This is a genomic window from Frateuria hangzhouensis, from assembly GCF_026410505.1.
In the GTDB taxonomy this organism is placed as follows: Bacteria; Pseudomonadota; Gammaproteobacteria; order Xanthomonadales; family Rhodanobacteraceae; genus Frateuria_A; species Frateuria_A hangzhouensis.
Window position 1 is genome coordinate 1 of the sequence record NZ_JAPMIU010000017.1, and the last position, 57351, is coordinate 57351.

The 57351-nt window shown below is 68.7% G+C and carries 48 protein-coding genes and 1 pseudogene; 15 read left to right on the forward strand and 34 right to left on the reverse strand.

From position 1 onward, the window contains the following. From OSC30_RS14820 to OSC30_RS14830, 3 genes and pseudogenes are all read right to left on the reverse strand, one after another. Positions 1-308 (reverse strand): annotated as a pseudogene (locus tag OSC30_RS14820) (UDP-glucose 6-dehydrogenase); the annotation flags it as partial. A 43-nt stretch (positions 309-351) separates the two neighbouring features. Next, positions 352-2568 carry a polysaccharide biosynthesis tyrosine autokinase gene (locus OSC30_RS14825; protein WP_267172642.1) on the reverse strand — a complete coding sequence of 739 codons (2217 nt, stop codon included), beginning with the start codon at positions 2566-2568 and terminating at the stop codon, positions 352-354. A gap of 24 nt (positions 2569-2592) precedes the next feature. Beyond that, positions 2593-3027, reverse strand: coding sequence for a low molecular weight protein-tyrosine-phosphatase (locus OSC30_RS14830; protein ID WP_267172643.1), 435 nt, complete (start codon positions 3025-3027; stop codon positions 2593-2595). Between the two features lie 311 nt (positions 3028-3338). Between OSC30_RS14830 and OSC30_RS14835 the strand changes: the two genes are divergently transcribed. Together OSC30_RS14835 and OSC30_RS14840 are read left to right on the forward strand one after the other, a co-directional pair. After that, positions 3339-3602: a hypothetical protein gene (locus OSC30_RS14835; protein ID WP_267172644.1), complete on the forward strand. Its 264-nt coding sequence runs from the start codon at positions 3339-3341 to the stop codon at positions 3600-3602. 91 nt (positions 3603-3693) lie between these two features. Continuing rightward, entirely contained in the window at positions 3694-4779 is a 1086-nt protein-coding gene (locus OSC30_RS14840; RefSeq protein WP_267172645.1) for a polysaccharide biosynthesis/export family protein, read from the forward strand. 241 nt (positions 4780-5020) lie between these two features. Here OSC30_RS14840 and OSC30_RS14845 read toward each other — a convergent pair whose 3' ends face one another. Further along, positions 5021-5362, reverse strand: coding sequence for a Rieske (2Fe-2S) protein (locus tag OSC30_RS14845; protein ID WP_267172702.1), 342 nt, complete (start codon positions 5360-5362; stop codon positions 5021-5023). A gap of 76 nt (positions 5363-5438) precedes the next feature. On the opposite strand from OSC30_RS14845, the gene OSC30_RS14850 reads away from it, so the two are divergent. From OSC30_RS14850 to OSC30_RS14870, 5 genes are all read left to right on the forward strand, one after another. Beyond that, positions 5439-5711 (forward strand): hypothetical protein, encoded by a 273-nt coding sequence (locus tag OSC30_RS14850; protein WP_267172646.1) that lies wholly within the window; start codon positions 5439-5441, stop codon positions 5709-5711. 72 nt (positions 5712-5783) lie between these two features. Then, entirely contained in the window at positions 5784-6671 is an 888-nt protein-coding gene (locus OSC30_RS14855; protein WP_267172647.1) for a methylated-DNA--[protein]-cysteine S-methyltransferase, read from the forward strand. Between the two features lie 246 nt (positions 6672-6917). After that, positions 6918-7304: a VOC family protein gene (locus OSC30_RS14860; RefSeq protein WP_267172648.1), complete on the forward strand. Its 387-nt coding sequence runs from the start codon at positions 6918-6920 to the stop codon at positions 7302-7304. 26 nt (positions 7305-7330) lie between these two features. Continuing rightward, positions 7331-8248, forward strand: coding sequence for a drug/metabolite exporter YedA (yedA, locus tag OSC30_RS14865; RefSeq protein WP_267172649.1), 918 nt, complete (start codon positions 7331-7333; stop codon positions 8246-8248). Between the two features lie 94 nt (positions 8249-8342). Then, positions 8343-9761, forward strand: a complete 1419-nt coding sequence (locus tag OSC30_RS14870) for a short-chain fatty acid transporter (RefSeq protein ID WP_267172650.1) — start codon at positions 8343-8345, stop codon at positions 9759-9761. Positions 9762-9851: 90 nt separating this feature from the next. On the opposite strand, the gene OSC30_RS14875 is transcribed toward OSC30_RS14870, so the two are convergent. The 4 genes from OSC30_RS14875 to OSC30_RS14890 form a co-directional block, all read right to left on the reverse strand. Beyond that, positions 9852-11168, reverse strand: a complete 1317-nt coding sequence (locus OSC30_RS14875; RefSeq protein ID WP_267172651.1) for an ABC transporter permease — start codon at positions 11166-11168, stop codon at positions 9852-9854. A 13-nt stretch (positions 11169-11181) separates the two neighbouring features. Further along, positions 11182-12348: an ABC transporter permease gene (locus OSC30_RS14880; RefSeq protein WP_267172652.1), complete on the reverse strand. Its 1167-nt coding sequence runs from the start codon at positions 12346-12348 to the stop codon at positions 11182-11184. Between the two features lie 10 nt (positions 12349-12358). Next, a complete protein-coding gene (locus OSC30_RS14885) occupies positions 12359-13045 on the reverse strand; it encodes an ABC transporter ATP-binding protein (RefSeq protein ID WP_267172653.1) in 687 nt (228 codons plus the stop codon). A 79-nt stretch (positions 13046-13124) separates the two neighbouring features. After that, positions 13125-14360, reverse strand: coding sequence for an efflux RND transporter periplasmic adaptor subunit (locus tag OSC30_RS14890; protein ID WP_267172654.1), 1236 nt, complete (start codon positions 14358-14360; stop codon positions 13125-13127). Between the two features lie 171 nt (positions 14361-14531). Here OSC30_RS14890 and OSC30_RS14895 point away from each other — a divergent pair, with 171 nt between their 5' ends. From OSC30_RS14895 to OSC30_RS14905, 3 genes are all read left to right on the forward strand, one after another. Next, positions 14532-15218 (forward strand): fumarylacetoacetate hydrolase family protein, encoded by a 687-nt coding sequence (locus OSC30_RS14895; RefSeq protein WP_267172655.1) that lies wholly within the window; start codon positions 14532-14534, stop codon positions 15216-15218. Positions 15219-15269: 51 nt separating this feature from the next. Then, positions 15270-15680, forward strand: coding sequence for a large-conductance mechanosensitive channel protein MscL (mscL, locus tag OSC30_RS14900; RefSeq protein WP_267172656.1), 411 nt, complete (start codon positions 15270-15272; stop codon positions 15678-15680). A 135-nt stretch (positions 15681-15815) separates the two neighbouring features. Then, positions 15816-17252, forward strand: coding sequence for a M20/M25/M40 family metallo-hydrolase (locus tag OSC30_RS14905; RefSeq protein ID WP_267172657.1), 1437 nt, complete (start codon positions 15816-15818; stop codon positions 17250-17252). Positions 17253-17434: 182 nt separating this feature from the next. On the opposite strand, the gene OSC30_RS14910 is transcribed toward OSC30_RS14905, so the two are convergent. Further along, positions 17435-17827 carry a hypothetical protein gene (locus tag OSC30_RS14910; RefSeq protein ID WP_267172658.1) on the reverse strand — a complete coding sequence of 131 codons (393 nt, stop codon included), beginning with the start codon at positions 17825-17827 and terminating at the stop codon, positions 17435-17437. 149 nt (positions 17828-17976) lie between these two features. Here OSC30_RS14910 and OSC30_RS16900 point away from each other — a divergent pair, with 149 nt between their 5' ends. Continuing rightward, positions 17977-18972, forward strand: coding sequence for a methyl-accepting chemotaxis protein (locus OSC30_RS16900; protein WP_323374221.1), 996 nt, complete (start codon positions 17977-17979; stop codon positions 18970-18972). A 236-nt stretch (positions 18973-19208) separates the two neighbouring features. Here the strand turns inward: OSC30_RS16900 and OSC30_RS14925 are convergent, their stop codons facing one another. From OSC30_RS14925 to OSC30_RS14955, 7 genes are all read right to left on the reverse strand, one after another. Further along, positions 19209-20522, reverse strand: a complete 1314-nt coding sequence (locus tag OSC30_RS14925) for a Wadjet anti-phage system protein JetD domain-containing protein (RefSeq protein ID WP_267172659.1) — start codon at positions 20520-20522, stop codon at positions 19209-19211. Further along, positions 20519-23950 (reverse strand): SbcC/MukB-like Walker B domain-containing protein, encoded by a 3432-nt coding sequence (locus OSC30_RS14930; protein ID WP_267172660.1) that lies wholly within the window; start codon positions 23948-23950, stop codon positions 20519-20521. Before OSC30_RS14930 ends, OSC30_RS14925 begins: the two co-directional genes overlap by 4 nt. Next, positions 23937-24569 (reverse strand): DUF4194 domain-containing protein, encoded by a 633-nt coding sequence (locus OSC30_RS14935; protein ID WP_267172661.1) that lies wholly within the window; start codon positions 24567-24569, stop codon positions 23937-23939. The genes OSC30_RS14930 and OSC30_RS14935 overlap by 14 nt, the downstream gene beginning before the upstream one ends. Next, positions 24566-26008 carry a Wadjet anti-phage system protein JetA family protein gene (locus OSC30_RS14940; RefSeq protein WP_267172662.1) on the reverse strand — a complete coding sequence of 481 codons (1443 nt, stop codon included), beginning with the start codon at positions 26006-26008 and terminating at the stop codon, positions 24566-24568. Before OSC30_RS14940 ends, OSC30_RS14935 begins: the two co-directional genes overlap by 4 nt. A 220-nt stretch (positions 26009-26228) precedes the next feature. Further along, entirely contained in the window at positions 26229-29342 is a 3114-nt protein-coding gene (locus OSC30_RS14945) for an efflux RND transporter permease subunit (RefSeq protein ID WP_267172663.1), read from the reverse strand. A gap of 204 nt (positions 29343-29546) precedes the next feature. Then, a complete protein-coding gene (locus OSC30_RS14950; protein ID WP_267172664.1) occupies positions 29547-30656 on the reverse strand; it encodes an efflux RND transporter periplasmic adaptor subunit in 1110 nt (369 codons plus the stop codon). 148 nt (positions 30657-30804) lie between these two features. Beyond that, positions 30805-31260, reverse strand: a complete 456-nt coding sequence (locus OSC30_RS14955) for a MarR family winged helix-turn-helix transcriptional regulator (RefSeq protein WP_267172665.1) — start codon at positions 31258-31260, stop codon at positions 30805-30807. A gap of 67 nt (positions 31261-31327) precedes the next feature. Between OSC30_RS14955 and OSC30_RS14960 the strand changes: the two genes are divergently transcribed. Beyond that, a complete protein-coding gene (locus OSC30_RS14960) occupies positions 31328-31855 on the forward strand; it encodes an O-acetyl-ADP-ribose deacetylase (RefSeq protein WP_267172666.1) in 528 nt (175 codons plus the stop codon). Here the strand turns inward: OSC30_RS14960 and OSC30_RS14965 are convergent. From OSC30_RS14965 to OSC30_RS15015, 11 genes are all read right to left on the reverse strand, one after another. Continuing rightward, positions 31842-33518, reverse strand: a complete 1677-nt coding sequence (locus OSC30_RS14965; RefSeq protein ID WP_267172667.1) for a BatD family protein — start codon at positions 33516-33518, stop codon at positions 31842-31844. The genes OSC30_RS14960 and OSC30_RS14965 overlap by 14 nt on opposite strands. After that, the gene (locus tag OSC30_RS14970) at positions 33515-35401 is read right to left on the reverse strand and encodes a VWA domain-containing protein (RefSeq protein WP_267172668.1); all 1887 of its coding nucleotides are present in this window, start codon (positions 35399-35401) and stop codon (positions 33515-33517) included. The genes OSC30_RS14965 and OSC30_RS14970 overlap by 4 nt, the downstream gene beginning before the upstream one ends. Further along, positions 35398-36396 carry a VWA domain-containing protein gene (locus tag OSC30_RS14975; RefSeq protein ID WP_267172669.1) on the reverse strand — a complete coding sequence of 333 codons (999 nt, stop codon included), beginning with the start codon at positions 36394-36396 and terminating at the stop codon, positions 35398-35400. The genes OSC30_RS14970 and OSC30_RS14975 overlap by 4 nt, the downstream gene beginning before the upstream one ends. Continuing rightward, positions 36389-36883 (reverse strand): DUF4381 family protein, encoded by a 495-nt coding sequence (locus OSC30_RS14980; RefSeq protein WP_267172670.1) that lies wholly within the window; start codon positions 36881-36883, stop codon positions 36389-36391. Before OSC30_RS14980 ends, OSC30_RS14975 begins: the two co-directional genes overlap by 8 nt. After that, the gene (locus OSC30_RS14985; RefSeq protein WP_267172671.1) at positions 36880-37809 is read right to left on the reverse strand and encodes a DUF58 domain-containing protein; all 930 of its coding nucleotides are present in this window, start codon (positions 37807-37809) and stop codon (positions 36880-36882) included. Before OSC30_RS14985 ends, OSC30_RS14980 begins: the two co-directional genes overlap by 4 nt. Beyond that, entirely contained in the window at positions 37809-38801 is a 993-nt protein-coding gene (locus tag OSC30_RS14990) for an AAA family ATPase (RefSeq protein ID WP_267172672.1), read from the reverse strand. The genes OSC30_RS14985 and OSC30_RS14990 overlap by 1 nt, the downstream gene beginning before the upstream one ends. 171 nt (positions 38802-38972) lie before the next feature. Then, positions 38973-41174 (reverse strand): type IV pilus secretin PilQ, encoded by a 2202-nt coding sequence (locus OSC30_RS14995; RefSeq protein WP_267172673.1) that lies wholly within the window; start codon positions 41172-41174, stop codon positions 38973-38975. A gap of 53 nt (positions 41175-41227) precedes the next feature. Then, complete coding sequence (locus tag OSC30_RS15000; RefSeq protein WP_267172674.1) at positions 41228-41770, reverse strand: pilus assembly protein PilP; 543 nt, start codon at positions 41768-41770, stop codon at positions 41228-41230. Next, the gene (locus tag OSC30_RS15005) at positions 41767-42444 is read right to left on the reverse strand and encodes a type IV pilus inner membrane component PilO (RefSeq protein ID WP_267172675.1); all 678 of its coding nucleotides are present in this window, start codon (positions 42442-42444) and stop codon (positions 41767-41769) included. Before OSC30_RS15005 ends, OSC30_RS15000 begins: the two co-directional genes overlap by 4 nt. Next, complete coding sequence (locus OSC30_RS15010; RefSeq protein WP_267172676.1) at positions 42441-43085, reverse strand: PilN domain-containing protein; 645 nt, start codon at positions 43083-43085, stop codon at positions 42441-42443. Before OSC30_RS15010 ends, OSC30_RS15005 begins: the two co-directional genes overlap by 4 nt. Then, positions 43085-44143 carry a pilus assembly protein PilM gene (locus OSC30_RS15015; protein ID WP_267172677.1) on the reverse strand — a complete coding sequence of 353 codons (1059 nt, stop codon included), beginning with the start codon at positions 44141-44143 and terminating at the stop codon, positions 43085-43087. Before OSC30_RS15015 ends, OSC30_RS15010 begins: the two co-directional genes overlap by 1 nt. A gap of 250 nt (positions 44144-44393) precedes the next feature. On the opposite strand from OSC30_RS15015, the gene OSC30_RS15020 reads away from it, so the two are divergent. Together OSC30_RS15020 and OSC30_RS15025 are read left to right on the forward strand one after the other, a co-directional pair. Then, the gene (locus tag OSC30_RS15020; protein WP_267172678.1) at positions 44394-46928 is read left to right on the forward strand and encodes a penicillin-binding protein 1A; all 2535 of its coding nucleotides are present in this window, start codon (positions 44394-44396) and stop codon (positions 46926-46928) included. 72 nt (positions 46929-47000) lie between these two features. Next, a complete protein-coding gene (locus OSC30_RS15025; RefSeq protein ID WP_267172679.1) occupies positions 47001-47675 on the forward strand; it encodes a hypothetical protein in 675 nt (224 codons plus the stop codon). 144 nt (positions 47676-47819) lie between these two features. On the opposite strand, the gene OSC30_RS15030 is transcribed toward OSC30_RS15025, so the two are convergent. The 7 genes from OSC30_RS15030 to rpoZ form a co-directional block, all read right to left on the reverse strand. Then, positions 47820-49115, reverse strand: coding sequence for a citrate synthase (locus OSC30_RS15030; RefSeq protein ID WP_267172680.1), 1296 nt, complete (start codon positions 49113-49115; stop codon positions 47820-47822). Between the two features lie 254 nt (positions 49116-49369). Beyond that, positions 49370-49615: a type B 50S ribosomal protein L31 gene (locus OSC30_RS15035; RefSeq protein WP_267172681.1), complete on the reverse strand. Its 246-nt coding sequence runs from the start codon at positions 49613-49615 to the stop codon at positions 49370-49372. A 142-nt stretch (positions 49616-49757) separates the two neighbouring features. Further along, a complete protein-coding gene (locus tag OSC30_RS15040; RefSeq protein ID WP_267172682.1) occupies positions 49758-50690 on the reverse strand; it encodes a nucleoside hydrolase in 933 nt (310 codons plus the stop codon). 141 nt (positions 50691-50831) lie between these two features. Beyond that, positions 50832-52943 carry an ATP-dependent DNA helicase RecG gene (gene recG / locus OSC30_RS15045; RefSeq protein WP_267172683.1) on the reverse strand — a complete coding sequence of 704 codons (2112 nt, stop codon included), beginning with the start codon at positions 52941-52943 and terminating at the stop codon, positions 50832-50834. 101 nt (positions 52944-53044) lie between these two features. Continuing rightward, positions 53045-53428: a RidA family protein gene (locus OSC30_RS15050; RefSeq protein ID WP_267172684.1), complete on the reverse strand. Its 384-nt coding sequence runs from the start codon at positions 53426-53428 to the stop codon at positions 53045-53047. A 283-nt stretch (positions 53429-53711) separates the two neighbouring features. Beyond that, positions 53712-55871 carry a RelA/SpoT family protein gene (locus tag OSC30_RS15055; RefSeq protein ID WP_267172685.1) on the reverse strand — a complete coding sequence of 720 codons (2160 nt, stop codon included), beginning with the start codon at positions 55869-55871 and terminating at the stop codon, positions 53712-53714. A gap of 112 nt (positions 55872-55983) precedes the next feature. After that, the gene (gene rpoZ / locus OSC30_RS15060) at positions 55984-56274 is read right to left on the reverse strand and encodes a DNA-directed RNA polymerase subunit omega (protein WP_091334509.1); all 291 of its coding nucleotides are present in this window, start codon (positions 56272-56274) and stop codon (positions 55984-55986) included. 190 nt (positions 56275-56464) lie between these two features. On the opposite strand from rpoZ, the gene OSC30_RS15065 reads away from it, so the two are divergent. Then, on the forward strand, positions 56465-57289 hold the full coding sequence (locus tag OSC30_RS15065) for an MlaA family lipoprotein (protein WP_267172686.1): 825 nt from the start codon (positions 56465-56467) through the stop codon (positions 57287-57289). The last annotated feature ends 62 nt before the right edge of the window (positions 57290-57351 follow it).

Sequence of the window (57351 nt, forward strand, 5' to 3'; positions counted from 1 at the left end):
GCCACTTCCAGCACGTAGCGCAGGTCGGCGCTGCCGTCCTCGTCCGGCGGCGTGCCGACGGCGATGAAGATCACGTCGCCGTGCGCCACCGCCGGCGCGGCCTCGGTGGTGAAGTCCAGCCGGCCGCTCTCGTGATTGCGCTTGACCATCGGTGCCAGGCCCGGCTCGAAGATCGGCACCTCGCCCTGCTTCAGGCGGGCGACCTTGGCCGCGTCCACGTCCACGCACACCACGTGGTTGCCCATTTCCGCCAGGCAGGTACCGGTGACCAGGCCCACGTAGCCGGTGCCGAACAGGGTGACTTTCAGTGTCATGCGATGTCCTTTTGCTGATTCGAAGACGGGAAGCGGGTCAGGCCTTGGCGCCGGCGTACTCGTAGTACGCGTAGGCGTAGTAGCCCGCGCTGCGCTTCTCGACCGCATTGAAGATCGCGCCCTTGACCGGCACGCCGTTCTGCTCGAAGCGCTGCTTGGCCAGCGCGATCTCGCGCGCCTGGTTCACGCCGAAGCGCACCACCATCAGGCTGGTGCCGACGTGGTGGCCGATCACTGCCGCGTCGGTCACGGCCAGGATCGGCGGGGTGTCGATGATGATCAGGTCGAAGCGCGGCTTGAGCTTTTCCAGCAAAGCGGTGAAGTGCGAATGCATCAGCAGCTCGGAAGGATTCGGCGGCACCTTGCCGCGCGCGACGAAGTACAGGTTGTTGGCCCCTTCCACCGTGCGCACCGCCTCGGACAAGCCGATCTGCCCGGAGATCAGTTCCGACAGGCCCTGTTCCGGACGGCCGCCCAGCACCGTGTGCAGCGCACCTTTGCGCATGTCCGCGTCGATCAGCAGCACGCGCTGACCGGCCTGCGCGATCACCGCCGCGAGGTTGGCGCCGACGAAGGTCTTGCCGGCGCCCGGCCCGGGGCTGGAGATCATCAGCAGGTTGTTCTTGGCCTCCAGGCGAGCAAAGTGCAGGCTGGTGCGCAGGCTGCGCAGCGCCTCCACCGCCAGGTCGTCCGGCGCGCTCTGCGCCAGCAGGTGCTGGGCATGGACGCCCCGTCGGATCTTGCCGTTGCGCTCGGTGATCTCGCGCTCGGCCGCCGACAGCGGCACGCAGGCGTAGACCGGCAGGCCGACGTGTTCGATCGCGGCCAGGTCTTCGACGCCGCGGTTGAGCAGCTGGCGGATGAAGATGAACGCAAGCGCGAGCAGGCCACCGAGCATGGTGCCGCAGAACACCAGGATCATCTTCGGCGGCCACACCGGCCGGTTGGTGTTGGTTGCGGCGCGATCGACCACGCGCACGTTGCCGACGGTGCCGGCACGGGCGATGTCAAGCTGCTGGGCCTGGTTGAGCAGACTGGTGTACGTCTCGTTGCTGACCTGCACGTCGCGGGTCAGCCGCAACAGTTCCTGCTGCGTGTCGGGCAGGTGGCCGACCTGCTTTTCGAGGGTGGCCTTCTTGCTCTTGAGCTGGCCGATTTGCGCGGCCAGCGCCTGGTAGGTCGGATGGTTGGAAGTGAACTTGCGCTCCACGTCCGCCATCTGCATGCGCAGGTTTTCGATCTGCGTGTCCAGCGCGACGGTCTGGTCCAGCAGGCCCTTGGTCTGCAGGCTGATGTCGACCGAGTGCGCGCGCATCTGGAACGCGTTCAGCGCCGCGGTCGCCTTTTCCAGGTCCATCTTGACCTTGGGCAGCTGTTCCTTGACGAACTTCAGGCTGTTGGCGGCCTCGGCGGAGTTGCGCTCCACGTTCTGCTGCACGTACAGCGAGCTGACCTGGTCGAGCAGCCGGGTCGCCAGCACCGGGTCGGTGCTGTCGTAGGTGAGCACGATGATGCCCGAATCCTTGCCCTGCTCGACCGCCTGGATGGCGCCCTGCAGGCCGGTGATCGTGCCCAGGTGCGAGTGGCGCGCCACGTCGAAGGTGGTGCCGGGGTTGGCGTGCAGCGCCTGCACCTGCATGGTGATGCCGCTGCCGGTGGCCGACTCGCCGACGCGGCCTTCCACCAGGACGTTGTCGTCGTCGTCGGTGAGCGTGTAGGCGCCGCTCTCGCCGGCAACCAGGTGCAGCGGCTTGTCCAGCAGCGCCGAGGGCACGTCCAGCTGGAAGATGTCCAGCTGCGAGCCGCCCCAGTCGTAGCTGTCCATGCCCATGAACGGCGGCGCCACGTCGCCCGGCATCTGAGGCTTGTAGCTGCGCGCCATGTAGTCGCCGATGAGCGGGAACCGCTCGGCCTCGGCGGTGATGTCCAGCTTGAGGTTGGTCACCGCCTGCCCGATCACCGTGCGTGAGGTGATCAGGGCGATCTCGGTGGTGGCCTGCGAGGAGGAAGCCCCCAGCGTCTGCGTGAGGTCATCCAGACCTGGCAGGCTGGGCACCTTCTGTTCCACCTGCACGGTGGCGGTGGCTTCGTAGATCGGCGTGGTCAGCGTCGCGTAGGTCACGCTGGCCACGAAGAACACCGCGGTGACCCCGATGATCAGCCATTTGTGGTCAAGCAACGTGCCGAGCAACGCGTGCAGGTCGATGTCGTCATCGCGACGCGGTGAGGACGGAAAAGTTTGTTTGGTGGTCATCGCCCGATTCCTAGGCTGGTGGATTCACAGGTAGCGCAGCCAATTGCCGACACCACGTTTGATTGAGTCGTGTACTTGCTCGAACACCCGACGCGAGCGTCGGTACGGATCCGGCACGTCGCCGCCCGCATGCCACTTGTCGAACAGGAACACCTTGCCGCTGGCTTCCGGGGCGAGCCGCACCACGGAATTGAGGTGCCGGCGTTCCATCGCGAGGATCAGGTCGGCCTCGCGCAGCATCGACGCCTCGAGCTGGCGTGCGCGGTGTCCACTGGCATCGATGCCGCCATCCTCCAGCAGCGCCGCGGCGTTCTCGTCCATCGGGTGCCCGACCAGCGCGCCCAGGCCGGCGCTGCCGACCCGGATGCCCCGTTCGCCCAGCTCGCGGCGAAACAGAAACTCCGCGACCGGGCTGCGGCAAATGTTGCCGAGGCATACCACCAGGATGCTGTTGAACACGATCCACACACTCCCGAAACCCAAGGCCATGTGGCCCCTGTCGAATGCCTGACCGGTCCGGCGTGCAAATGTCGCCGGATCGGTCGTGGCAGAGCCGGCAGTCTAAACTCCTGTTCCGTGAAAAAATCATGTTGGACGCCGCCTTCATTTACGTGAAGAAAATGCTTACTCCAGCCATCGTTTCCTTCACGCCACATGGCTTTGCCGCATAGTGAACATGCGAACAATGCTTTCTCGCGGCATTCACAATCGATCGCGTTAGATTCGAAGAGCCCGCTTGGCTGGCATTTCAATTCCGGGGGACTCGAACCATGCACATCGCGAAGCTCACGCTTCCGCTCGACCCCACGCCGATCGCCGGCAAGGCCTTTGTGCACAAGGGTTCCCGTGCCATGTCCGCCATCGCGGCAATCCGTGTGCCGGCTCCGGCGGCGATCGATGTGCGGCAGACCGCGTGGCTTGGTTGCATGGGCGGACGAAGTTCACCGGCCGCCCGCGGATATCCTGCAAGTCATCACGCAAGCCATCGGCAAGAAAACGTACACGCATTAATGCGAATTAACCGTCGCCATTAGTCAAAACCGCCACATTGCGGGACATCCAGGCGAGCGCATCCATTAGTTAGCCGTGATTATCCCGCAAGTGGCCCTGCAGAAAGGACGCATTATGAAAACGCTACCCGCAGCAGCCATCTTTCTCTTCGTCGTCGTGCTGAACGGTTGCGCGATCGTGCCCGGCCAGCGCATGGACGAGGGCGCGCTGCAGAGTGACGACAGTCACGTGCAGTTGGTACAGATCACACCGGAGCTGATCGAGAGCACCCAGGTCCAGCCGGGCACGATTCCGCAAGAGCTGCTCTCGTTCCAGCCGCAGGACTACCGCATCGCTGCGGGCGACACGCTTTACATCACCGTATGGGATCACCCGGAACTGACCTCGCCGGCCGGTTCGCAGCAACAGACCGTGGCCAACGGCCGCCTGGTGCGTCCGGATGGCACGCTGTTCTACCCCTATGCGGGCACCATCAAGGCCGAGGGGCTGACCGTCGAGGACCTGCGCCAGTTGCTGACCAAGAAGCTCGGCAGTTTCGTGCGCGATCCGCAGGTGGACGTCAACGTGGTCGGCTACGGCGGCCACCGCATCACCCTCGAGGGCGCGTTCCAGCACACCGATGCGCAGGTGCTCAACTCGGTGCCGCTGACCTTGTCGCAGGCGATCGGCCTGGCCGGCGTCGACACGCAGCAGGCCGACCTGTCGGGCTTCACGCTGACCCGTGACGGCAAGACCTACAACCTAGACCTTACCCAGATCAACCAGGCTACCGCCGGCCAGACGATCTACCTCAAGCCCGGCGATACGCTGTTCCTGCCCTACAACGACAACAAGGAGGTCTATGTCGTGGGCGAGGTGGTGCGTCCGCAGGCGATCACCTTCAAGACCACCGCGCTGACCCTGACCCAGGCGCTGGGCCGCGCCGGCGGACTGAGCCCGGTCACGTCCTCGGGCGAAGCCGTGTACGTGATCCGCGGCTCGAAGAAGCTCAGCCAGACGCCCGCCCAGGTGTTCCACCTCAGTGCGCGCTCGGCCTCCTCCTACGCCCTGGCGGACAACTTCCGGGTGCAGCCGGGCGACGTGGTGTTCGTCGGTGCCGCCGCCATCACCAAGTGGAACCGCGTGCTGAGCCAGTTGCTGCCGCTGTCGGGCCTTATCTACCAGGCCGCAGGCACGGCCGACCGCGTCGACAACCGCTGATCGGAAAGTTTGGCTGACGGGCCATGGATGGCCCGCCGGCATGGACAGAAGGCCCGGCAAATGCCGGGCCTTTTTTATTTGGTGACGTCCGTCCGCAGGACGACGTTCGCCCCTTCTCCCCTGCGGAAAGAAGATTGGGATGAGGGGTCAAGGCTTGCGGGGGAACTGATCAAGACCCGCGCACCGATGGAACACTACCGCGAGCCCCTCACCCCAGCCCCTCCCCGGAGGGTAGCGGGCGCTAGTTTCCCGCCAGCCAGACGACCCCTCGCTCCACTCGCACCGGCACCGCGCGCAACGATTGCCCGCGGCAAGGCCCCCCCACGCAGCACCCGTCTCCGGTGCGAAAACTCGCGCCGTGCACGGCACAGATCAACGTGCCGCGGCTGATCAGGAACTGCCCCGGCGCCCAGTCCAGCCGCCGGCCGGCGTGCGGACATACGTTGATCCAGGCGCGTGCCTCGTCGCCGTCGCGAAGCACAATGAGATTCTCGGGGCCATCAGCCAATACGGCGTCGACGGCGATGGCCGCGCCGTCGGGAATGTGATCGAGGCGGCAAAGCGCCCCGGCAGGTGTATCCATCGGCACTTGCCTCGGGGGCGTGGAAGCCCCATCGTTGCGCACGTAAGTTGTTGATTTTACCACACGGATTTTTAACATGCGCCTGTTCCAGCTGCCCTCGCACCGTTCCCGCCATCCGCTCGCGCGCGTCCTGTCGTTGATCGTGGGGGTCGCCCTGCTGGGCTTGATGCTGGTGTTCGGGCTGTTCGTGGCCGGCGTGCTGTTGGTCGGCGGCGGATTGTGGCTGGCGTTGCGCCAGTGGAACCGCACGCGCGCGGTCGGCCGCGCGGCGCCTGCCGCCGGTGCGCGCCCGCAGGTGCTCGAGGGCGACTTCGTGGTGCTGCACGAGGGCCGCCCGGTCGCTCGCTGACGCGCAAGAACCGGATGGTCCCGCCCGGGCCATGCGCCCAGACTGGCGTCACCTGGAAACCGGAACGCCGCCATGTCCGTCATCGAACCGCTTGAACAGGCTCGCCGGCTGCTCGACGAGGCCGAAACCGCACCCAGCCTGGACGCCTTGGCCAGCGCCGTAGTGCTGAGCCCCAGCCATCTGCAGCGTGCGTTTCGCCGCCGTTTCGGCATGAGCCCGGCCGAATACCACCGCTCGCGCCGCTTCGGCCAGTTCAAGGCGGCCCTGCGCGAGGGTGCGGCAGTGACCGACGCAGTCTACGAAGCCGGTTTCGGCTCGGGCAGTCGCGTCTACGAACACAGCAACCGGCTGCTCGGCATGACCCCGGCCAGCTACCGCGCGGGCGGCGTCGGCGCCAGCATCCGCTACACCACCACCGCCACGCCGCTGGGTCGGCTGCTGGTGGCCACCACCACGCGCGGCATCTGCGCCGTGACGCTGGGCGAGGACGATACCGCGCTCGAACGCCGCCTGGCCGAGGAATTTCCCCACGCCGCACGCGAGCGCGTGGACGCCGGCCGCGAGGAATGGCTCGATGCGGTGATCGCCCGCATCGCCAGCGAGCTGGGCTGGAGTGACGCCGCCGCACCGGCAATGCCGCCACTGGACATCGCCGCCACGGCCTTCCAATGGCGCGTCTGGGACGCGCTCACCCGCATCCCCGCCGGCCAGACGCGCAGCTACCGCGCGCTGGCTGCCGAACTGGGTGCGCCCAAGGCTGCCCGCGCGGTGGGCAACGCTTGCGGCAACAACCGCCTGGCGCTGATCGTGCCCTGCCACCGCGTGGTGCGCGAGGACGGCTCACTGGGCGGTTGGCGCTGGGGCGTGGAGCGCAAGCGCGAGTTGCTGGCGCGCGAACGTGCGCGCAACACGCACACGCCCCATGCCTTGGGGAAGAGTGCCCAGGCAGGAACGGGCTGAGCGTCGTTCCCCGGCCTTCAGGTCCTCGCCGAGCAAACCACGCACGGCATTCCGGCGAGGCTGGAATGACGAACGGGATTCCCTGCATGCGGGCTGGTCCTTCTTGAGGCACGGTCAAGTCTGCCTTGCGAGGTTTTCGCTACCGCCACAGGCACGCTCCGGCTATCTTGCGCATCCGGGCAATCTCCCCCAAGTCATCGCCGGCCCCTCGCCGGCCGACGCCGTGCCCGTCGCAGAGGATGTCCCATGCCGTCGCACAAGCCTGCCGACCACCCCGCCGTCTCGCCGTATCTGCTGGTGGCCGACGCGCGCGGCATGCTTGCCTTTCTTGCCGCCACCTTCGGTGCGCGGGAGCTGCACTGCAAGACGCGCGAGGACGGCTCCGTCATGCACGCGGAAGTGCGCATCGACGACTCGGTGGTGATGCTCGGCGAACGCCCCGGCGGCACCGCTACACCGAGCGCTTCGACGCATGTCTACGTGCCTGATGTCGACGCCTGCCATGCCGCCGGCCTGGCCGCCGGCGCAAGCAGCGTGTCGCCACCAACGGACCAGCCTTACGGCGACCGCACCGCCGGATTGCGCGATGCGCAAGGCAACCTGTGGTGGATCGGCACCCACCTCCCCGGCTGATCTCTCCTCCCCTCACGACGCTCCTCATGTCCGCCATCGACGACTCCCCCGCCTCCGCGCGCGCGCTGGACGACCCCCGCCTGCTGATCCCGCTGGCGCTGTTTGCGCTGTACGTGATCTGGGGCTCGACCTACCTCGGCATCCACTTCGCGCTGGAAAGCTATCCGCCGTTCCTGCTCGCCGGCGTGCGTTTCCTCGGCGCGGGCACCGCGTTGTTTGCGTTCCTGCGCTGGCGCGGGCTGGCCCCGCCGACGCCGCGGCAGTGGCGCAACGCCGCCGTTACCGGTGTCCTGCTGCTGGGATTCGGCAATGGCCTGGTGTGTTACGCGGAACAGAGTGTCAGCTCCGGCATCGCCGCCGTGGCAGTGGCCAGCATGCCCTTGTTCGCCGCGGTGTTCTCCGGCATGTACGGCAGCTGGCCTACCCGCCGCGAGACGGCCGGCTTGCTGGTCGGCTTCGCCGGCGTGGTGGTGTTGAACCTGGGCAGCGGCCTGTCCGGCTCGCGGCTGGGTGCGCTGGCCTTGATCGTGGCGGCGATGTGCTGGGCGTTCGGCTCGGCCTGGAGCAAGCGACAGGACATGCCCGCAGGGCCGATGAACACCGCCGCACAAATGCTGTGCGCCAGCGTTGCCCTGTTGCTGGTCGGCTTTGCCGGTGGCGAGCGCCTGCCCGACCATCCCACGGTGCGCGCCACCGCCGCCGTGGTTTACCTGGCGATATTCGGCTCGATCGTCGCCTTCAGCGCCTATCTGTACGTGCTCAAGCACGCGCGACCTGCGCTGGCGACCAGCTACGCCTACGTCAACCCGCCCGTGGCGGTGTTGTTCGGCGTGCTGCTGGCCGGCGAGCACGTCGGCGCGTTCGACCTGGCGGGCATGGCGATCATCCTGCTCGGCGTGTGCGTGATCACGCTGGCGAAGAAGCCGGCGCGCAAGCCCGTCTAGCCGCAAGACCCGCGGAGCAGCAGGAGGCTCGCGGGTTGCTCCACACACATGCGGCCCGCCACCATGTCGCAAGCGAAGGCAACGGAGGCGCGGCATGAACCCATTCCGACAAGGTCTGCTCGCACGCGCGGCACTACGCAGCGCGGCCTGGTCGGAACGCTGGTTCCCCGAGGCCTGGGTATTCGCCGCGCTCGGCGTGGCGCTGGTGGCGGCGATCGCGCTGGGTTTCGGCGCCACGCCGGCGAGCACCGTGCAGGCCTTCGGCGACGGTTTCTGGAGCCTGATCCCGTTCACCATGCAGATGGCCTTCGTAGTGATCGGCGGCTATGTGGTGGCCAGCGCGCCGGCGGTGGCGCGGCTGATCGATGCGCTGGCAAGGGTGCCGCGCAGCGGGCGTGGCGCGGTGTGCTACGTGGCGCTGGTCAGCATGCTGGCGTCGCTGCTGTCCTGGGGCTTCTCGCTGGTGTTCGGCGGCTTGCTGGTGCGCGCGCTGGCGCGCCGCGAAGATCTGCGCATGGACTACCGCGCGGCCGGTGCCGCCGCCTATCTGGGCCTGGGTGCGGTATGGGCGATGGGACTGTCGTCCTCGGCGGCGCAGTTGCAGGCCAACCCGGCCAGCATGCCGCCAGGCCTGCTGGCGATCACCGGCGTGCTGCCCTTCACGCAGACCATCCTGCTGTGGCAGTCGCTGCTGTTCACCGCAGTGCTGATCGGCGTGTCGCTGCTGGTGTGCTGGTTCACCACCCCCACCGGGCCGGCCGCGCGTACCGCCCGCGAGTGCGGCGTGGCCGATACCGAAGTGGTGCCGGCCCTGCCGCCGCGCACGCGGCCGGGCGAATGGCTCGAGTACAGCCCGTTGCTGTCATTGCTGGTCGGCGCGCTGGGACTGGGCTGGCTGGCCAAGCGGTTCATCGAGATGCCGGCGGCGGCGGCGATCGCCGACCTCAATACGTACAACCTGCTGTTCCTCACCGTGGGCCTGCTGCTGCACTGGCGCCCGCGCAGTTTCCTCGACGCGGTGGCGCGCGCCGTACCCGGCACCGCTGGCGTGCTGATCCAGTTTCCGCTCTACGGCGGCATTGCTGCCCTGCTCACCCACGCGCCGGGGGCGGACGGTGCCACGCTGGCGCATCGCCTCGCCGGCGTGTTCGTGCGCGTGGCCACCACCGACAGCTTCCCGCTGGTGATGGGCGGCTACTCGGCCGTGCTGGGCTTCTTCGTGCCCTCCGGCGGCGGCAAGTGGCTGGTCGAGGCGCCCTACGTGATGCAGGCGGCCAACGACCTGCACGTGCACCTGGGCTGGGCGGTGCAGATCTACAACGCGGCCGAGGCACTGCCCAACCTGATCAACCCGTTCTGGATGCTGCCGCTGCTGGGCGTGCTGGGCCTGAAGGCCCGCGACATGGTCGGCTTCACCTTCATCCAGTTGCTGGTGCACGTGCCGCTGGTGCTGGGCCTGCTGTGGGCGCTGGGGCTGACATTGGAATACGTGCCACCACTGATGCCCGGTTGAATACGAAAAGCACGCAGGGTGGCCTTCAACCCACCATCCCACGTTGCGCAAGGGAGGGTGGTGGGCTGAAGCCACCCTGCGTCGGCTCGCTCAGGACTCGCGCAAGGCGGTGGTCACCGGCAGCCGCGCGGCGCGCACGGCGGGGAACAGGCCGCCGATGAAGCCGATCGCGAGCGCCCATTTCAGCCCGGTCCACAGCAGCGCCGGGGTCACGGCCAGCTCGAAGTTGAGCGAGCCGACCGTGCCCTGGGTCAGCGTCGAGGCGCTGTAGCCGTTGAACAGCGCCCAGGCGATCAACCCACCGAGCAACCCGCCCAACGCCGCCAGCAACATGGTTTCCAGCATCACCGCCACCACCACCGGCGGTCCGCGGAAGCCGATCGCGCGCAGCGTGGCGATCTCGCGCGCACGCGTGGCGACGGCGGCGAACATGGTGTTGAGCGCGCCGAACACCGCACCGATGCCCATGATGCCGCCGACGATCATGCCGATGATGCTGATCACCTTGGTGAAGCTCTCCGACTGCTTGCTGAAGTAGTGCAGCGTGGTGTCGACGTCCACCTGCAGGCGCGGGTCGCCGGACAGGGCGACCTTGAAGGCGTCGAACGCACTGGCGTCCGTCAGACGCACGAACACCGAGGTGCGCGAGCTGCCGCGACGGTAAGCCGAACCGATGATGTCGGCGTCGCCCCACAGTTCCGAGCCCAGCGCATTGCCGGAATCGAAGATGCCGACCACGGTCCAGGTCTGGCTGCCCAGCTTGATCTCATGGCCTGGTTGCAGACCCGCGAACTGGCGTTGCGCGCCCTTGCCCGCCACCAGTTCGCGCAGGCCCGGCTTGAACTTGCGGCCGGCGACGATTTTCACCTCCGGCCGCAACGTCCAGGCCTGCTCGCCCACGCCGCGCACCTGTACGCTGCCCTCGTCGCCGCTGCCGTCCTTGAGCGGCAGGTTGGCCGCCACCACCAGTTCCGGCGAGGCGATCGGCTTGCCCGCCGCATCGCGGGCGATGCCCGGCGCCTCGGCGATCGCCGTGACGCTGGCATGGTCGAGCACCGAAGAGACCTCCGACGCCGAGCCGCCGCGCATCACGATCGCGGTATCGGCGCTGCCGCTCTTGCTCAGCGTCTCCTGATAGCCCACGCCCATCGCCAGCAACGACACCAGCACGGCCACCACGCCGGCGATGCCGACCACCACCACCGACGAGGAACCGATGCGCTGGGGCAAGGTACTGATGCCCACGCCGGTGGCCGAGCCCGCCTGCCGGCCGACCCGGGTCAATTGCATCCAGAGGAAAAACAACACCGCCACCGCCAGCAACACGGTCCAGGGCAGCACGGCCCAGGCGGCGATGCTGAGCAACACGACGATGGCCAGACCCAGACCACGCAGGAACGATTTCATGGGGATTCCCTCCTCAGCGCCCGGCCAGCGCATCGACGATGTTCAGGCGCATGGCACGCCACGCGGGCAATACGCCGACCAGCAGGCCGATCGCGATCATCAGACCTACGCCCAGCGCCCAGCTTGCCGCACCGACCGGCGGCATGTTCAGCATGCCGCCGCTGCCGGCGCTCATGATCGGCCCGAGCAGCGCAGCCAGCCCCAGGCCGATCACGCCGCCGAGCAATACCAGCAACACCGATTCGGCCAGCACCAGCGCGAGCACGGCGCGGCTGGAAAAGCCGATCGTCTTGAGCACCGCCAGCTCCGAGGTACGCTCGCGCACTGCCTGCGCCATGGTGTTGCCGGTCAGCAGCAGCAAGGTGAAGAACACCGCGCCCATGATCGACACGACGATGAAGCCGATGTCGCCCATCTGCTTGACCCACGAAGCCATCGCGGCCTGCTCGGTCATGGTTTTGGTCTCGTGGTCGGAATTGGCCGAGAGCGCATCGATTGCCCTGGCCACCCGGTCGGACTGCCCGGCGTCGGCCACGCTGGTGACATACCAGCCGACCCGGCCGCGGTTGTAGGGGTTGGACTCGTCGAAGTACTTCCAGTGCATCAGCACGGCGCCCTGCAGGAACTGCTTGTCGTCCGGCCTGGTCGCCCGGATGATGCCGACGATGTCGAAGCTCCAGTTCTTGGAGCCGTCGCGGTTGGGATAGATGTTGGACTGCAACGGCAGCTTGTCGCCGACCTTCCAGTGGTACTTCGCCGCCAGCACGTCGCCCACCAGCACACCGGTGCGGGTCCGGTCGAAGGCCTTGCGCTCGGCCGGCGTGACATCGACTTCCGGATAGATGTCGATGTAATTCGGGCTCACCGCGAAGGAGAACACCTGGTTATGCGGATCCTGGTAGGCACCGCCGAACCAGTTGGCATAGGCCACGTCTTCGGCCCCCGGCACCTGCGCAATGCGCGCCTGCAGCGACTGCGGCAGGGTTTCAATGAAGGACAGCTTCGAGCCGGTCTGCAGCCGCTTGGCGCCCGCTGCGCTCTTGCCCACGTTGGCGAAGCTGGTGCGCACGCCGTCGAGCATGCCGAACAGCAGGAACGCGGTGAGGATCGAAACCAGCGTGAGGAAGGTCCGCGTCTTGCGCCGGAACAGCGCGGCCCAGATCAGATGCAGGTATTTCATGCGAACCTCCTCAGGCGACCGCCTGCTCGACCAGCGTGCCCTTGTCCAGGTGCAGGGTGTGGTTGGCGTATTCGGCGGCCTTGGGATCGTGGGTGACCATCACGATGGTCTTGCCGTGTTCGCGGTTGAGCGTGCGCAGCAGGGCCAGCACGTCTTCGGCGGACTGGCGGTCGAGGTCGCCGGTCGGTTCGTCGCAGACCAGCAGCGTCGGGTCGGAGACGATCGCGCGGGCGATCGCCACGCGCTGCTGCTGGCCGCCGGACAGCTCGCTGGGCTTGTGCGAGGCTCGATCGGCCAGCCCCACCAGTTGCAACGCGATCGACGCGCGCTGGCGGCGCTCGCTGGAAGACAGCTTGGTCAGCAGCAGCGGCAGCTCGACGTTGCGCTGCGCCGAGAGCATCGGCATCAGGTTGTAGAACTGAAACACGAAGCCGACGTTGGCCGCCCGCCACTTGGCCAGGGCGCCGGCGCCGAGCTGGTCGATGCGCTGGCCGCCCACGCCGATGCTGCCGGCGGTGGCCGTGTCCAGCCCGCCGATCAGGTTGAGCAGCGTGGTCTTGCCCGAGCCGGAGGGGCCCATCAGCGCGAGGAAATCGCCCTCGGCGATGTCCAGGTTGATGTGATGCAGCACCTCGACCTTCTGCTTGCCACGCGTATAGACCTTGGCCAGGTCGCGGATTTCGATCAGGTTGCCCATGGCTTTCTCCCGTCAGCCTTGCTTGTTCGACCGCGGCAGCCCGCTCCCGCGCGGGCTGCCGCACTTGGCGTTACGACGCTCAGGACTGCTTGTTATCGACATTGACCGCGGCGCCATCGCGCAGCGCCGCCGGGGGCGAAACCACCACCGTGTCGCCGGCCTGCACGCCCTCGGGAATCAACCGCTGCCCGCCCATCGGGCGCGGCTGCACGCGGCGCTGCTGCACACGGTCGCCCTGCACCACGAATACCACCTCGTTGCCGTCGCGCGTGGCGATCGCCGCGGCCGGCACCAGCACGCCGGGCGGCGCCTGCGCCGTGGCCTTGGGCCTCGCCTCTAGGAACGACACGCGCACGCCCATGTCCGGCACGATGCGCGCGTCCTTGCGTTCCAGCGCCACGCGCACCTTCACCGTGGCCTTGCCGCGGTCGGCGGCCGGCACGATGGCGATCACGTGGGCGGGGATGGTCCAGTCCGGATAGGCATCGAGCACCGCCTGGGCCGGCATGTGCGGCTTGACGCGACCGATGTAGGCCTCGTTGACGTCCACGTCCACTTCCAGCGAATCCATGTCGACGATCGTGCCCACGCCGGTGCGGGTGAAGCCGCCGCCAGCGGCCATCGGCGAGATGATCTCGCCGACCTGCGCGGTCTTGTCGGTGACCACCCCGTCGAACGGTGCGCGCACCACGGTGTAGTCGAAGCTGACCTTCGCCTCGGCCGCCTGCGCCCGCGCGGAGGCGGCCTGCTTGCGGCTGGTTTCGAGCTGGGCGGCGGCAACCGCGGCCGAGGTGCCCGCCTGTTCGGCCGCCTGCTTCGCCACCAGGCCGCGTGCGGCCAGCGTACGCATCCGCTGGGCATCCTTGCGGGACTGGTCGAGCTGGACCCGGGCCTGGGCGACCTGCGCCTGCGCGGCGGCGGCGGCGGCCTGGGCGGCCTCCAGGCTGGCGCGATAGGCGTTGTCCTCCAGCTTGGCGAGCACCTGGCCCTTGCGGACGTGGTCGCCTTCCTCGATCAGCACCTCGCTCAGGGTACCTACGATCTGCGCCGACACGGTTGCCTGCCGGCGCGCGGTGACGTAGCCGGTGGCCTGCAGCACTGCGCCCGCGCCGGCGCCCTTGCCGGGCGACGCCGCCGTGGCCGTCTGCACCGCAACCGGCCGCTGCGCGAACATCCACCAGCCGCCGATCCCCAGCGCCAGCAACACCAGCACCACGGCGCCGACGATCCACGGCCAGCGCAGCGGCGCGGCATGCACCGCCTCGCGCTGGCCGTGCCCGATCTTCAACTGCCTGAGCAGATCCCCGTTGTCCACGCCCCGCTCCATCATCCCTTCGCAGATGCAGACTATGCGGCAAGCACGGCCCGGCGTGGCAGCCCAGGCCATCAATCATCGGCGATGACAGCTGTCACCTTCCCTTGCGTGCCCGATTTGCGTAGCGTCGCCGTTCTGGCGGCGCGGGCCGCCCGTCCCCCGAGGCCACCGATGTCCTACGCCATTGCTGCTCCCGCCGTACCGAGCCTGCCGATACTCGGCAGCGACGCCCGTTTCCCGGTTCGCCGCATCTTCTGCATCGGCCGCAACTTCGCCGACCACGCGCGCGAGATGGGCGCGACGGTGGATCCCGGGCAGCCGATGTTCTTCTGCAAGCCGGCCGACGCGGTGGTGACCGACGGCGCCGACGTGCCCTACCCCGGCGCCACCGCCGAACTGCATCACGAAGTGGAAATGGTGGTGGCGCTGGCCGGCGGCGGGCGCGACATCGCCCCGGAACTGGCCGGAGCGCTGATCTTCGGCTACGGCGTCGGGCTGGACCTCACCCGCCGCGACCTGCAGGCCCAGGCCAAGGCCAAGGGCCACCCCTGGGACGTGGCCAAGGCATTCGATCATTCCGCGCCGGTCTCGGCACTGCGTCCGGTCGAACAGGGCCGCCCCGGCCCGCAGACGCAACTCACCCTGCTGGTGAACGACGTGCTGCGGCAGCAGGCCACGCTGGAGGCGATGGTGCACGACGTGCCGGCGATCATCGCGGCGTTGTCCAAACTGTTCGAGCTCAAGCCTGGCGACCTGCTGTTCACCGGCACGCCGGCCGGCGTCGCGGCCCTGCAGCGCGGCGACCGCTTTCGCGCCGAACTCGAAGGCGTGGCCGTGCTGGAGGGAAGAATTGCCTGATCTGCACGCGTCCGGGAGTAAAGTCCACCCACCGCAACCGGGGACACAAGCATGAACATGTTGGAGGAATTCAAGAAATTCGCCATGCGCGGCAACGTCGTCGATCTTGCCGTGGGCGTGGTCATCGGCGGGGCGTTCGGCAAGATCGTCACCTCGCTGGTCAACGACGTGATCATGCCGCCGATCGGGTTGATCACTGGCGGCGTCGACTTCTCGCGGCTCAAGTGGGTACTCAAGCCGGGCGATCCGGCAACCAAAACGGCCGAAGTGGCGATCAACTACGGCGCCTTCATCAATACCCTCATCACCTTCCTGATCATCGCCTTCGCGGTGTTCCTGCTGGTCAAGGGAATCAACCGGCTGAGCCGCAAGCAGGAAGAAGCCGCACCGGCAGCCCCGCCCGCGGACGTGGTGCTGCTTACCGAGATCCGCGACCTGCTCAAGGCCGGCAACAGGGAATAACCGGCAGCGAACAGGGAAACACGGGCGCGATCCCGCGTTCCCTGTTCCGCGGCTTCCGGGTGCCATGACTTCTGGCCTACGCCGCCACCTGCCATGGCCCCAATAATCGGGCGTTCATCCCAAGCGGAGTTCCCGATGCGCCGTCCTTCCCTCACCCTGCTCGCCGCTGGCCTGCTGCTGGCCAGCGGCGTTGCCTGCGCCGCCGAGACGACCATTCCCGCGGCGGCCGTAAAGACGGCCGCACAGTTGCGCGACAAGGCCATGCAGGACCAGACCGGCTACCGCATCGCCGAATCGCTGACCACCGAAGTCGGCCAGCGGCTGGCCGGCAGCCCGGCCGACCAGCGCGGCGTGGACTGGGCCATCGCCAAGTTCAAGGCGCTGGGCTTCGACAAGGTCTACACCGAGCCGGTGACCTACCCCAAATGGGTGCGGCGCAGCGAAAGCGGCGCCATCGTCGCGCCGTTCCCGCAGACGCTGGTGCTGACCGCGCTGGGCTACTCGCCGGGCACGCCCGAAGGCGGCCTGACCGCACAGGTGATCCGTCTGCCGAGCCTGGATGCCCTGAAGAACGCCGACCCGGCCAGCGTGAAGGGCAAGATCGTCTACATCGGCTTCCGCATGCAGCGGCACAAGGACGGCCACGATTACGGCATGGGCTCGGCCATCCGCACGCAAGGCCCGGTGATCGCCCAGGCCAAGGGCGCGGCCGGCTTCCTGCTGCGTTCGGCCGGCACCGACCCGCAGAGTCGCACCCCGCATGCCGGCGTCACCGGCTTCCGCGACCCGGCCAAGTCCATTCCGGCCGCCGCGCTGTCGAACCCGGACGCCGACCAGCTCGAACGCGCCCTCGGCTACGGCAAGCCGGTGACGGTCCGGCTCGACCTGGACTGCGGCATCGAGGGCGAATACACCGGTGCCAACGTGATCGGCGAAGTCACCGGCGCGAAGTACCCCGACCAGGTGGTCGCCATCGGCGGCCATCTGGATTCGTGGGACCTGGGCACCGGCGCGATCGACGATGCGGCCGGCGTGGCGATCGCCATGGCCGCCGGCAAGCTCATCCAGGATCTGCCTGGACGCCCGGATCGCACCATCCGCGTGATCGCCTTCGCCAACGAGGAAATGGGCCTGTGGGGCGGTCGCGCCTATGCCGAGAAGCACGCGGATGAGGTGCGCAAGTTCCAGCTCGGCACCGAGTCCGACTTCGGCTCGGGCCGGATCTGGCGCATGAGCGCCAGCGTCAAGCCCGATGCGCGCGGCGCCATCGAGCAGATCGCCAAGGTGCTGGCGCCGATCGGCGTGGCGTATGACGCCAAGCGTCCCGGCGGCGGCGGCTCGGACCTGTCGCAGATGCACGGCAAGGGCATGGCCGCGCTGTCGCTGACCCAGGACGGCACCTACTACTTCGACTGGCACCACACTGCCAACGACACCTTCGACAAGATCGACCCGAAGGATCTGGCGCAGAACGTGGCGGTGTACGCGGCGTTCTCGTACATGGCCGCGCAGGCCGACGGCGATTTCGGCTCCGCGCCGGGTGCGTTTGCCGACGACGGCGCCGGGGAATGATGCGTAGGGTAGGCTTCAGCCCACCTCCACATGCCGCCGGAAACTTGATTTTCGCAATGGCATCGACGGTGGGCTGAAGCCCACCCTACGCGGTACCGGGCTCGACATGGCCGCCGGCGGCCTGCTGCATCGCCACCGGCAGCTCGCGCGGGCGAAGGGAACCTCCGGGCCATGTCCGCCCTTCACGGGCGCGTGTAGTACCCGCCCCCGGCGGCCAGCGCTCCGGGCACGCAGAAGGTCTTGGGCATCACCGCGATCGCGACCGGCACGCCCACGGTTTTCTCCACCCCGCCCGCGGCGGCGCAATCGGCGCCTTCGGGCAATCGGTAGTGGATGATCCGCACGGTGTATTGCGGGCAGACGTCCGAACAGGGGAACTCGGCGACCACCGGCAGGCCGTGGTTGCGGCCAAGCTCGACGGTCTGCCCCATCATGGCGTGTTTGTCGAAGGGCCTGGCCGCGTAGGCTTTCAGCGCGGCATCGTCGAGCAGTCCCGGCTCGCCCGCGCGGGTCGTGCAACTGGCGCCGGCCAGGATGAACAAGGTCGCCAGCGCGACAGGAGGGATGCGAAGCATGGCGGTTCTCCGTGAACTGCGTCGCACCGTAGCGCAACGCCGCCCGCCCTGCCTCAAGGTCGCCGCGGATGGGCCGCTAAGCCCATGACCGGACGCCACCGCGTTCCGCCCCCGGCGATGGGGATCGCCCGCCGCCAACGAGCACGACCATGAGCATCACCTTGTCATCTCTCACCTCCCGCCTGCGCCAGGTCTGGCAAGCGCGTGGCCAGCGCCGCAGCCGTGTCGACCTGCTCGGACGCATCGCCGCGATCGACAAGGTGCAGGCGGTGATCGAGTTCACGCCGGAGGGCGTGGTCCTCGATGCCAACGAGAACTTCCTGCAGGCCTTCGGCTATACCCGAGACCAGGTGATCGGCCAGCATCACCGCATGTTCGTCGAGCGTGCCGAGCGCGAGAGCCCGGCCTACCGGCAGTTCTGGGAACGCCTGCGCCGCGGCGAGTACAACGCCGCGCTGTACAAGCGCGTGCGCCGTGACGGCAGCCCGATCTGGATCCAGGCCAGCTACAACCCGATCTTCGACCCGGCCGGACGGCCCTTGAGGGTGGTCAAGTACGCCACCGACGTGACCCGCCAGACGCTTGCCGCGCAGACCCTGCGCGGCACGCTCGAGCAACTCAACGACACCGTCCCGGCGATCGCGGGCGAGGCCCAGACGGCCAATCGCCTGGCGGTGGAGGCCAGTGGCAGCGCCGACACCGGCGGCGTACTGGTGAAGGAGCTGGTCGCCGCCATCGGCGACATCAACGGCCGCGCCAAGGCCATGGCCGAGATCATCGCGGTGATCGATTCGATCGCCTTCCAGACCAACATCCTGGCGATCAACGCCGCGGTCGAGGCCGCCCATGCCGGCGAGCTGGGCAAGGGTTTCGGCGTGGTCGCGCAAGAGGTGCGCGCGCTGGCCCAGCGCAGCGCGCAGTCGTCGAAGGAAATCCGCGAACTGGTGCAGAACACCACCGACGCGCTGGCCGGCTGCAGCAGCCGCGCGCACCGCGCCGGCGAGGCCATGGAGGCGATCGTGGGCTCCTCCGGCCAGGTGGACCAGCGCATCCGCCAGATCGCCGAAGCGGCCCGTTCGCAAGCCGACAGCCTGGCCCAGGTCAGCCGTACCCTAGGCGACCTGCAACTGGGCGCCGCGGCCTGATCCGTCCTCGGGCGGGGGCGCCACGAAGCGGCATGCCCGACTTTCGTGGTTACGCATCAACCCGGACAGGAATGCTCCTCCGCTTCCGCGCGGAACCGGTTTTGCCCTCGCGCCTTTCCCGGAAATTTCGAAAAAACCTGGTCGATTTTCTGCAGCAGCGCACCTATGCGCGACGGTAACCCTGACGCTTCGGGCGGTCGCGCACAAGGGCGCTCCTGCAAGGATCCGGGTCGACGTTATTCGGCGTTGCGCCTTGGGGCGGGGCCGCTCGTCGCCCCGGCCTCGCACTCAGACATGTCCGGGAACGACGGGTCGATCGACTCCTGCTCGAGCTGCATCGGACGGTGCTGCAACGCATCCGCAAGGTCTTGCCAACCGGCACGCGCCGCCGCGCGCCGCATCGCCGCCAGCGACGATGCCGTGGGCGTGGTCGCGTGCCGGGCCGCGGCCGGCGGAATGTCGGCGGGCGACATCCGCCACGGTCGCAGGCGCCGGCCCGCCGTGTGCGCGGTGGCGGCCAGCACCGCGGCGATGCGCAGGCCGCCCTCGTCGATATCGCCCCAGTGGTAGACCGGCAACGCCGGCGCGAGCCCCTCGAGAATGCGCGCATAGGCCTTGCGCCAGGCCGGCGAAGGCATGCCGCCGGTGTAGAGCAGCAGGACCTCCTGCGCACCGGCCGCCAGCGTCGCATCGTGGAAGGTGGCGAGGTTCTCGATGGTCAGCAGGCAACGTGCCGGCGTCGTCACGGTGCGCACGGATTCGACCGGCAGGCCCAGGTAGGGCCGCACCAGCGGCAGGCTGGCATCTTCCGGACCGTCCGGCACGTGCAGGCAGCGCACGCCCGCATGGACGGGCTGCACGGGCGGCACCACGGCACGAGAGAGCTCCACCGTGCCGACACCGGACAGCAACATGGGCTGCGGTTCGCGCCGCAGGCCGATGGCCGACCACACGTCCTCCTTGGCCAGGCCCGTGGCGGCAAGCTCGCCGGTCACCAGGACCTCGAGCCAGGGCGTGAGTTTTTCCAACCGCTTGCTGTCGCCGAACAGGCGCACGCTCTCGCGGCGCAGGATGCGCTCGTGTCCGGCGTCGCCCTCGCGTGCGGCCACCGCCTCGGCGGCCTGCGCGAGCTCGCCGGCCGCTTCGGCACCGCAGCCGCGCACCTTGCGACCCGCGCGCCAGGCAGCGATCGCCTCGGCCACGGCCGGGAACCGATCGACCCAGGTTTCCAGGTGTCGCGCAGCGGCGGCTACGCGGTCGTCCAGCAGCGGCACGCCGAGGTGTCGCGCGAGCGCGGGCAGATCGGCCACGCTCAGTCGCAGCAGTCGGGAACCATCGCCACTGCGGCTTTCGCGTTGCGCCAGGATCGCGCCCTCGCGCTCGGCCAGCGCCACCTCGCCGTGGAAGGCCTCCAGCTCCTCCAGCGAACGCAGGCCGGTGTATTCGTCGGCACTGGCCATCGGCAGCGACACGCGTCCGTCGGCACCGCGCAGGCGCGCGCTTTCGGCGCGGCGCAGCAGGCGTTCGAGCACCTGCCGGGCGGGACTCACGCGCTCGCCTGCTCGCGAGCGATGCGCGCGGCTTCCTCGGCCAGCAGGTCCGGATGCAGGTCGAACTGGTCGCTGAGCAGCAGTTCGCGCGCGGCCGGCTTCACCTCGATGCGCTCGGCCTGCAGCAGGTCGCCGTCACGGAACAGCTCGATGTAGCTCTCCAGCACGCCGGAAAGCGTGCCCTGCGCGGTGTCGGGCGCGGCCAGTACCAGCTGCAGTCCCAGCGAGCGCAGGTAGTCGACGGTGGCGCGCGCGTTTTGCGCGTCGATCTTGTCGCCGAACTCGTCCAGCAGGATCAGTCCGATGCCGCCCGGATGCGCCTCGCTCTTGCCGTAAGCCGCGGCCAGCGCGGCACCGGCGATCACGTACAACGGCGCGCGGTGCTCGCCGCCGGAACCGGAGCGCATGCGTTCGCTCAAGCTGCCGATGACGCGTTCCTCCTGGCGGATCTGCACCTCGAAGCGGAAGAAGCGACGGTAATCATCCAGTGGCGAGGCAGCGGCGCGGGTGGTGGCGTTGTCCTCGATCAGCTCGCGGAAGGCGCCGGGCACTTCGCCGGCGTTGCCGAACAGGTTGTCCTCGCCACCGACGTCGGCGACGCGCTGGATGAAGCGGTGCAACTCGCGGTACTCGGGCGCCACCTCATAGTGGAACTGGTAGCGCTCGTTGTTGGAAAAAGCGGGGCTGCCACGCAGCGTGCGGTTGAGCGTGTGGATCTGGTACTTGAGCTTGCTGAAGTTGTCGTACAACGCGGTGGCGACGTTGGCGCGGAAGGTTTCCACCGCCGTGGCGTAGGCCTGTTCGGCCTCGCCCTGGTAGTTGGCCAGCTCGGTATCGCGCAGATTGGCCAGTTCCTTCGCCAGCAGCGTGCGCGCCGGGCGCCAGGCCTCAGGGGTGAAGTCGATGTCCAGTCCATGGTCCCTGGCGTACTGGGCCAGCGCGCTCCAGGCTTCGGGCAACAGGCCGCGCAGGCGGGCGTCGCTCTCGGCGGCGCGTTCGCCGCAGCGGCGGCCGCGTTCCTCCAGCGTGGGGAATTTCGCGTCCAGTTCTTCGCGCTGGCGCTCGACGCGGTTGTTGTCCACGTCGGGATCGGCGAAGGCCTCCACGGCGCGGCGGGCGACGATCGCCTCCTGCGCGCGCAGGCCCTCGAGCAACTTGCCTGCCTCGTCCACGGCGCGCGCGGCCAGCGCTTCCTCGCCGATCAGGCGGTTGGCCTTGCCGCGCCATTCGAGCATGCGTCCGTGCAGCTCACGCACCTGCTCGGCCAGCCGCAGCAGGTCGGGATCGAGGTTGGCGTCGCGGCTTTCCATCGCCGCGCGGTAGCGGTGCTCGACCTGCCGGTGTTCGAGCACGTGGTCGTGCAGCGACCGCGCCGGCTCGTCCGGATCGGCCAGCCGCGCCAGACCGCGCTGGCAGGCCTCGACACGATCGAGTTCGGGCTTGAGCTTGCGCACGTCGCGCTCGGCGGTCTCGATGTCTTCGCGCAGCACGCGCTGACGCGCGCGGTTGTCGGTGGCGCCGATTTTCAGGTCGCCCGTGGCCGGCAGGCGCAGCCGCTCGATGCTGCCGCCCTTGGCCAGCAGGCCGTCGCGGGTCAGGCCCTGGCGACTGCGGATGAGCTCGGCTTCGGTCTCGACACAGCGCAGTTCGCCAAGCTGGCGGCGCAGGAAGGCCAGCGCCTCGGCGCTGTCGCCATCCAGCAGCGCGGCCACGCTGCCGGCGGCCGGGTCGGTGCCGCCGCGCCCGCCGCGGGCGTGGCTGGAAAGCGCCAGCTTGACGCCGTAGATCGCGCGGCCGCCCTGCAGCGAGCGGTACAGCCGGGTCGCGCGCTCTTCGTCGGCGGCCGGTACCAGCAGCGCTTCGACGTTGCTGCGCAGGTAGGCCTCGATCACCGGCTGCCAGGCCGGATCGGTCACCCGCACCAGGTCGCACACGGGCTGCGCGTCGATGCCCTCGTCGCGCAGGTAGCTCATCAGGCGCACCGCATCCGGGTGCAGCTCGGCCTGGCCAGCGGCGAGGCGCTTCTGGTTCTGGCGCGCGGCGGCAAGGCGGCCCTGCGCCTCGTCGAACGCGGCGTGGAGCGCGCGGGCGTGGCCGTCCACCGCGTCGATCAACGGCCTGGCTGCCGCCAGCGCCTGGTGCGCCTGCGCGTGCAGGGGGCCGGCTTCCCACGGCAGCGCGGCATCGCCGGACAGCGCCGCGAGCGTGTCGTGCCAGCCGTTCCAGACCGCCCGGGCGGTCGCCAGCGCGGTGACATCCACCGTGGGCAAGCCGAGCTTGCGCACCTCTTCGAACTGCGCACGGACGAAACCGAACTCGCGCAGCAGTTCCTTTTTCAGGCGCGCCAGCTCGGCGCGATCGCGGCCGGCCAGTTCATCGAGCTGCGACTGCTCACCGTAGCCCTGGCTGCCCTGCAGGCGGGCGTTGGCCTGCACGTGGGCTTCCTCGGCCGACTGCTGTTCGAGGTTGGCTTCCAGCAGCGCGCGGCGCGTGGCGGCCAGCGTGTCGACGGCCTGTCCGCAGGCCTGTTCGGCCTGTTCCGATTGCTCGGCCAGCAGGTCGCGCGCGTACTCGGCGGCGAGTGCCCGGTAGCTGGCGGCGCGCATCGCCTGCGCGGCGATCTTGCCGTATTGCTGCTCCACGACTTCGGCCGCGCCGATCCGCTGCACGACCTGCTCGATCTTTTCCTTGAGCTGGCGGAAGGTGTCCAGCAGCGCGCGGAAGCGGGCGATGTCGGTGGGCCGGTCCTCGGCGACCAGGGTGCGCACGAACAGGTCGACGTCCTCCACGCGCTGCAGGTTGAGCGCGTTCTGGAAGGCCTTGCGGTAGGCATTGACGTCTGGGTGCGCGGTCGGCGCCGCGCGCAGGCGGAACAGCAGGTCCTTGACGAAGCGCTCGCTGGTCGGGTGCAGCTCGGGCTTCGTATTCGCCTCGTGGCAGCGGCGCACGGCCAGTTCCTTGAACGTGGCCCATTCCAACGGCAGCTCCCTGCCCTTGCCGCGCTCCAGGTGATCGTCCAGTTCCAGCGCCACGCCAGGCAGCATGTACTGGCCGTAGACGCGGTGGTCCGGCTCGTCCGCCGAGGCGCCCAGCGCGATGCCGGCGGTCAGCGGCAGGCCGCTGTCCTGGTCGCGGAATACCAGCGTGATGTAGGTGGTCGCGGTGCGCCGCTTGCGGCCTTCCTCGCCGCTGCGGTAGGTGCCCAGGCAGTAGTCGCGGATGCTGCGCGCGCGGGCGCTGCCGCCGGCCTGGGCGTTGAAGCGGATGCGGCTGCGGTCGCCGCCCAGCAGCACGATCTGCAGCGCGTCGAGCAACGCGCTCTTGCCGGCACCGTTGGGCGCGATGATCGCGCTGGTGGCGTCCAGCGTGAGGGTCTGCGCCTCGAACAGGAAGAACTGCACCAGGTGCACGCGCTCAAGCAGTTGCATCGTCGTCCTCCGTGGACTCGGCCGCGTCTTCATCGCCGTCGCGGTTGTGCTGGTCCAGCCGCTGCAGCCACTGCTCGCCGACCACCTCGACGATGGCCGGGCGCACGCGCAGGTGGAACGGTTGCGGGTCGTCGGCTTCGGAGTCGACCCGCCGGCACACGCCCCAGCGCTTGAGCGTGCGCGCCAGCGAGCGCAGCGCGCCGACCTCGGGCATCGCGCGGCCGATGAGTGCCTGATAGGCCTCCTGCAGCTCGGGCAATTCCACGATGACCTCGCCCTGGTCCTCGACCTGGCCCTGGCGCATGGCCTCGTCGTAGCGCTGGCGCAGCACCAGCAGCAGCAGGGTTTCCTCCAGCGTCACTGGCGCGCCGTCGCCGTGCGCCGGCAGCGCGACGACGTAGCGGTAGTGCGCGTTGCGTTCGAGCCGGATGCCCAATGGAGCCAGCGCGGCAACGTAGTCGTCGAAATGGTCCTCGACCAGGTGATAGGCCACCCGGGTGCCGCGGTCGCCGGCGTAGAGCACCTGCTCGGTGACCAGGCGGTAGGCGGCGCGCTCGAAGTCGGCCACGGCGTAGACGCCGTTGGATTGCTGGCTGAGCATGTTCCAGCTGCGTTTCATGCGGATTTCTTCAGTCGATGGATGGCAAAACGCGGCGCACGCAGGTAGCCGTTGTCGGCGCACTCGCCCGCGTCGATCAGCTCGACGCGGAAGCCGCGCAGCAGCCGGCCGAGCGGATCGTCGCGGCGCAGGCCACCGATGCGGTGGCTGCGCAGGGCCAGGGTAAGCAGGATCTGGTAGGCGCGCAGGTCTTCGATGGATGTCACTTCCAGCTGGCTGGAATCGGCGGCGCCGTGGCTCAGATGGCGACCGACGTAGCGCGCCATGTCCTCGGGCGTGACCAGCCGCGCGCGTTTCATCCGCCGCAGCAGGCTCAGCCGCGCGAGCTGTTCGGGCGTGGGCTGCTGCACGGCATTGGCGCTGCGCGGGATCGGCTGCGGCTTTCGCCGTGGCGGCCGCAACTGGCTGTCGTCCATCAGCGCGCCCGGCGCCACCGGCAGGCGCAGGTCGTCTTCCGGCGCCTGCAGCACGCCGCGGCAGGCGCGGCGCAACAGCACGTCGAGCTTGTCCGGGGCGCGCAGGCGGTAGTCGAGGAAAGCCAGTGCGCGGCGATTGGCCTGGCGGATATCCTCGTCCAGGCGACCCAGGTATTCGTCGATGCGCTCCAGTTCGTGCAGACGGCGCAGGCTGCGTTGCAGGCGCAGTTCGGCGCGTTCGGCGTCACCGGCCGTCAGGTGTTCGCGATACCAGCCGAGCAGGGTGTCGCGAAGGTCCGTGCCTTCGATCTGCAGCGCCATCGAGAGGATGGCGCCGCGCCGGGCCAGCGGATGATCGGCCTTGTGCAGATCGGCGTAGTCGCCGACGAAGAAACTGGAGACGTAACGCTCGAACCACTGCCGCGCGAATTGCGCGGTGGTCTCCGAGCGGGAAAGTTCCGGCATCAGGTCGCGCACCTTCAGGCTCATCGAGGAGAGCGAAACCAGCAACCGGCGTGCCTGGTCGGCCGCCTCGTCGAGCGCGTCGCCGCCAGCCTTGCCATCGACCACCTGCTGCAACTGCAGCTCGATCGAGCGCACCTTGGCCGAGACGAAAGTCGGGCCATGCTCGGCAAATTCCACCAGGGTGGAGAGGAACTGCGACACCGCCGGCATCATCGAGACCATCTCGCGCGCGCCCACGCGTTCCTGGCGCAGCCAGCCGGTAGAGCGGAAACGTTCGTAGATGCCGTTGGCGCGGTCGACCAGCGAGGCGCCGGGAACATCACCCTCCTCGCCCTCGTCGACCCAGGGATCGTCGGTGAGCAGGTAATTTTCCAGTGCGCCGGTGATCTCGCGGCGCTGGAAGCCGGTGCTCGGCGGCAGCGGAGCGTCCGGGCCGAAGAACTGCTCGAACAGCCGGCAGAGCAGTTCCCAGTAGCGCTCGCGATTGGCGCTCGCCAGCGGAGCGAACAGGCCGGGGGGCACCACCGAGAACAGCGGTGGCGTGGTGGGCGTGGTCAAACGACGCTCCGGCGGGCGGACATATCCATCGCCGAATTATGCGGCAGGATCAAGGATGCTCCCACCCGCGCGACCTGCTCCCTCCCTGCTGGCAGGGGAGGGTTGGGGGGGTGCTCTTACGCTCCGGATGGCCTACCCCTCCCAACCTCCCCCTGCAAGCAGGGGGAGGAGCCGACCTTGATCCCGGCACGCGGTGGCGTGAACGGTGGCGAGATGGCATCTACACGGAGCCTGTGCGGGCGGGGCATTCCGCGCGCGGCCGCGGCTTATGCGCGAAGCGCTGCTGCAGGCGGTCCAGGTACAGGTAGATCACTGGCGTCAGGTACAGCGTGAGCACCTGCGACACCACCAGGCCGCCGACCACCGCCAGGCCCAGCGGGCGGCGCACGTCGGCTCCGGCGCCGATGCCCAGCGCGATCGGCAGCGTGCCGGCGAACGCCGCCATCGTGGTCATCATGATCGGACGGAAGCGCACACGGCAGGCATCGAAGATGGCGGCTGCCGGCGCCATGCCTTCCGCGCGCTGCCGCTCCAGCGCGAAGTCGATCAGCATGATCGCGTTCTTCTTGACGATGCCGATCAGCATCACGATGCCGACGAACGCGAACAGGTCCAGCGAGGCGCCGAACAGCACCAGCGTGAGCAGCGCGCCGACCGCCGCGGCGGGCAGGCCGGAGAGGATCGTCAGCGGATGGATGAAGCTCTCGTACAGGATACCCAGCACCAGGTAGATCACGAACACCGCCAGCAGCAGCAACAGGCCCATGCCCTGCATCGAGTCCTGGAACGCCTGCGCGGTGCCCTGGATGGAGCCGCTGATGGTGGCCGGGAGCCCCATCTTCGCCATCGCGCCGTCGATCTCGCCGACCGCCTCGCTCAGGCTCACGCCGGGCGCCAGGTTGAACGACACCGTCACCGCCGGCAACTGGCCCTGGTGGTTGACGGTGAGCACCTGCGGCTTGCGCGCGAAACTGGCGACCGTGTCCAGCGGCACCGCCTTGCCGGTGTCGGAGGTGACGTACAGGCGCGAGAGTACCGCCGGATCGTCCTGCAGCGAGCGCTTGACCTGCAGGATCACCCAGTACTGGCTGGCGGCACCGTAGATGGTGGAAACCTGATTCTCGCCGAAGGCCGCGCCGAGCGCGCTCTGCACCTGCGCCATGCTCAGGCCCAGCGGCGCGAGTTTGTCGCGGTTGACCTCGACCACGATCGAGGGGCTGTTGAGGTCCAGGTCGTTGGTCAAGTCCTGGAAGCCGGGCAACGTGGCGAAGGCGTGGGTGACTTTCGCCGACCACTCGTACAGGGCCTGCAGGTCGATCGACTGCAGCGTGTACTGATATTCGGCCTTGCTCTGCCGCCCGCCCACGCGGATCGCCGGCGGGTTCTGGATGTAGGTACGGATGCCGGTGACCTGGGCGAACTTCTGCCGGAGTTCCTGGCTGATCCGGTCGACGTCGAGCGCGCGCTGGCTGGCCGGTTTGAGCAGCAGCAGGATCGAGCCGTTGTTGACCGTGGCGCGCGAGCCGCCGGCGCCGACGCTGGACATGTACCCGGCCAGGTTCGGGTCCTTCGCCACGATATCGGCAAGCTCCTGCTGGCGCGCCACCATCGCGTCGAAGGAAATGTCCTCCGGCCCTTCAGTGTTCACACGCAACTGGCCGCTGTCGCCGGCGGGGATGAAATCCTTGGGCGCCACCGCGAACAGCAGCGCAGTGACGGCCAGGCTGGCCACGAACGCGGCCAGCACCAGCCGCGGCCGGTCCATGCACCAACGCAGGCTGGCCAGGTAGCCGCGGTGGACGGCATTGAAGCCGCGGTCGAAGCCCGCGATCAGCCGATTTTTCGATTCGTGGTCATGCGCCTTGACGAAGCGGCTGCACAACATCGGCGTGAGCGTGATCGCCACCACGCCGGAGATCAGGATTGCCACGCTGATGACCACCGCGAACTCGTGGAACAGCCGCCCCACGATGCCGCCCATGAACATCACCGGGATGAACACGGCGATCAGCGACAAGGTCATCGAAAAGATCGTGAAGCCGATCTCGCCGGCGCCACGGATGGACGCGTCATACGGCGCCTCGCCCGCCTCGATGTGGCGCACGATGTTTTCCAGCATCACGATCGCGTCGTCCACCACGAAGCCGACCGCCAGCGTGAGCGCCAGCAGCGAGAGGTTGTCCAGGCTGTAGCCGAGCGCATACATCACGCCGAAGGTGCCGATCACCGAGATCGGCAACGCCACCGCCGGGATCAGCGTGGCCGAGAGGTTGCCCAGGAACAGGTAGATCACCAGCACGACCAGCACGCCGGCCAGCAGCAGGGTGAACTGCACGTCGTCCACCGAGGCGCGAATCGACTGCGAGCGGTCGTACAGCACCTGCAGCTTCACCGACGGCGGCAAGCCGGCTTCGAAACCGGGCAGCACCTGCTTGATGCGGTCCACCGTCTCGACCGTGTTGGCGCCCGGCTGGCGCTTGATCGCCAGCACGATGGCGCGCTCGCCGTTGAACCAGCTGGCCTTCTGGTCGTCTTGCACGCTGTCGCGGGCGCGGCCCAGGTCGCCCACGTGCACCGGCGCGCCATTGCGGTAAGCCACCACCACGTCGTTGTAGGCAGCGGCGCGCTCGAGCTGGCCGTCACTGCGGATCGGCAGCTGCTGGCGTTGCCCGTACAGCGAGCCGGTGGCCTGGTTGACGTTGGCGTTGGCCACCGCCTGCTGCACCTGGTCGATGCCGATGCCGCTGGCGGCGAGCTTGTCCGGGTCCAGGCTGATCCGCACGGCATATTTCTGCGAGCCGTACACGCTGACTTCGGCCACGCCGTCGACCATCGACAACTGTTGCGCCAGCTCGGTTTCGGCGTACTCGTCCACCTGCGTCAGCGGCAGTGTCGAGGAGCTCATCGCCAGGTACAGGATCGAGGCGTCAGCCGGATTGACCTTGCGGAAGGTCGGCGGGGTAGTCATCTCCCGCGGCAACTGGCGCAGCGCCGAGGAGATTGCCGACTGCACGTCCTGCGCGGCCGCGTCGATGCTGCGGTCGAGCGCGAAGGTCAGCGTGATGTGGGTCGAGCCCAGCGCGCTGGTCGAACTCATCGACTCGATGCCGGCGATCGTCGAGAGCTTGCCTTCCAGCGGCGTGGCCACCGCCGAGGCCATCGTCTCGGGCGAGGCGCCGGGCAGGCTCGCGCTGATGCTGATGGTCGGGAAGTCGACGTTGGGCAGTTCGTTCACCGGCAGCCGCGGGTAGGCCACGATGCCGAACACCAGCAGCGCGGCCATCAGCAGCGTGGTCATCACCGGGCGACGGATGCAGAGCTGGGGGATGTTCATGCGAAAGCCGCGCTAGCCGTACGTTGCTCCCTCTCCCCCGTCCTTGATGAAGGATGGGGGAGAGGGTTGGGGTGAGGGGTCGCTCTTGCGATAAAGGCTGTTCGTGCGCTGGCGTGCAGGTTGACCTGGCCCTGTAGATAGCTCCCCGCGAGCCCCGGCCCCTCACCCCAGCCCTCTCCCCGGAGGGAAGAGGGAGCAAGGCAATTACGACGCGACATGGACTTTCGTCCCGTCGACCAAGAGCATCTGCCCCTCGGTCACCACCCGCTCGCCGGCGTTCAGCCCCTTGGCGATCACTTGCTGCCCGGCGGCCACCGGCCCCGGCGTGACGTAACGCTGCGCCACCGTGTTGTCGGCGCCCACCACGAACACGAAACTGCCGCGCGAGGAACTCTGCAGTGCGATCACCGGCACCGACACCGCGCTCTCGATACGCGTAGTAGGCAGGATCACCTGCACGAACTGGCCGGGGGTCAGGCGCAAGTCCGGGTTGTCGAAGCGCGCCTTGAGCACGATGGTGCCAGTGGTGTGGTCCACTGCGTTGTCGACGAACTGCAGCGTGCCGGCCAGCGAACGTGGGTCGCCCGGCACGGTGGCCCTCACCGTCACCGGGCCGCGCGCCAGCGCCGCGCGCACGGCGCCCAGGCTGGCCTCGGGCAGGCTGAATGCCACGCGGATCGGCTGCACCTGGTTCAGCACCACGATATCGGTGTCCTGCGCGCTGACCTGCGCACCGGGCCACACCAGCGGCGCGCCGGTCACGCCATCGAACGGTGCCACGATGCGCGCATAGTCGAGGTTGGCCTGGGCCAGTTCCTGCGCGGCGCGGTCGCCCTGCAGCGTGGCCTGTGCCACGGCGAGGTTGGCCTGGTAGGTGTCGAAGTCGGCCTTGGAGACGTAGCCCTTGGCCAGCATGTCGGCATAGCGCTGGCTATCGGCCTCGGCCTTGTCCAGCTGCGCCCGGTCACGGGCCACCGCGCCCCTGGCCTGGTCCAGCCGCGCCTGCAGCAGCCGGGTATCGAGCCGCGCCAGCAACTGGCCCTTCTTCACCCGGCTGCCCGGCTGGAAGGCGAGCGATTCGAGCTGGCCGGAAACCTGCGCGCGCAGGGCCACGCTCGACCAGGCCTCGGCGCGGCCGACCAGGTTCAGGGAAAGGTCGAGGCTGCCCTGGCGGGCCGCCGCCACCTGCACCGGCACCGCGCGGGCGGCGGGTTTTCCCTCGGACGCGGGCGCATCGTGGTGCCACGCGAAACGCACGCCCACGGCGACGAGCGCGAGGACGGCCAGGACCAGCAGGAATTTTTTCGGGGTCATGCGGGAGTCGATGTCGGAGCCCGCGCATTCATCGCGCGTGCCGGCCTCTGCCATGGTGCGAACCTGCCACAACGCGGCAGCCGGCCAGGGGTTTACCTGTCATGGCCATTTGACCGGGTCCGTCACGATCCGCCCACTGCCATAGGGCCTAGTCGCGCCCGGTTTCGCCCTGGTCCAGCGCCTGCAGGTTGTTCTTGATGCGCTCGATCACCGCCAGCGCCACGGCCAGTTCCTCGGCGGCGATGCCGGCGGTGGCGTCCTTGCGCAGGCCGCGGCCAATCTCCTGCATGTCGTCGATCACCGCGCGCGCACGCGGCGTCAGGTGCAATCGCCAGGCGCGACGGTCCTTGGGGTCGGGGTGGCGTTCGACGAAGCCGGCTGTCTGCAGGCGGTCGATCACGCGGCCGACCGCGATGGGTTCCATCTCGAGCAACTCGGCCAGCTCGGTCTGGCGCAGGTTTTCCTCGCGGCGGTGCAGCGCCTTGATCGCCCGCCACTGCGCCCGGGTCAGTCCGAAACGCACGGCCCGCCGGTCGAAGTGCTTGCGGAACAGCAACGTCACGTCGCTGAGCAGGTAGCCGAACGGAATGTCTTCCGGTTTCATGTTTTTCTGCATTTTTTCCCTTCCCAACCCAAGCATAAAGCGCCGCCCGCGCGAAACACTATCGTCCATGTCCATTACCCTGCTTACCGCCGATCTCACCCGCCTGGCCGTCGATGCGATCGTCAACGCCGCCAACCGGCAACTGCTCGGTGGCGGCGGCGTCGACGGCGCGATCCACCGTGCCGCCGGTCCACAACTGCTGGAGGCCTGCCGCGCGCTGCCCGAAACCGCGCCCGGCGTGCGCTGCGCCACCGGCGAGGCGCGCATCACGCCCGGCTTTGAACTGCCCGCTGCCCACGTGATCCACACGGTGGGGCCGGTCTGGCGCGGCGGCAGCCACGACGAACCGGAACTGCTGGCCGCCTGCTACCGCAATACCTTGCAACTGGCGAGCGAGCACGGGCTGCGCTCGATCGCCTTTCCCGCGATCAGTTGCGGCGCCTACGGCTATCCACCGGAACTGGCCGCCGAGGTCGCTTGCGCCAGCTTGCGCCGCGCCCTGGCCGCGAAACCCGTGCCGGCGATGGACGTGCGCCTGTGCTTCCTCGACGATGCCATGGCACAGCTTTGGCAGCGCATCTTCAACGCAGCTTGAATGGATAGAGCGGCGGCACCGGGGGCTCGTCGCCCGACGCCGGCGCACGCCACTGGAACCCCCGCCGGAAAGCCGCCGCCAGGTCCGGCGCCGGGCCGCTTTCGCCCGCGGCAAAGCGGCGCCGCTGGAGCTGTTCGATCGCCTCGCGCTGGCCGTCCGAGGCCAGCGCGTCGGCCAGGGCGCCCAGGCTGCCCAGCGCCGCGCGTTCCGCGCGTGCCCAGGCCAGCAGCGCGTGCGCCTGGCGTCCGGCGTCGCTGCCGCGCGCGGCGGCCAGGAAGGCCAGCCGCAGGGCGCGATGCGAGTGCGCCACCGGCGCGCTTGCCTGGGTGCGCGCGCGGTGCCGCCATGCCCACCACGCGGCCAGCGCGCCGCAGGCCAGCAGCAGCGCCACGGCCACCAGCACGGCGGTGCGCCAGGCGGGCAGGCGCGCGGGTGCCGGCGCGGTGGCGGTCGATGCCTCGGCGGCCACCGCGGACGCGGCCGCCGAAGGCATCGGCGCGGCCGGTGCCGCTGCGGCGCCCGCGCCCGGCAACACCGTCAGCGTATGCGCCGGGATACGCGCCTCCTCGGCCTGGCCGGTCTGCACGTTCCACCACTTGAGCGTGATCGCAGGCAGCGTGAACTTGCCCGGCCGGCCCGGGACCACGGCGAAGTTCTGCTGGCGTCGGCCGACCAGCCACTGGCCATCGTTGCGCGTGGCGGTCACCGGTTTGTCCGGATAGACCGTGGCGCCCGGCAGGTCCGGCAGGCTCAGCGCGGGCAATGCTTCATAGGGCAACCCGGTGGCCTGCACGGTCATGGCCAGGTCCAGCGGCTGGCCGACATGCAGCTTGCCGTCGGCCGGCAGGCCTTCCAGGGTGAGGCTGAGCGCACGCGCGGGCAGCCACGCGCTGGCGCCCCAGTGCGGCGGCACCGGCTCGACGTTTATGGTGATTGCGGGCGAGGCGGCGGTGGTCGGGCTGCCCATGGCGAAGAAGCTGTCCGGATCGGACGGATCGATGAGTTCGCCCTGGAAGCTGAGCGATGGCAGCTCGATGGTGCCGGCATGCTGCGGGATCAGCGCGTAGCGCCGCTCGATGACGTGGTAGGCGCGGCCAGCCCGCACGACGTCGTAATCGAGGTCGTCGCCGAGCCGCCGCGCGTCGATTCCGGACAACCGGGGATCTTCCAGCGAGCCACTGCTCAGGCTGCCGGCGAAATACAGGCGCACGGTGAACAACAACTGCTGGCCCACCCGGACCGTGGTCGGCTGCGCGCTGGCCTCGAGGAACACGTCCTTGCCGCTGTTGACGGCGGCGGCCGGATCGGGAGCGGTCACCGTAAGCGTCAACGGCCGGGTGCGCGCCCCGGCAAAATCCAGCGCGGGAATCACCAACTGGCCGACGCGCCTGGGACGCAAGGCGATGCCCACGGTGTACTGCACGCTGCGCCGGCCGTTGACGATGCGCACGCTGGTGCTGCTGGAACGGCCCAGCACCTCGAAATCGGATGCCAGCGACGACAGGTCCGGCGCTTGCGCCATGCCGCCGCCCTCGACGCGCAGGTTGAGCGTCACGGTGTCCCCCAGTTGCACCTGGTTGCGATCGAGCGACGCCTGGACTTGCGCGGCATGGGCCAGCACCGGCAGCAGCAGGAGCGCCATCAGCGCGAGCACGCGCCTCATGGCAGGTCCTGCACCGACGGGCCGCCATGGCGCTGGCGGTATTCCAGTTCGAACTTGCGCCGCAGCAGCGCGCCGGGATCGTCCGGCACGCGTTGCAGCGCCTGGCGCAATTCGGCTGGCAGGCGTGCCTGCGGGTCGCCCTTGTCCAACGCGCCCAGTTGGTGTTCGTTGCCCTTGGTCTTGGCTTTGTCGGCCAGCGCACGATCCATTTGCTGCTCGAGCGCCTCACCTGCACGCGCCATGCGCGCCTGCTGTTCGGCGCGTTCCTGCGCGGTCAACGGCCGGTTGGCGCCCTGCTGTTCGCGCTGCTGGCCATGCCCGTCCCGGTCTCCCTGCGCGTCCGGTTGCTGCCGGCCCTGGCCTTGCTGGCCCTGGTTGTCCTGCTTGCCGTCTTGCTGTTCGCCGCGACGGTTGCCCTGGCTGTCCTTCTTCGACTGCGGGTCGCCGTTGCCCTGCTTCGATGGGGACGATTTGCCGCCGTTCTGGTTCTGCGGGTCCTGCGGAGACGGCTGTTGCGGCGGCTGGCGGCGCAGCCAATCCGCGACCGCCTGCCGGTTGGCCTTGGCATCGGCGTTGCGCGGATCGAGCGCGAGCGCTCGGTCGTAGGCGGCCAGCGCATCCTGGTAGCGGCCGGCCTTGGACAGCGCGTTGCCGAGGTTGTATTGCGCGCCGGTGGTGTCGATGGGTTGCAGCGCGTCGATCGCCTTGTCGTAGTCGCCGGCGCGGTAGGCGGCCGCGCCGCGCAACGCCGGATCGCGGGCGAGCGCGAGGGCCTGCTTCGGATGGCCTGCGTGCAGCGCTTGCGCCGCCTGCTGGTCGCGCCGCTGCCACAGGTCGTGCCAGGTACCGGCTTCAGCGCGCGCGGGCAGCATGGGTAGCAGCACCAGTGGCAACAGCAGCACCCAGCCGCGGCGGAAGGCAAGCGCCAGCAACGGCAGCAGCGGCAACAATAGCCAGGGGCCACGGTCTTCCCACTGCGCACTGGCCTGGCCGGTGGCAACGTCGTTTCCGCCGACCCGGAGTTCCGCCTGCAACGCCTGAATGTCCGCGCGGTCCGCGCGCATCGCGACATAGCGGCCGCCGCCGGCCGCCGCCAGCGCCGCGAGCGCGGCATCGTCGCGCCCGGCCATCGCCACTGCGCCCTGGGCATCGCGGAGGAAGCCGCCTTCGGCCAGCGGCACCGGCGCCCCCTTGGATGTGCCCACGCCCAGTACCGATACACGCACGCCGCCGGCGCGCGCCTGCCGCGCGGCCTGTTGCGCGCGGGCGCCGGCGTCGTCGGTGACCAGCACCAGCGACCCGCCGCCGGTGCCGGCGTCGCGGATCAGCGCCGCGCCGCGGGCGATCGCCGCGGCGGCGTTGTCGCCCTCGACCGGCATGGTGTCGGGGGACAGCGCTTCGAGCAGGTCATCGAGGCTGTGGGCGTCGCTGGTCAGTGGCGCGACCACGAAGGCCTCGCCGGCGTAGGCGATCAACCCGTTCAAGCCGCCGTGGTTGGCCGCGAGCAGGTCGCGCGCCTTGTAGCGCGCGCGGTCGAGCCGGCTGGGCGCGACGTCGCGCGCCAGCATCCGCTGCGACAGCGAGATGGCCACCACCTGCGCCGCACGGTCGGCAAACAGTGGTTGCGGCACGCGGCTCCAGCTCGGCCCGGCCAGCGCCAGCACGGCCAGCAACCAGCCGCAGGCGAGCAGCGCAGGCGGCACCCCGCGCCGCTGCGCGCGGCCGTGCAGCAGGTGCGGCAGCAGCGCCGGATCGACCAGCCGTTCCAGTTGCGCGCGCGCGCCCTGCCCGCGCAGCGCCAGCCAGGCCAGCAGCGGCAACGCCAGCAGCAGCCAGAACCACGCCGGCCGCAGGAAATGGAACAGGTGCAGCGCCTCGCTCACGCCGCACGCTCCCGCACGGTACCGGCGCGCGCCAGCAGCGCGCCGGCGAACAGCAGCATCGCCGCGCCCAGCGGCCAGCGGAACAGTTCGTGGCGCGGGCGCAGCGTCGGGCCGTGCTGGGGCATCGGCTCCAGCGCGTCGATGGCGCGGTAGGCACCGGCCAGTTCGTGCGTGTCGGTGGCCCGGTAGAAGCGCCCGCCGGTTTCGTTGGCGATCTGCGTGAGCATGGCTTCGTCCAGGTCGGCCGAGGGATTGACCACGCGCATGCCGAAGAAGTCCGGCACGCGCATCCGGGTCGCGCCGACACCGATGGTGTAGATACGCACCCCGGCCGCCTTGGCCGCCTCGGCCGCCTGCGCGGGCGAAATGCTGCCGGCGTTGTTGACGCCGTCGGTGAGCAGCACCAGCACGCGGGCCTGCTGTGGCAGGCCGGCCAGGCGCTTGACGGCCACCGCGATCGCGTCACCGATCGCCGTCTCGGTACCGGCCAGGCCCACGGCGGCGCCCTTGAGCTGCGCGAGCACCGCGCCGAGGTCGTAGGTCAACGGCGTGACCAGGAACGCGCGGCTGCCGAACAGCACCAGTCCCAGTTCGTCACCGGCGCGACGCGCGATGAAATCGCTGGCGATCGCCTCGACCGCCTCGAACCGGCTGACATCCTGGCCGGCCAACCGCATGTCCTCCGTGCGCATGCTGCCGGACAGGTCGATCGCCAGCAGCATGGCGCGCCCGCTGCGCTGCTGCGCCTGCGGCGGACCGACCCATTGCGGCCGCGTGGCCGCGGCCACCAGGCACAGCCAGGCCAGCGCCAGCCACCAGCTGGCCCGGCCACGACCCGGGTTGCGCTCGATCGCGGTCAGTGTCACGCCCGGATGCGGCAGGTGCAGCGCCTGTCCCGGAGGCAACGGGCGCAGCCAGCGGCGCAGCAGCCAGGGCAGCGGCAACAGCAGCGCCAGCCACGGCCAGGCAAAGTCGGGCCAGGCGAACTCAGGCACGGCGCGCCCTCCACCGATGCGTGGCGAGCGCCGCGCGCAGCCACTGGCGCGTCGCCTGCAACGCGGCGGCGGTGTCGTAGGGCTGTGGCCGATACATCGCCGGCTCCAGCGCGAACAGGCGATCCAGCGTCTGCGTGCCCACCGGCACGCGCGCCAGCGCCTCATGCCAGGCTTCGCCATGCAGCTGCGCGGCAGCCGGATCGCGTGTGCGCGCCACGCGCCGCAGCAACTGATGCAGGCCGGCGGCCAGCGCCTGCGGGTCGCCGGCGTGGCGATCGGCCAGCGCGTCGAGCTCGCCCAGCAGGCGCGCGCGCTGCCGGCGCAGCGGCAGCGCGCGCCGCCACAGCCACGCGGCGCCGAGGGCGAGCAGCAGACCCAGCACGGCCAGCAACCACCATCCCGGCGCGGGCGGCCACCATGGCGGCGCCGGCGGCAAGTGGATGTCGCGCAGTTCGGGGCCGTCGGGCGCGGGCATCCGCCAGTTCATCGGCCGGGCCTCACGCCCAGCAACGCGGTCACGGCATCGAGCGGATCGGCCGCCGTGTCAATGCTGCGCCAGCGCAAGCCTAGCGTCTGGGCCAGGCCGGCAAGGCGGGCCTGGCCGGCGCCCAGCGTCTGCTGGAACGCGGTGCGCTGGCGCAATCCCTGCAGGCCGACCTCGCGGCGCTGGCCGTCGTGTTCGAACGGATAGCGGCCCGGCGGCGGCAGGTCGAGCTCGAGCGCATCGGCCACCACCAGCACCGCCACGCTGGCGTGCCGCATCACTTCGCGCAGCCGGCCACGTGCTGCCTCGTCGCAACTGAGGCCGTCGCTGACCAGCAGCACGCGGTTGGCGCCATGCAGGCGGCCGGCGCGGGCGAGCGCACCGGACAGCGGTTCGATCGTGCCGTCCGCGCAGGCATCGGTATCCCAGTCGGCCAGCGCCCCGCACAGGCCGACCGCGCCCCGCGGGCCGCCCTGCGGCTTGAGCAGTCGCTGGCTGCAGCCGAACGCCAACGCGCCGACTCGCTCGCCGGCACGCGCCGCGTACCAGCCGGCCAGCGCGGCGGCACGCGCCGCCTGCACCGACTTGAAGCGCACGCGGGTGCCGAAGCGCATGCTCGCGTGGGTGTCGAGCAGGATCAGCAGGCGACCCTCGCGCTCCTCCTGGAACAGCTTGGTGTGCAGTACGCCGCTGCGCGCGGTGAGCCGCCAGTCTAGGCGCCGCACGTCGTCGCCCGGCTGGTAGACGCGCGATTCGGCGTAGTCCATGCCGCGGCCGTAGAGACGGCTGGGCCGCTGCCCCGCCGACGACGCGCGGCTGCGCAGCGGCAGCGGCCGCACGCGGCCGACCCGCGCGCGCAGCGCCAGCAGTTCGGCCAGCGATACGGCCGTGCGGCCGTCGCCATCGGAGCGCGCAGGAGCGGTGGACATCACGGCAGTGGCACGAGATCCAGCAGGCGGTCGATCACCTGGTCGCTGCGCACGCCCTCGGCCTCGGCCTCGTAACTGAGCAGCACGCGGTGACGCAGGACCTCGTGCACCACGCCATGGACGTCTTCGGGAAGCGCGTAGTCGCGCCCGGCCAGCCACGCATGCGCGCGGGCGCAGCGGTCCAGCGCGATGGTCGCGCGCGGGCTGGCGCCCCAGGCGATCCAGCGCTCGAGCTCCTGGCCGTACCGGCCGGCATCGCGCGAGGCCAGCACCAGTTGTGCGAGGTATTCCTCCAGCGCCGGCGCCATGTGCACTTCCAGCGCGGCGTCGCGCGCGGCGAACACGTCGGCCTGGCTCAACAGCGCACGCGGTGGCGAGGCCGGATGCAGCGCGCGGCGCGCCTGTTCGCGGGCGAGCTTGAGGATGGCCAGCTCCGCGGCGGCATCGGGATAGCCGATCGTCACGTGCATGACGAAGCGGTCCAGCTGCGCCTCGGGCAGCGCGAAGGTGCCCTCCTGCTCGATCGGGTTCTGCGTGGCCATCACCAGGAACAGATCCGGCAGGCGCCAGGTGCTGCGGCCCACCGTGATCTGCCGCTCGGCCATCGCCTCGAGCAGCGCCGACTGCACCTTGGCCGGCGCGCGGTTGATCTCGTCGGCCAGCACGATGTTGTGGAACAGCGGCCCGCGCTCGAACTCGAAGCTGCCCGCCTGCGGCCGGAACACGTCGGTGCCGGTGAGGTCCGCCGGCAGCAGGTCCGGGGTGAACTGCACGCGGTGGAAGTCGGCCTCGATGCGTGCGGCCAGCGCCTTGACCGCGGTGGTCTTGGCCAGCCCGGGCGCGCCTTCGACCAGCAGGTGGCCATCGGCCAGCAGCGCGATCAGCAGGCATTCGATCAGGTGCGGCTGCCCGATCACCTCGCGCTGCAGTTCCTCGCGCAGATGCACGAATGCCTGCTGCAGGTGGTTGGGGGCGGTTTGCGGTGTGTCCATCGGCGATCCACGGGAAGCAACGCGGCTTAAGACCGCGCCAACGGACGGAAGTTTACGGGCGTGCGCGCACGGGCCGCGTGTGCCGGACAGCACGTGCCACCTGGCCGCCGCCGGAAGCGCGCAAACGAAAAGGGCGGCCGAAGCCGCCCCTTTCGTGTTCCCTTGCGGATTTTACTGCAACGTGTCGCTCAGGATGCGCGGCGTCACGAAGATCAGCAGTTCGGCCTTGTTGTTGTTCTTGACCGTCTTGCGGAACAGCACGCCGAGGCCGGGAATGTCGCCCAGGCCAGGCACCTTGCTGATCGTGTTGGCCTTGGTGATCTCGTAGATGCCACCGAGCACCACGGTCTGCCCGTTGTCCACCAGCACCGAGGTATTGATCTCGCGGGTGTCGATCTGCGGCACCTGGCCGCTGCCGGGAGCGTCGATGAACTTGGCCAGCGCGTCCTTCTTGACGTTGATCTTCAGGTACACGCGGCTATCGGCCGTGATCGTCGGAGTGACACGCAGCTCCAGCACGGCGTCCTTGAACTGGACCGTGGCGGTGCCGCTGCCGGCCGAGCCCGTGGCGCTGTTCTGGTAGGTCACGTAGCCGATCTGCTGACCCTGGCGAATGACCGCTTCCTGCTGGTTGGCGGTGATGACGCGCGGGCTGGAGATCACCTCGCCACGGCCTTCGGTCTGCGCGGCCGACAGTTCCAGGTCGACCAGGTAGTTCGCGCCCAGGATGGCCAGGCCGAAGCCGCCCATCGGGTTGGCCGCCGGCAGGTTGACGTTGAAGCCGCCGGCACCGGTCTGGTAGGTGGTCACACCCGACGCATTGGGCGAACCGATGTTGTTGTTGCCGCGCTCGATGGCCAGGTCGGCCGCGCCGTTGGCGCCGCCCTGCGGTGCCGTGGTGATGACGTTGCCGCCGCTGGTGGTGTGCAGCGCCTGCACGCCCCACTTGACGCCCAGCTCGCGGGTGAAGTCGTCGGTGGCCACCACGATGCGCGACTCGATCAGCACCTGCTGCACCGGGCGGTCGAGCACGGCGATCAGCTCGCGCAGTTCACGGATCTTGTCGGGCGTCTCGTTGAGCAGCAGGGTATTGGTGCGCTCGTCGAAGGACACGCTGCCGCGCGGGGACAGGAAGCCGCGGCTGCCGCCACCGCCGCCACCGCCGCCGGCGCCGCTCTTGCTGCCGGTGGTCAGCAGCTTGGCGATGTCGGCCGCCTTGCCGTAGCTGATCGGCACGTAGTCGGTGACCAGCTCGGCGGTGTCCTCGGCCTTCAGGCGCGCCTGGGCCAGGTTCTGCTCGTAGTTGGCCAGTTCCTGCTGCGGGGCGATCCAGATGACGTTGCCGTCACTGCGCTTGTCCAAGCCCTTGGCGCGCAGGATCACGTCCAGCGCCTGGTCCCACGGCACGTTGACCAGCCGCAGGGTCACGCTGCCACCGACGCTGTCGGCGACGACGAGGTTCTTCTTGGACATTTCCGCGATGAACTGCAGCGAGGCGCGAACCGGGATGTCCTGGAAGTTGAAGGTGACGCGGGTGCCGCTGTAGACCGGCTCCTGGCCCTTGGCCAGCTTGCCGCCGGCCGCCGGCGCCTGCTTCTTGGGCGCCACCTCGACCACGTACTGGTCGGCGGTCTGGTAGGAAGACGTCTCGACGTTGCCCTTGAAGTCGATCTCCATGCGCGCGCCGCCGCCCATGCCGGCGCGGGTGTTGATCGACTGCACCGGCGTGGCGAAATCGAGCACGTCCAGGCGCTGGGCCTGGTCCGTGGGCAACTTCACGTGATTGAGCTGCACGATGAGCTTGTCGCCCTCGCGATGCATGTCGGCATCGGCGCCGGCGCCGCTGAAGCTGACCAGCACGCGGCCTTCGCCGTTGGGGCCGCGACGGAAGTCGATGCCCGACACGGTCGGGCCGTTCATCGCCGAGGGCAGCGCCTTGGTCGGGTCGATGGCCGAGGCGGTGGTGGTGGTCTGCGCATCGCTGCCGTTGTTGACGGTCAGCACCAGGTCGTTGCCGTCGACGCGCGTGCGGTAGGACGCATCGCGCATCAGTTCGACCACCACGCGGGTGCGGCCACCGGCGGACACCGCCGAGACGCCCGAGGTCGAGCCCTTGCCGATGTCGAGATGGCGGGGCGCCGCATTGGCGGTATCGGCGAAGTCGACCGCGATCCGCGGCGGGGTGCCGGTGGTGAAGATGCGCGGCTGCGGCGGCGGACCGCCGGCGAAGTTCAGGTGCAGCTCGACACGCCCGCCCGGCAGCGTGTCGTAGCTGATCCCCTTGAGCGTGTTCGTGGCCGCCGCGGCATCGCCCGTCCATGCGGCGGCGACGATCAGCAGGCCCATCATCAGGCAGCGACGTGCATGGCGCATGGCTCGGCCCTGGACAGGTTGGATGTGGTTGCTCATTGCGTCAGCCCCTGTATTCATTTCTCGCCGAGCCCGATGCTGGCCGAACGTTCCATCCAGCCGCCATTGCCATTGGAAACCAGCTCGACCAGGTCGATGCGGTCTTCCGCGATGTCGGTGACCCGACCGTAGTTCTGACCCATGTATTCCTTGGGATGGACGCGGTGGATCACGCCGCCGGGGTCTTTGACCAGCGCCTCCATCCCGGCACCGGTACCGACCGTGCCGACCATCTTCAGGCTGTCCAGCGCGAACATTTCCAGCGGCTGCTTGGCCCTGCCCTCGTCCGGGCGCGGGCCGCTGGCGGCGGCGCTGGGCTGCCGCTCGGCGGTGCTGGCGGCAAACGGGTCACGCTTGCCGTCGTCGGTGTACTGGAACGTCTCGAACGTCTTGATGACCGGCAGCGGCGGAATCGGCGCGCCCTTCTTGCTCTTTTCCTGCGCGACCCAGTCGCGCAGGTCTGACATGCCGCGGGTGCAGCCGGCCAGGAGCAGCACGGCGCCCAGCATCAACAGCAACCGCGCCAGCTGGCTGGGCCTGATGGCAATCAACCTGCTCATTTGCGCCCCCTTGCCTTGCCCTTGGCCTTGCCCTTGGTGGACTTGGCCTCGGCGCTCTCGTCGTCTTCCAGGTAGCGGTAGGTCTTGACCGTGCCCTGCAGCACCAGCTGGCCGTTGGCCGGCGGTTCGCCATTGGGACCGATCGGCACCTGCGTCGACAGCGAGACGTCATGCATGGTGAGAATCACCACCCGCGGCAGCGATGCCACGCCGCTGATGAAATTGCCGAACTGGTGGTAGGTGCCGACCATCTTCAGGTCGATCGGCTCCTCGGCGTAGAAGTCCTTGGGATGCTCGGTGCCGGGGTCGAAGGTCTGGATCTGCAGGCCGGCCGACAGTGCCGTCTGCGAGATGTCCACCAGCAGCGCCGGCATCTCGGTTTTGCCCGGCAGCTGGCGCAGCAACTGGCGCAGCATGTCCTGCATCTCGTCGAGCTGCTGCTGCAGGGCTTCCAGGTTGACCGATTTGGCCTGCTTGTCCTGGAATTCCTTCTTCAGCGTCCCTTCCTTCGAGGCCAGGGTTTCGAGCGAATCCTGCTGGTCGCTGACGTGCAGGTACCAGCCCAGGAACATCACCACCAGGAACACCAGCACGGTGAAGAAGATCTTTACCGACTTCGACCAGCCGCCGATGTTGTTGCGGTCGAGACTGCGCAGTTCGTCGAAGAACTTCATTTGGCAGCCCCTCCCTTGCCGGCCGCAGCCGGGGACGACGGTGCCGTGGTCGTACCGCTCCCCTGCAGCAGCACGGAGGACGTGTCCGCCTGCTCCTCGCTGGGCTGGCTGAGCTTCACGCTCAGGCCGAACTGGTAGGGCATGCGCGCGCCGGGATACTTGTTCTCGGTCTTGTCCAGATCGGCATTGCCCATCCAGGGCGAGGTATCGAGGTTACGCATGTACTCGGCCACGCTGGCGTTGGACTGCGCCACGCCATAGAGCGTCATGGATTCGCCCTTCTGCTTCATGTTGGTCAGGCGCACGCTGGGCGGGATCGTCTTCACCAGCTCGTCGAACAGGTGGACCATCTGCGAACGGTTGGCCTGCAACTGCTCGATGATCTCCTTGCGCGCGAGCAGGCGCTGGCGGACTTTTTCCAGGTCCTTGATCTTGGCAATGCGTTCGTCGAGCTGCTTGATCTCTTCCTTGAGGTAGGCGTTGCGCTCGTTCTGGTTGTCGATGCGCATGCCCATCCAGAACGACCACAGCATCACCACCAGCAGCGCCGCCACGAAGGCCGCGCCCAGCTGCATGAAGAATTCCCGCTCGCGCTGCTTGCGCCGTTCGGCGCGCCAGGGAAGTAGGTTGATGTGAGCCATCAGTCGAAACTCCTGAGCGCCAGGCCGACGGCGATCATCAGGGCCGGGGCGTCCTGCGCCAGCGACTGCGCCTGCACCTTGGGCGCCAGCGACATGCGCGCCAGCGGGTTGGCCACCAGGCAGGGCACGCCCAGCTGTTCCTCCAGCATCGGGCACAGGCCCTCGATCGAGGCGCAACCGCCGGCCAGCACCACCTGGTCGACCTTGCTGTACTCGCTGCCGGCGAAGAAGAACTGCAGCAGGCGGCTGATCTGCTGGATCAGCGCCTCCTTGAACGGCTCCAGCGCCTCGGCCTCGTAGGACTCGGGCAGGCCGCCCTTGCGCTTGGCGCGGCCGGCCTCCTCGTAGGACAGGCCGTAGCGGCGCATGATTTCGTCGGTCAGCTGCTTGCCGCCGAAGACCTGCTCGCGCGAATAGATCGTGCGCTGGTGGCGCAGCACCGACAGCGTGGTCATGGTGGCGCCGATGTCGACCACGGCGACCAGCGCGTCGCGGCTGACGTTGAGCTGGTCGACCAGCATCGCGAAGGCGTTTTCCATCGCGAAGGCTTCCACGTCGATCACCCTGGCGGACAGTCCGCCCAGGTCCAGCGCGGCCACGCGCATGTCCACGTTCTCGGTGCGCGAGGCGGCCAGCAGCACGTTGTTGATGTCCGGGTTGTCACGCACCGGCCCCATCACCTCGAAGTCGAGGCTGACCTCGTCGATCGGATAGGGGATGTACTGGTTGGCCTCGACCTGGATCTGGCCTTCCAGGTCCTCCTCGGACAGATCCGCCGACATCGGCACGATGCGGGTGATCACTGCCGAACCTGCGACCGCGGCCGAAGCATGCTTGAGCTTGGAACCGGAACGCGCCAATGCGCGCCGGATCGCCTCGCCCACCGCCTCGACCTCGACGATGTTCTTTTCGACCACCGCGTTGGGGGGCAGCGGCTCGACCGCGTAATGCTCCACGCGATAGCGGCCGCCGGCCTGGCTCAGCTGTAGCAGCTTGACCGCAGTCGAACTGATGTCGACGCCGATCAGCGACGGCTTCTTGGGTGTAAAGAGACCCACGTTTTTCCCCCTTGCCCCTGGCGCCCGGGCCGGAAACCGGCGGATGCGCGAAGGCATTAGATCGAAAAATTAACGCTATGGCAACGGCCTACGCGAACTTTCTCGACAAAATGGCGTGATGGCCTGCACATTTGCTTCACACCGTCCCCGGCGGTCGGTTTTCGCGACCCAGCCGCGGTTCGGGCAGGCGGTCGATACTGCAACATCTATACTCGACCGTGTTTTGACTTGAGTCTCGCTCTTCCAAACCATGCAAATTTTTAAGCGTCTGCTGCGCTGGGGCTTGATCCTGGCCTTCACCGGTCTGTTACTGACCATCGCCGCCCTCGGAGTCGCCTACTGGCTGATCTCCCCTCGCCTGCCCTCCGTGGCGGTGCTGAAGGACTACCACATGCAGGTGCCGCTGCGCGTGCTGAGCGCGGACGGCAAATTGATTGCCACCTTCGGCGAAACCCGCCGCATCCCGGTGGACATCGCCAAGGTGCCGGACAAGCTCAAGCACGCCGTGCTCGCGGCCGAGGACGCCGACTTCTATACCCACCCCGGCGTGGACTGGCACGGCATCGCCCGCGCCGGCTGGCACGTGATCATCTCCGGCGGCGACAAGGGCTCGGGCGGCTCGACCATCACCCAGCAGGTCGCGCGCAACTTCTTCCTGAGCCCGGAAAAGCTCTACACGCGCAAGCTGATCGAGATCTTCATCGCGCTGCGGATGGAGAACGAGCTGAGCAAGGACCAGATCCTGGAGCTCTACCTCAACAAGATGTTCCTCGGCCACCGCTCCTATGGCGTCGGCGCCGCCGCCGAGTACTACTACGGCAAGACGCTGGACCAGCTGAGCATTGCCGAGTGCGCCACGCTCGCCTCGACCTTCCAGTTGCCCTCGCTGGTGAACCCGATCAACAGCCCCGGGCGCATGCTCAAGCGCCGCAACTGGGTGCTGGGACAGATGCTGGAGCACCGCTACATCAGCAAGGCCGAGTACGAGCAGGCGGTCAACGAGCCGAACAACGCCTTCCCGCACGAGCAGCCGATCGAGGTCGATGCGCCCTACCTGGCCGAAATGGTGCGCCTGCAGGCGCTCGACCGGCTGGGCAATGACGCGCTGACCGAGGGCTACGTGGTGCGCACCACCGTGACCAGCACCCGGCAGCAGGCCGCTGTGAAAGCCATGCTCGACGGCCTGGTCGCCTACGACCGCCGGCATGGCTGGCGCGGCCCCGAAGCGCACCAGGCGCTGCCGCCCGGCGCCGGCGACGACGACCTCGACCGTCTGCTGTCGGGCTATACCGACATCTCCGGCATGCAGCCGGCGATCGTCACCGCCGCCAGCGCGACCGAAGCGACGCTGTACTTGTCCAGCCGGCAGACGGTGAAACTGGGGTTGGATGCGGTCGCCTGGGCACGTCCCTACCGCAACGAGAACCACACCGGCCCGGCGCCCAAGAATGTCGATGCGGTGCTCAAGCGCGGTGACGTCGTGCGCGTGGCGCGCAACGACAAGGGCGACTGGGAACTGGCGCAACTGCCCAAGGTGCAGGGCGCGCTGGTGTCGGTGAACCCGGAGGATGGCTCGATCCAGGCGCTGGTCGGCGGTTTCAGCTTCCTGCGCAGCAAGTTCAACCGCGCGGTGATGGCGGCGCGTCAGCCCGGTTCCAGCTTCAAGCCGTACCTGTATTCGGCGGCCTTCGAGCGCGGCTACACACCGGCTTCGATCGTCAACGACGCCCCGCTGGCCCTGCCCGACCCCTCGCGACCGAATGGCCTGTGGACGCCGGAGAACGACGACGGCAAGTTCGACGGTCCGATGCGCCTGCGCGAAGCGCTGGTGCAATCGAAGAACCTGGTCTCGGTACGCCTGCTCGACGCGATCGGCGTGCGCTTCGCACGCGACTACATCAGCCGCTTCGGCTTCTCGATGGACGCACTGCCGAAGAACCTCTCGCTGGCGCTGGGCACCGCCTCGGTCTCGCCGATGGGCATGGCACGCGGCTACGCGGTGTTCGCCAACGGCGGCTACCTGGTCTCGCCATATTTCATCAAGGAGATCGACGACCGCGACGGCAAGCCGGTCTATGTGGCCGACCCCACCCGCGCCTGCCGCACCTGCCAGGAACGCCTGCTCGACACCCGCCCGCCCGGCCCGCCACCGGCGGACATGGGCAGTGGGCACCCCGCCAATGCGCTGGCCGAGCTGCCGGCCGGCGCCAGCACCGTCGCCGGCGTGGGCGAGGCCGTGCTGCCCGCCGACGCCCATGGCGAAGGTGCGCACCCGCCGCTGCTCGCCCCGCAGGTGATCGACGGACGCAACGACTACCTGACCACTTCGCTGATGATGGACGTGATCCGCCGCGGCACCGGCTACAAGGCGATGGCGCTTGGCCGCGACGACCTGGCCGGCAAGACCGGCTCGACCAACGACCACCGCGATGCCTGGTTCGTCGGTTTCAACGGCGACGTGTCGACGTCGGTGTGGGTCGGTTTCGACGACTTCAGCTCGCTGGGCCGGGCCAATGGCGTGGGCGAATTCGGCGCGCAGGCGGCACTGCCGATCTGGATGCAATACATGGGTGCGGTGCTCGAGGGCAAGCCGTCCCATACCCTGCCGATGCCGCCGGGCATTGCCACGATCCAGATCAACCGCCAGAGCGGGCTGCCCACCACGCCGGACGATCCCAGCGCGATGAACGAGATCCTCAAGGTGGAAGACGTCGACCGCCTGCGCGCCCAGGCCGCGCAGCAGCAACAGAACCAGAACGACCAGCATCCCTACGATATCTTCTGACGGCGACCTTCAGACGCACCACTCACGCCGGATCGGCTTTGCTGCCGATGCGGCTTTTCCGGAGGAGTGATCATGGCCCGCGGCGAACACCATCGCATCCATGCGCACGATCGCCAGCAGCGCAACCGCCTGCGGGTGGCCCAGGAGGCCGCCCGCCTGATGAGCGAACACGGCATCCGCGACTTCCACCACGCCAAGCTGAAGGCTGCCGAGCGGCTGGGCATCCACGATGCGCAGGCGCTGCCGCGCAACCAGGAGATCGAGCAGGCGCTACGCGAGCACCAGCGCCTGTTCGACGCCGACAGCCAGCCACGGCAGCTCAAAGCCCGTCGCGAGGCGGCGCTGGAGGCGATGCGTTTCCTCGGCCGGTTCGATCCGCGACTGGTCGGTCCGGTACTCGAGGGCACCGCGGACGAGCATTCGGCCGTCTGCCTGCACCTGTTCAGTGACGATCCCGACGCGGTCATGCTGTTCCTGACCGAGCACGGCGTGCCGGCCGAGGTGCAGACCCGCCGCCTGCGCGTCAGCCGCGAGGAACAGGCCGACTATCCGGTGCTGCTGTTTGCCGCCGACGGCCTGCCGTTCGATCTCACGGTGATGCCTCGCGACGCATTGCGGCAGGCGCCGCTGGACCGCATCGACGAAAAGCCGATGCGGCGTGCCTCGCTGGGTATGGTGGAGGAGCTGCTGGCCGAACCGGAGCCCGGCGATGAGTTCGAGCGGATGCTGGCTGCCGTCCGCCGCTGAGCGTCACCCAACCGACGTCGGCTCCTACAGGCTAAAGCAGTATCACTGCCTCGCAGCATCGGCTGCGTGCGCACCGGCGGAACATCCGCAAACGAAAACGCCCCGGCGTGGCCGGGGCGTTCGGTATCACCAGGACCGCTGCGCTCAGCGCTTGTCGAGCGCCGTGTAATCGCGCACGTCGGCGCCGGTGTAGATCTGGCGCGGACGGCCGATGCGCGAGCCGGGGGTTTCGTGCTGTTCGATCCAGTGCGAGATCCAGCCGGCGGTACGCGCGATGGCGAACATCACGGTGAACATCTCGGTGGGGATGCCCAGCGCCTTGTAGATGATGCCCGAGTAGAAATCCACGTTCGGGTACAGCTTGCGCTCGACGAAGTACTCGTCCTTCAGCGCCGCCTCTTCAAGCTTCATCGCCACGTCCAGCAGCGGGTCGTTGACGCCCAGCTCGGCCAGCACCTTGTGGCACATCTCGCGGATGATCTTGGCGCGCGGGTCGAAGTTCTTGTAGACGCGGTGGCCGAAGCCCATCAGGCGGAAGTTGTCGTTCTTGTCCTTGGCACGCTTGATCGCGGTATCGACACGGTCGGGCGTGCCGATTTCCTGCAGCATCGCCAGCACCGCCTCGTTGGCGCCGCCGTGCGCGGGACCCCACAGCGCCGTGATGCCGGCGGCGATCGACGCGTACGGATTGGCGCCGGTGGAACCGACCAGGCGCACGGTGGAGGTGGACGCGTTCTGCTCATGGTCGGCGTGCAGGATGAACAGCAGGTCCAGCGCCTTGGCCGCCACCGGGTTGATCGCCAGCGGCTCGCTGGGCACCTCGAACATCATGTGCAGGAAACGCTCGACGTACTCGAGGTTGTTGCGCGGATAGCGGAACGGCCAGCCGATCGAATAGCGGTAGCAGGCCGCGGCGATGGTAGGCATCTTGGCAATCAGCCGGATCGCGGCCAGCTTGCGGTCGCCCGCGTCGTCCACGTTGAGATCGTCGTGATAGAACGCCGACAGCGAAGCGACCGAGGCGGCCAGCATGGCCATCGGATGCGCGTCGTGGTGGAAGCCCTGGAAGAAGTTCTTCAGCGATTCGTGCATCATCGTGTGATGCGTGATCTGGTGTTCGAAGCCGGCGAATTCCTGCTTGTTCGGCAGTTCGCCATTGAGCAGCAGGTAGGACACTTCCAGGAAGGTGGACTTCTCGGCCAGTTGTTCGATCGGGTAGCCGCGGTAGAGCAGTACACCCTTGTCGCCGTCGATGTAGGTGATCGCGCTCTTGGTGCTGGCGGTCGAACCGAAGCCCGGGTCGTAGGTGAAGTGGCCGGTGTCCTTGTACAGCGTGCCCAGGTCGATGCACGAGGGCCCCAGCGTGCCGCTCAGCAGGGGCAGCGTGCTGCTGCGGTTGCTCGATTCATCGACGAGCTTGACGACCTTGGAATCGGACACGGGAACCTCCTTCGCAAAAGACGTACCGGAGGCATCCGAGATGGGGCGCCGCCCGGCAAGGGAATGGCATCGCGCTTGGGGAAAGCGGTCGATGCAACCGACGTATTATCGCACATCGGCCGGGCAACATCCGCCCGCGGATGGGCCACGGACAGGCACGCAAAAGACACGGGGCGAGCTGCCTGCCCGCCCCGTGTCCTCGTCGGTTCATCGGGCCCGCCACTGCCGCGGCGGCGGGCCGGGTACGACGTTGCTTACTTCTGGCCGTAGCGACGGCGGAACTTGTCCACGCGGCCGCCGGCGTCGATGTTCTTCTGCTTGCCGGTGTAGAACGGGTGCGAGTGGCTGGAGATATCCACTTTGACCAGCGGGTACTCGTTGCCGTCTTCCCACTTGACGGTTTCCTTGCTGGAGATCGTCGAACGCGTCAGGAACGCGAAGTCGGACGACAGGTCCTGGAAAACGACCGGGCGGTAATTGGGATGGATATCGGGCTTCATGACGGGCTCAAAGCGGCGGGTGAAAAGAGCGGCATTGTAGCGAGCGGGTGACGGCGGGGTCAACTTGCGCAAGGGCGAAACCTTCCTGGCGCCGCCGCTGAAACGGTAGACCTCCGCCCTGGCGCCCGTCCCGGGCATTGGATCAACCCGCGCCCAGCGCTCGCCGCACCATCGCGGCAAACCGCTCCTGGTCCAGTTCCAGCACCACGTTGGCGTTGGCCGGCCGCCCCAGTCGCCCGGACCAGTCGACCACGGTGGCGCCGCGGGTCAAGCGTCCGTCCAGCTCCACCGCCACGTGCCGCCGTTCGCTGCGCAATACCACCGACGGATCGATCGCCACCGCCATCGCCAGCGCGTCGGCGGCGATGATGCCGCACCGCCCGCGCTCGCGATTGGTCCTGCGCGCCACCTGGCAGATGCTGCCGTAGAAGCCGGCCCGTTTGTCGCCGGCGGCGAGCCAGCCGTCGAAGGCGTCCTCGTCGAAGGCATGGCGCAAGGTCAGCTCCCAGTCGACCAGATCGAAGTCCGTGAAGGCTTCGAAGACCACGTGGGCCGCTTCCGGATCGAAACCGATGTTGAACTCGGCCGGTACCCGGCTGGTGTTGCCCTGCCCGGTCACCGCGCCGCCCATCACCACCAGCCGTTTCACCCGCTGCGGAAGGGTCGGGTCCAGGCGCAACGCCAGCGCCACGTTGGTCAGCGGCGCCAGCGCCACCAGGGTCAGCTCGCCAGGGCGCTCGCGGGTCAGGCGCAGCAACGCCAGCGCGGCCGCCTCGTTCGCAGCCATCACCGCGGGCTCGGGAAAGCCGACGTCACCAAAACCGTCGCGGCCATGCACGAACGCGGCATCTTCCTCAGGCAGGCGCACCAGCGGCGTGGCGCAACCGGGAAAGACCGGCGTGCCGGCGCCGAGCAGATCGACCAGCACGCGCGCGTTGCGTACTGTGTGGTCCAGGCCGACGTTGCCCGCGGCGATGGAAAGTGCGGCGACGTCGGCATGCTCCTGGGCCATCAGGATCGCCAGCGCGTCGTCCACGCCAGGGTCGGTGTCGATCAGCAGTTGCGGTCGGGTCATGCGGAGCCTGCGGCAAAAGAACTAGCTTAGGACATCGGGGCTATCTGTTCTTCGCAGGAGCCCGCTGGCGGGCGATTCGTTTATCTCGACAGTGAAGGCAGCGCCCACAAGTGGACTCCCGCACGCGAGGTGGAACCCGGCTCAGGCGTGGGCGTAGCGTGCCGCGGCGCCGATCCAGCGTTCGATCAGGCGCTCGGCCGCGCGCGGTTGTTGCTTGAGCATGGTCTGACCGACCTGCTGCACCGCTGGCAGCAGGTGCGCATCGCGCGCGAGGTCGGCGATGCGGAAGGCGAGCTGGCCGGTCTGGCGGGTGCCCAGCACTTCGCCCGGACCGCGCAGTTCCATATCCTTCTCGGCGATACGGAAGCCATCGCAGGTCTCGCGCATCACGTTGAGCCGCTCGCGTGCCAATGAGCCCAGCGGCGGCTGATAGAGCAGCACGCAGTTGGAGGCGATCGCGCCGCGGCCGACCCGGCCGCGCAGCTGGTGCAGCTGGGCCAGGCCCAGCCGCTCGCTGTTCTCGATCACCATCAGGCTGGCGTTGGGCACATCCACGCCGACCTCGATCACGGTCGTGGCCACCAGCACGGCCAGCTCGCCGGCCTTGAAAGCGTCCATCACCGCCTGTTTTTCCTTCGGCTTCATGCGGCCGTGGATCAACCCCACGCGGCGCCCCTCGAGCGCCGCGGAGAGCTCGGCATACGCCACCTCGGCCGCCTGCGCACGCAATTGCTCGGATTCCTCGATCAACGTGCATACCCAATAGGCCTGGCGCCCCTCCGCGCAGGCGGCGTGGATACGCTCGATCACCTCGGCGCGGCGCGCGTTGGACACGGCCACGGTCTGCACCGGCGTACGCCCGGGCGGCAGTTCGTCGATGGTGGAGACATCCAGGTCCGCGTAGGCGCTCATCGCGAGCGTGCGCGGGATCGGCGTGGCGGTAAGCACCAATTGGTGCGGCACCAGATCGCCCTCCAGGCCCTTGTCGCGCAGGGCCAGCCGCTGCTGCACGCCGAAGCGGTGCTGCTCGTCCACGATAACCAGCCCCAGCCGGGCGAAGGCGACGCCCTCCTGCATCAGGGCATGCGTGCCGACCACCACGGCCGCGCCTTCGGCGACGCGCTTGAGCGCGCTGGCGCGCGCCTTGCCCTGTTGCTTGCCGGCCAGCCATTCCACCGCGATGTCCAGCGGCTCGAGCCAATGGCGGAAGTTGCGCAGGTGCTGCTCGGCCAGCAGCTCGGTGGGCGCCATCAGCGCGACCTGCCAGCCCGCCTCGACCGCCGCCAGCGCGGCCAGCGCGGCGACCGCGGTCTTGCCGCTGCCGACGTCGCCCTGCGCCAGGCGCAGCATGGGCCTGGACTGGGCGAGATCGTCCAGCACTTCGCTCGCGACCCGTTGCTGCGCGCCGGTGAGCCGGAACGGCAGCTCGGCCAGGAACTTCGCCCGCAAGGCGCCGGGGCCCTCAAGCAACGGCGCGCGCCGGCGGCGAACGGCCGCGCGCATGCGCTTGAGGCTCAGGTGCTGGGTCAACAACTCTTCGAAGGCGAGCCGCTGCTGCGCCGGATGGCGTCCATTGACCAGGTCCGCCAGGGGCGCGTCCGGCGGCGGGCGATGCACGTACAGCAGCGCCTCGCGCAACGAGGTCAAACCGTGCGCCGCGCACAGGGCCGGCGGAATCAGCTCCAGCGCGGCATCCGGTGGAAGCAGCGCGAGCGCCTTGTCGATCACGCCGGCGAGGCGCTTTTGGCCCAGGCCTTCGGTCGTCGGGTAGATCGGGCTGAGGCGCTCGTCCATCGCCACCGCCTCGCCCTCTACGCGCTGGTACTGCGGATGGACCATTTCCAGGCCGTGCGCGCCATGGCGTGCTTCGCCGTAGCACAGCAGCTTGAGCCCGGGCTTGAGCTGCTCGGCCTGGGCGCGGTGGAAATGGAAGAAGCGCAGCAGCAGCGTCTGCCGCGAATCGTCGCCGATGGCGACCTTCAGTTGCGGCCGGTAACGGAAACCACGCTCGACCGCCTCCACCGTGCCCAGCACCTGGGCACGCTCGCCCGGATGCAGGTCGGCGATGGCGGTGAGGCGGGTCTTGTCCTCGTAACGCAGCGGCAGGTGGAACCACAGGTCCTGCACCCGTTCCAGGCCGAGCCGGCCAAGCGTGGCGGCCAATGCCGGCCCGACACCCGGTAGCGACCCGACTGGCAGCAAGCCCGGATCGGCAGGTGGCGGGGCGACGGCGGTAGCGCTGCGGGAGGGCATGGAACGCCAAGCGTATCCCAGCGCGGCGGGCACATGCAGCCGGGCGATGTGGGGGCATGCCGCGCCGGGTGGTCAGGCCACGGCGCGGTGGACGACTGGTGTCAGTCCAGCACCATGATCGCGTCCACCTCGACCTGCGCGCCCTTGGGCAGGCCCGAGACTTCGATCGTGGAGCGCGCCGGATATGGCTGCTGGAAGTATTCGGCCATCACGGCGTTGACGGCGGCGAAGTTGGCCAGGTCGGTGACGTAGATGCCCACCCGCACGAATTGCGCGAGCGAACCGCCGGCCGCGTTGGCCACTGCCGTCAGGTTGTCGAACACGCGGCGGGCCTGCGTGCTGATATCGCCCTCGACAAGGTTGCCGCTGGCCGGATCGAGCGGAATCTGACCGGAGAAATAGACCGTGTTGCCGTGGCGCACGGCCTGCGAATACGGGCCGATCGCGGCCGGCGCCTGGTCGGTGGAGACGATGCTGCGGGACATGGTATGGCCTCGTGTGGGGAAGGCCTAGTCTAGAGGGGCGAGGGACGGGCAGCGAGGGCGCGAGCTGCGGCGAGGGGCGGGATAAAGTGATAAGGGATAAAGGGAGGATTGCACGGAACGACTGCAGGAGGGGACAAAGCCCTATCGCTCGTGCTCACGCCCTCGCCACCCGTCTCTTGATCCCTCTTTCCTCCCGTTACGACGAACAGGCTAGGGTGCTTGAGCCCACCGGCCACGCTCGCGAAAGAGCTGGTGGGCTGAAGCCCACCCTACGGACTACGGACTACAACGGATAGCGGTATGCGCCGCTGACCACGCCAGTGCGGCGCACGCGGCGGATCACGTCGGCCAGGTGCTTGCGGTTCTTCACCTCGATCGCGAACAGCAAGGTGGCAGCAGCGGCGTCGCGCTCGACATACTCGACGTTCTCGATGTTGGAGTCGGCGGCGGCGATCGCGGCCGCCACGGTGGCGAGCACGCCGGTGCGGTTGATGACCTCGATGCGCAGCTCGGCGCGATAGTCGCCCTGCACGTCGCGGTCCCACTCGATGGCCACGCAGCGCTCGGGCGATTTGCGGAACTCGGCCACGTTGGGGCATTCCACGCGATGGACCACGATGCCCTTGCCGGAGGACAGGTAGCCGACGATCTCGTCGCCCGGCAATGGATGGCAGCAGTTGCCGAAACTCAGCACGCCGCGCTCGGCACCGGTGATGCGGATGTTCTCGTGGGTATGCGGCGCTTCGCTGGTGCGCCCGCCACCACGCAGCGTGACCAGGTGGTGCGCGACCTGGTCGGGCATGCGGTTGCCCAGCGCGATGTCGGCCAGCAATTCTTCCAGCCGGCGCAGCTTGGCCTCTTCCAAAAAGCGCTCGAGCGCCTTGGCCGGGATCGCGTCGATATTGGTACCCAGCGCATCCAGGGCGCGGTCGAGCATGCGATGGCCGAAGTCCACCGCGTCCTCGTGCTGCAGGTGCTTGAGGTACTGGCGGATCGCAGTGCGCGCCTTGCCGGTGACGACGAACTCGAGCCATGCGGGGTTGGGCACCGCCGAGGGCGCGGTGATGATTTCCACCAGCTGGCCCGACTCGAGCCGCGTACGCAGCGGCAGCAGTTTCTTGTCCACCCGCGCCGCGACCGCGTGGTCGCCCACGTCGGTGTGAACGGCGTAGGCGAAATCCAGCGCGGTGGCGTTGCGCGGCAGCGCCAGGATGTCGCCGCGCGGGGTGAACAGGTAGACCTCGTCGGGGAACAGGTCGATCTTGACGTTCTCGATGAACTCGGCCGACGAAGGTGTATGTGCCTGGCTGTCGGCCAGTGCGGACAGCCATTCGCGCGCGCGCGATTGCGCGCTGTTGGCCGGACCCGAGTCGGTCTTGTAGGCCCAGTGCGCAGCCACGCCGCGCTCGGCCACCGAATCCATCTCGGCGGTACGGATCTGCACCTCGATCGGCGCACCGAACGGCCCCAGCAGCACGGTATGCAGCGATTGGTAGCCGTTCGCCTTGGGAATCGCGATGAAGTCCTTGAAGCGGCGATCGACCGGGCTGTAGAGCGAGTGCACCGCGCCCAGCGCCATGTAGCAGCTCATCGCGGTATCCACCACCACGCGGAAACCGTAGACGTCCATCAACTGCGCGAAGCTCTTGTGCTCGCTGCGCATCTTCGAATAGATGCTCCACGGCGACTTGATGCGGCCGACCACCCTGGCCGGCAGGTGCTCGGTACCCAGCCGCGTGGCCAGCGCGTGCTCGATCTTGCTCATCACTTCGCGGCGGTTGCCCAGCGCAGCGCGGATGCGCTCGCTGATGACGCGGTAGCGGTCCGGATAGAGCGCGCGGAAGCCCAGGTCCTGCAATTCGGCCTTGGATTTGTTCATCCCCAGCCGCTGGGCGATCGGCGCGTAGATCTCCAGCGTCTCGCGGGCGATGCGGCGGCGCGCGGAAGGCTCCTTGGCACCGAGCGTGCGCATGTTGTGCAGGCGATCGGCCAGCTTGATCAGGATCACCCGGATGTCGCGCGCCATCGCCAGCAGCATCTTGCGGAAGCTTTCCGCATCGGCCTCCTGGCGGTTGGAGAAGCGCATCTTGTCCAGCTTGGTGACGCCATCGACCAGGTCGGCCACGACCTCGCCGAACTCCGCGGTGATTTCCGCGCGGCTCAGTTCGGTGTCTTCCAGCGTGTCGTGCAGGATCGCCGCGATGATGGTCTCGGCGTCCAGCCCGAGTTCGGCCAGGATGCCGGCGACGGCGATCGGGTGGGTGATGTAGGGCTCGCCGCTCTTGCGCGCCTGCCCACGGTGCGCGTGCGCGCCCACCTCGTAGGCACGCAGCACGCGCGCCACCTGGGTCTCGGGGAGGTAAGCCACGCGCTCCTTGAGCGCCAGCACGTAGGGGGGCAGCACGGACGCGTCCACGGAGTCGGAGGGCGTGGTCGCCGTCATCGGATCACTTGCCCCTTTCAGATCATGCTTCCGTGCGGGTGGTGGCCGCGCCAGGCGGGAATGCCGGCCCGGCCGGCAGGGCGACTGCGCACTCGGCAGCCGCCAGCGTGCATCAGTCGTCGCCGCCCTTGGACAGGTCGTCGTCGACCTCGGCCGCCGCCCATTCCAGCGCCTCGCGCTCGGCACGCTCGCGCTCGGCGCGGTCGATCTCGTCGATCGTGGCCTGGTCGATGCGGCGGTCGGCGATCTCGCGCAGCGCCAGCACGGTCGGCTTGTCGTGGTCGGGATGGACCGCCGGCTCGGCACCCTTCTCCAGCTGGCGCGCGCGCTTGGTCGCCATCAGCACTAGCTCGAAGCGGTTGTCCACCACCTCGAGGCAATCTTCCACGGTAATGCGGGCCATGCGAAATCCTCAAGCAAAAAAGCGACTTATAGGAGCGGAAGTGTAGCCGAGCGCCGGCTTGGCTGGCAATGCGGCATGCGCGTATCATGCGCGGTTCGCTCGCCGGCCATCCGGCGCCGATCCGTCTGACTGCAAAATATAAAACCACGCGGTACACTTTTAGGTACCCGGAGCGGATCCTCTTACACCGATGCTTTCCCTGCCCCATTTTTCTCTCCGCCGCCTGCTGCCGCTGGCTGCCGCGGCCCTGCTGGCCGGCTGCTCCATTGCCAAGCCGCGCACGGACGATCCACTGGAGAAGTTCAACCGCAATGTCTACGCGTTCAACGACGCGGTGGACAAGGCGGTGATCCGTCCGGTAGCCGTGGGGTACCGCAAGGTCACCAATCCGCCGGTGCGCCGTTCGGTCAGCGACTTCTTCACCAACATCCGCATGCCGATCACGGTCGCCAACGACCTGTTGCAGGCGCGTCCCAAGCAGGCGCTGCAAAGCACCGGCCGCTTCCTGGTGAACCTTACGCTGGGCCTGGGCGGCTTCTTCGATCCGGCCAGCCAGCTGGGCATCCCGCTGGAAGACAACGACTTCGGCGTGACCCTGGCGCGCTGGGGCGTGCCCGATGGACAGTACCTGGTGTTGCCGTTGATCGGTCCGACCACCGTGCGCGACGTCTGGCGCATGCCGGTGGACAGCTACTTCTTCGACCCGTTGTCGATCTACGCGCGCAACCACGACTACAAGTATGGCCAGCAGTACCTGCCGCAAATGATGTACCTGGTGACGCTGCGCTCGCGCGGCATCGACGCCGAGAGCTTCCTGGAATCGGCCTACGATCCGTACGTGTTCATGCGCGACGCCTATCGCCAGCGCCGGCTGTACCAGATCTACGACGGCAACCCGCCGGCCGAGATCATCCAGCAGATGCAGGGCCTGAACGACGACGGTTTCGATCCCGAGCAGTTGCTGGACGAGCAGCACCAGTGGGAGAACAAGCACCCGGATCCGGGTGGCCAGTAAGGGGACTTCAGCCCACCTGACCCTTCAGCCGCCGGGCGGTGGGCTGAGGTCCACCCTGCGAA

Coding starts and splice junctions, on each gene's coding strand:
- OSC30_RS14895 (WP_267172655.1), top strand. CDS start 14,532: ATGTCCTACGCCATTGCTGCTCCCGCCGTACCGAGCCTGCCGATACTC.
- OSC30_RS14955 (WP_267172665.1), bottom strand. CDS start 31,260: ATGAAACCGGAAGACATTCCGTTCGGCTACCTGCTCAGCGACGTGACG.
- OSC30_RS15010 (WP_267172676.1), bottom strand. CDS start 43,085: ATGGCTCACATCAACCTACTTCCCTGGCGCGCCGAACGGCGCAAGCAG.
- OSC30_RS14980 (WP_267172670.1), bottom strand. CDS start 36,883: ATGAACTGGCGGATGCCCGCGCCCGACGGCCCCGAACTGCGCGACATC.
- OSC30_RS14870 (WP_267172650.1), top strand. CDS start 8,343: ATGAACCCATTCCGACAAGGTCTGCTCGCACGCGCGGCACTACGCAGC.
- mscL (WP_267172656.1), top strand. CDS start 15,270: ATGAACATGTTGGAGGAATTCAAGAAATTCGCCATGCGCGGCAACGTC.
- OSC30_RS14995 (WP_267172673.1), bottom strand. CDS start 41,174: ATGCGCCATGCACGTCGCTGCCTGATGATGGGCCTGCTGATCGTCGCC.
- OSC30_RS15040 (WP_267172682.1), bottom strand. CDS start 50,690: ATGACCCGACCGCAACTGCTGATCGACACCGACCCTGGCGTGGACGAC.
- OSC30_RS14825 (WP_267172642.1), bottom strand. CDS start 2,568: ATGACCACCAAACAAACTTTTCCGTCCTCACCGCGTCGCGATGACGAC.
- OSC30_RS14850 (WP_267172646.1), top strand. CDS start 5,439: ATGCGCCTGTTCCAGCTGCCCTCGCACCGTTCCCGCCATCCGCTCGCG.
- OSC30_RS14875 (WP_267172651.1), bottom strand. CDS start 11,168: ATGAAATCGTTCCTGCGTGGTCTGGGTCTGGCCATCGTCGTGTTGCTC.
- OSC30_RS14880 (WP_267172652.1), bottom strand. CDS start 12,348: ATGAAATACCTGCATCTGATCTGGGCCGCGCTGTTCCGGCGCAAGACG.
- OSC30_RS14960 (WP_267172666.1), top strand. CDS start 31,328: ATGTCCATTACCCTGCTTACCGCCGATCTCACCCGCCTGGCCGTCGAT.
- OSC30_RS15025 (WP_267172679.1), top strand. CDS start 47,001: ATGGCCCGCGGCGAACACCATCGCATCCATGCGCACGATCGCCAGCAG.
- OSC30_RS15035 (WP_267172681.1), bottom strand. CDS start 49,615: ATGAAGCCCGATATCCATCCCAATTACCGCCCGGTCGTTTTCCAGGAC.
- OSC30_RS14965 (WP_267172667.1), bottom strand. CDS start 33,518: ATGAGGCGCGTGCTCGCGCTGATGGCGCTCCTGCTGCTGCCGGTGCTG.
- OSC30_RS14840 (WP_267172645.1), top strand. CDS start 3,694: ATGAAAACGCTACCCGCAGCAGCCATCTTTCTCTTCGTCGTCGTGCTG.
- OSC30_RS16900 (WP_323374221.1), top strand. CDS start 17,977: ATGAGCATCACCTTGTCATCTCTCACCTCCCGCCTGCGCCAGGTCTGG.
- rpoZ (WP_091334509.1), bottom strand. CDS start 56,274: ATGGCCCGCATTACCGTGGAAGATTGCCTCGAGGTGGTGGACAACCGC.
- OSC30_RS14845 (WP_267172702.1), bottom strand. CDS start 5,362: ATGGATACACCTGCCGGGGCGCTTTGCCGCCTCGATCACATTCCCGAC.
- OSC30_RS15000 (WP_267172674.1), bottom strand. CDS start 41,770: ATGAGCAGGTTGATTGCCATCAGGCCCAGCCAGCTGGCGCGGTTGCTG.
- OSC30_RS15020 (WP_267172678.1), top strand. CDS start 44,394: ATGCAAATTTTTAAGCGTCTGCTGCGCTGGGGCTTGATCCTGGCCTTC.
- OSC30_RS14945 (WP_267172663.1), bottom strand. CDS start 29,342: ATGAACATCCCCCAGCTCTGCATCCGTCGCCCGGTGATGACCACGCTG.
- OSC30_RS14910 (WP_267172658.1), bottom strand. CDS start 17,827: ATGCTTCGCATCCCTCCTGTCGCGCTGGCGACCTTGTTCATCCTGGCC.
- OSC30_RS14935 (WP_267172661.1), bottom strand. CDS start 24,569: ATGAAACGCAGCTGGAACATGCTCAGCCAGCAATCCAACGGCGTCTAC.
- OSC30_RS15050 (WP_267172684.1), bottom strand. CDS start 53,428: ATGTCCCGCAGCATCGTCTCCACCGACCAGGCGCCGGCCGCGATCGGC.
- OSC30_RS14860 (WP_267172648.1), top strand. CDS start 6,918: ATGCCGTCGCACAAGCCTGCCGACCACCCCGCCGTCTCGCCGTATCTG.
- recG (WP_267172683.1), bottom strand. CDS start 52,943: ATGCCCTCCCGCAGCGCTACCGCCGTCGCCCCGCCACCTGCCGATCCG.
- OSC30_RS14990 (WP_267172672.1), bottom strand. CDS start 38,801: ATGGACACACCGCAAACCGCCCCCAACCACCTGCAGCAGGCATTCGTG.
- OSC30_RS15055 (WP_267172685.1), bottom strand. CDS start 55,871: ATGACGGCGACCACGCCCTCCGACTCCGTGGACGCGTCCGTGCTGCCC.
- OSC30_RS15065 (WP_267172686.1), top strand. CDS start 56,465: ATGCTTTCCCTGCCCCATTTTTCTCTCCGCCGCCTGCTGCCGCTGGCT.
- OSC30_RS14930 (WP_267172660.1), bottom strand. CDS start 23,950: ATGCAACTGCTTGAGCGCGTGCACCTGGTGCAGTTCTTCCTGTTCGAG.
- OSC30_RS14855 (WP_267172647.1), top strand. CDS start 5,784: ATGTCCGTCATCGAACCGCTTGAACAGGCTCGCCGGCTGCTCGACGAG.
- yedA (WP_267172649.1), top strand. CDS start 7,331: ATGTCCGCCATCGACGACTCCCCCGCCTCCGCGCGCGCGCTGGACGAC.
- OSC30_RS14835 (WP_267172644.1), top strand. CDS start 3,339: ATGCACATCGCGAAGCTCACGCTTCCGCTCGACCCCACGCCGATCGCC.
- OSC30_RS14885 (WP_267172653.1), bottom strand. CDS start 13,045: ATGGGCAACCTGATCGAAATCCGCGACCTGGCCAAGGTCTATACGCGT.
- OSC30_RS14905 (WP_267172657.1), top strand. CDS start 15,816: ATGCGCCGTCCTTCCCTCACCCTGCTCGCCGCTGGCCTGCTGCTGGCC.
- OSC30_RS14985 (WP_267172671.1), bottom strand. CDS start 37,809: ATGTCCACCGCTCCTGCGCGCTCCGATGGCGACGGCCGCACGGCCGTA.
- OSC30_RS15005 (WP_267172675.1), bottom strand. CDS start 42,444: ATGAAGTTCTTCGACGAACTGCGCAGTCTCGACCGCAACAACATCGGC.
- OSC30_RS14950 (WP_267172664.1), bottom strand. CDS start 30,656: ATGACCCCGAAAAAATTCCTGCTGGTCCTGGCCGTCCTCGCGCTCGTC.